The 46,582-nt window shown below is 38.9% G+C and carries 42 protein-coding genes, 2 rRNA genes, 2 pseudogenes and 1 other annotated feature (1 of these 47 running past the window's edge); of the genes and pseudogenes, 8 read left to right on the forward strand and 38 right to left on the reverse strand.

From position 1 onward, the window contains the following. From ACEN4L_RS03950 to ACEN4L_RS03975, 6 genes are all read right to left on the reverse strand, one after another. On the reverse strand, positions 1 to 749 hold the beginning of the coding sequence (locus ACEN4L_RS03950; protein ID WP_407096089.1) for an ABC transporter ATP-binding protein. Its footprint begins 1,003 nt before the window's first position; the window shows 749 of its 1,752 coding nt (coding positions 1-749); its start codon is at positions 747 to 749; its stop codon lies beyond the left edge, outside the window. Between the two features lie 22 nt (positions 750 to 771). After that, positions 772 to 2,538 (reverse strand): ABC transporter ATP-binding protein, encoded by a 1,767-nt coding sequence (locus tag ACEN4L_RS03955; protein WP_407096047.1) that lies wholly within the window; start codon positions 2,536 to 2,538, stop codon positions 772 to 774. A 19-nt stretch (positions 2,539 to 2,557) separates the two neighbouring features. Then, positions 2,558 to 3,004 (reverse strand): MarR family winged helix-turn-helix transcriptional regulator, encoded by a 447-nt coding sequence (locus ACEN4L_RS03960; protein WP_407096048.1) that lies wholly within the window; start codon positions 3,002 to 3,004, stop codon positions 2,558 to 2,560. A gap of 764 nt (positions 3,005 to 3,768) precedes the next feature. Further along, on the reverse strand, positions 3,769 to 4,494 hold the full coding sequence (locus ACEN4L_RS03965) for a class A sortase (protein ID WP_407096049.1): 726 nt from the start codon (positions 4,492 to 4,494) through the stop codon (positions 3,769 to 3,771). Positions 4,495 to 4,619: 125 nt separating this feature from the next. Continuing rightward, positions 4,620 to 6,149 carry an Ig-like domain-containing protein gene (locus ACEN4L_RS03970; protein WP_407096050.1) on the reverse strand — a complete coding sequence of 510 codons (1,530 nt, stop codon included), beginning with the start codon at positions 6,147 to 6,149 and terminating at the stop codon, positions 4,620 to 4,622. A 182-nt stretch (positions 6,150 to 6,331) separates the two neighbouring features. Then, positions 6,332 to 8,905 (reverse strand): Ig-like domain-containing protein, encoded by a 2,574-nt coding sequence (locus tag ACEN4L_RS03975; protein WP_407096051.1) that lies wholly within the window; start codon positions 8,903 to 8,905, stop codon positions 6,332 to 6,334. A 494-nt stretch (positions 8,906 to 9,399) separates the two neighbouring features. Here ACEN4L_RS03975 and ACEN4L_RS03980 point away from each other — a divergent pair, with 494 nt between their 5' ends. Then, the gene (locus tag ACEN4L_RS03980; protein WP_407096052.1) at positions 9,400 to 10,311 is read left to right on the forward strand and encodes an AEC family transporter; all 912 of its coding nucleotides are present in this window, start codon (positions 9,400 to 9,402) and stop codon (positions 10,309 to 10,311) included. Between the two features lie 79 nt (positions 10,312 to 10,390). Here ACEN4L_RS03980 and ACEN4L_RS03985 read toward each other — a convergent pair whose 3' ends face one another. The 7 genes and pseudogenes from ACEN4L_RS03985 to ACEN4L_RS04015 all read right to left on the reverse strand — a co-directional run bounded on the left by ACEN4L_RS03985 (position 10,391) and on the right by ACEN4L_RS04015 (position 14,568). Then, a complete protein-coding gene (locus ACEN4L_RS03985) occupies positions 10,391 to 10,822 on the reverse strand; it encodes an organic hydroperoxide resistance protein (protein WP_407096053.1) in 432 nt (143 codons plus the stop codon). After that, complete coding sequence (locus ACEN4L_RS03990) at positions 10,815 to 11,258, reverse strand: MarR family winged helix-turn-helix transcriptional regulator (RefSeq protein WP_407096054.1); 444 nt, start codon at positions 11,256 to 11,258, stop codon at positions 10,815 to 10,817. Before ACEN4L_RS03990 ends, ACEN4L_RS03985 begins: the two co-directional genes overlap by 8 nt. Before the next feature lie 431 nt (positions 11,259 to 11,689). Next, positions 11,690 to 12,888: pseudogene (locus tag ACEN4L_RS03995) on the reverse strand (amidohydrolase). Between the two features lie 275 nt (positions 12,889 to 13,163). Further along, complete coding sequence (locus ACEN4L_RS04000; protein ID WP_407096055.1) at positions 13,164 to 13,316, reverse strand: hypothetical protein; 153 nt, start codon at positions 13,314 to 13,316, stop codon at positions 13,164 to 13,166. Between the two features lie 75 nt (positions 13,317 to 13,391). Then, a complete protein-coding gene (locus tag ACEN4L_RS04005) occupies positions 13,392 to 13,868 on the reverse strand; it encodes a hypothetical protein (RefSeq protein WP_407096056.1) in 477 nt (158 codons plus the stop codon). A gap of 24 nt (positions 13,869 to 13,892) precedes the next feature. Next, positions 13,893 to 14,042 (reverse strand): hypothetical protein, encoded by a 150-nt coding sequence (locus ACEN4L_RS04010; protein ID WP_407096057.1) that lies wholly within the window; start codon positions 14,040 to 14,042, stop codon positions 13,893 to 13,895. Positions 14,043 to 14,142: 100 nt separating this feature from the next. After that, positions 14,143 to 14,568, reverse strand: coding sequence for a hypothetical protein (locus ACEN4L_RS04015; protein WP_407096058.1), 426 nt, complete (start codon positions 14,566 to 14,568; stop codon positions 14,143 to 14,145). Between the two features lie 851 nt (positions 14,569 to 15,419). Between ACEN4L_RS04015 and ACEN4L_RS04020 the strand changes: the two genes are divergently transcribed. The 5 genes from ACEN4L_RS04020 to ACEN4L_RS04040 all read left to right on the forward strand — a co-directional run bounded on the left by ACEN4L_RS04020 (position 15,420) and on the right by ACEN4L_RS04040 (position 18,784). Next, positions 15,420 to 16,394 (forward strand): bile acid:sodium symporter family protein, encoded by a 975-nt coding sequence (locus ACEN4L_RS04020; protein WP_407096059.1) that lies wholly within the window; start codon positions 15,420 to 15,422, stop codon positions 16,392 to 16,394. Between the two features lie 24 nt (positions 16,395 to 16,418). After that, the gene (locus ACEN4L_RS04025; protein WP_407096060.1) at positions 16,419 to 17,501 is read left to right on the forward strand and encodes an iron-containing alcohol dehydrogenase family protein; all 1,083 of its coding nucleotides are present in this window, start codon (positions 16,419 to 16,421) and stop codon (positions 17,499 to 17,501) included. Between the two features lie 123 nt (positions 17,502 to 17,624). Beyond that, positions 17,625 to 18,212, forward strand: a complete 588-nt coding sequence (locus ACEN4L_RS04030; RefSeq protein WP_407096061.1) for a hypothetical protein — start codon at positions 17,625 to 17,627, stop codon at positions 18,210 to 18,212. Positions 18,213 to 18,287: 75 nt separating this feature from the next. Beyond that, positions 18,288 to 18,515: a type II toxin-antitoxin system RelB family antitoxin gene (gene relB, locus ACEN4L_RS04035; RefSeq protein ID WP_407096062.1), complete on the forward strand. Its 228-nt coding sequence runs from the start codon at positions 18,288 to 18,290 to the stop codon at positions 18,513 to 18,515. Continuing rightward, complete coding sequence (locus tag ACEN4L_RS04040) at positions 18,515 to 18,784, forward strand: type II toxin-antitoxin system RelE family toxin (RefSeq protein WP_407096063.1); 270 nt, start codon at positions 18,515 to 18,517, stop codon at positions 18,782 to 18,784. The genes relB and ACEN4L_RS04040 overlap by 1 nt, the downstream gene beginning before the upstream one ends. 80 nt (positions 18,785 to 18,864) lie before the next feature. Here the strand turns inward: ACEN4L_RS04040 and ACEN4L_RS04045 are convergent. Then, a pseudogene (locus tag ACEN4L_RS04045) lies at positions 18,865 to 19,730 on the reverse strand (NmrA family NAD(P)-binding protein). Between the two features lie 506 nt (positions 19,731 to 20,236). Between ACEN4L_RS04045 and ACEN4L_RS04050 the strand changes: the two are divergent. After that, a complete protein-coding gene (locus ACEN4L_RS04050; protein WP_407096064.1) occupies positions 20,237 to 20,992 on the forward strand; it encodes a DUF975 family protein in 756 nt (251 codons plus the stop codon). 155 nt (positions 20,993 to 21,147) lie between these two features. Here ACEN4L_RS04050 and ACEN4L_RS04055 read toward each other — a convergent pair whose 3' ends face one another. From ACEN4L_RS04055 to ACEN4L_RS04105, 11 genes are all read right to left on the reverse strand, one after another. Further along, complete coding sequence (locus ACEN4L_RS04055) at positions 21,148 to 21,744, reverse strand: sigma-70 family RNA polymerase sigma factor (protein WP_407096065.1); 597 nt, start codon at positions 21,742 to 21,744, stop codon at positions 21,148 to 21,150. 78 nt (positions 21,745 to 21,822) lie between these two features. Continuing rightward, positions 21,823 to 22,350, reverse strand: coding sequence for an NYN domain-containing protein (locus ACEN4L_RS04060; RefSeq protein WP_407096066.1), 528 nt, complete (start codon positions 22,348 to 22,350; stop codon positions 21,823 to 21,825). Positions 22,351 to 22,386: 36 nt separating this feature from the next. Then, the gene (rlmB, locus tag ACEN4L_RS04065; protein WP_407096067.1) at positions 22,387 to 23,244 is read right to left on the reverse strand and encodes a 23S rRNA (guanosine(2251)-2'-O)-methyltransferase RlmB; all 858 of its coding nucleotides are present in this window, start codon (positions 23,242 to 23,244) and stop codon (positions 22,387 to 22,389) included. Next, on the reverse strand, positions 23,231 to 23,641 hold the full coding sequence (locus ACEN4L_RS04070; protein WP_204212173.1) for a Mini-ribonuclease 3: 411 nt from the start codon (positions 23,639 to 23,641) through the stop codon (positions 23,231 to 23,233). The genes rlmB and ACEN4L_RS04070 overlap by 14 nt, the downstream gene beginning before the upstream one ends. A 1-nt stretch (position 23,642) precedes the next feature. Further along, positions 23,643 to 25,049, reverse strand: coding sequence for a cysteine--tRNA ligase (gene cysS, locus ACEN4L_RS04075; RefSeq protein ID WP_407096068.1), 1,407 nt, complete (start codon positions 25,047 to 25,049; stop codon positions 23,643 to 23,645). A 43-nt stretch (positions 25,050 to 25,092) separates the two neighbouring features. After that, positions 25,093 to 25,623 (reverse strand): serine O-acetyltransferase EpsC, encoded by a 531-nt coding sequence (gene epsC / locus ACEN4L_RS04080; RefSeq protein ID WP_407096069.1) that lies wholly within the window; start codon positions 25,621 to 25,623, stop codon positions 25,093 to 25,095. Positions 25,624 to 25,870: 247 nt separating this feature from the next. Next, positions 25,871 to 26,085: a binding site (T-box leader), on the reverse strand. 9 nt (positions 26,086 to 26,094) lie between these two features. After that, the gene (gltX, locus tag ACEN4L_RS04085) at positions 26,095 to 27,567 is read right to left on the reverse strand and encodes a glutamate--tRNA ligase (protein ID WP_407096070.1); all 1,473 of its coding nucleotides are present in this window, start codon (positions 27,565 to 27,567) and stop codon (positions 26,095 to 26,097) included. 151 nt (positions 27,568 to 27,718) lie between these two features. Beyond that, positions 27,719 to 28,426: a 2-C-methyl-D-erythritol 4-phosphate cytidylyltransferase gene (ispD, locus tag ACEN4L_RS04090; protein WP_407096071.1), complete on the reverse strand. Its 708-nt coding sequence runs from the start codon at positions 28,424 to 28,426 to the stop codon at positions 27,719 to 27,721. A gap of 12 nt (positions 28,427 to 28,438) precedes the next feature. Continuing rightward, the gene (locus ACEN4L_RS04095) at positions 28,439 to 29,551 is read right to left on the reverse strand and encodes a PIN/TRAM domain-containing protein (protein WP_407096072.1); all 1,113 of its coding nucleotides are present in this window, start codon (positions 29,549 to 29,551) and stop codon (positions 28,439 to 28,441) included. Positions 29,552 to 29,663: 112 nt separating this feature from the next. Further along, on the reverse strand, positions 29,664 to 31,037 hold the full coding sequence (radA, locus tag ACEN4L_RS04100; protein ID WP_407096073.1) for a DNA repair protein RadA: 1,374 nt from the start codon (positions 31,035 to 31,037) through the stop codon (positions 29,664 to 29,666). Between the two features lie 177 nt (positions 31,038 to 31,214). Next, positions 31,215 to 31,745: a dUTP diphosphatase gene (locus ACEN4L_RS04105; RefSeq protein ID WP_407096074.1), complete on the reverse strand. Its 531-nt coding sequence runs from the start codon at positions 31,743 to 31,745 to the stop codon at positions 31,215 to 31,217. Positions 31,746 to 31,979: 234 nt separating this feature from the next. On the opposite strand from ACEN4L_RS04105, the gene ACEN4L_RS04110 reads away from it, so the two are divergent. Beyond that, positions 31,980 to 33,107 (forward strand): ABC transporter ATP-binding protein, encoded by a 1,128-nt coding sequence (locus ACEN4L_RS04110; protein WP_407096075.1) that lies wholly within the window; start codon positions 31,980 to 31,982, stop codon positions 33,105 to 33,107. A 197-nt stretch (positions 33,108 to 33,304) separates the two neighbouring features. Here the strand turns inward: ACEN4L_RS04110 and ACEN4L_RS04115 are convergent, their stop codons facing one another. The 13 genes from ACEN4L_RS04115 to ACEN4L_RS04175 all read right to left on the reverse strand — a co-directional run. Further along, positions 33,305 to 34,045 carry a polysaccharide deacetylase family protein gene (locus tag ACEN4L_RS04115; protein ID WP_407096076.1) on the reverse strand — a complete coding sequence of 247 codons (741 nt, stop codon included), beginning with the start codon at positions 34,043 to 34,045 and terminating at the stop codon, positions 33,305 to 33,307. A gap of 58 nt (positions 34,046 to 34,103) precedes the next feature. Further along, entirely contained in the window at positions 34,104 to 35,045 is a 942-nt protein-coding gene (gene menA, locus ACEN4L_RS04120) for a 1,4-dihydroxy-2-naphthoate polyprenyltransferase (RefSeq protein ID WP_407096077.1), read from the reverse strand. A gap of 46 nt (positions 35,046 to 35,091) precedes the next feature. Then, complete coding sequence (locus ACEN4L_RS04125) at positions 35,092 to 36,159, reverse strand: FAD:protein FMN transferase (protein ID WP_407096078.1); 1,068 nt, start codon at positions 36,157 to 36,159, stop codon at positions 35,092 to 35,094. 101 nt (positions 36,160 to 36,260) lie between these two features. Next, on the reverse strand, positions 36,261 to 36,740 hold the full coding sequence (locus tag ACEN4L_RS04130; protein ID WP_407096079.1) for an FMN-binding protein: 480 nt from the start codon (positions 36,738 to 36,740) through the stop codon (positions 36,261 to 36,263). A gap of 209 nt (positions 36,741 to 36,949) precedes the next feature. Next, positions 36,950 to 37,927, reverse strand: a complete 978-nt coding sequence (locus ACEN4L_RS04135) for a polyprenyl synthetase family protein (protein ID WP_407096080.1) — start codon at positions 37,925 to 37,927, stop codon at positions 36,950 to 36,952. A 32-nt stretch (positions 37,928 to 37,959) separates the two neighbouring features. Next, positions 37,960 to 38,379 (reverse strand): NusG domain II-containing protein, encoded by a 420-nt coding sequence (locus ACEN4L_RS04140; protein ID WP_407096081.1) that lies wholly within the window; start codon positions 38,377 to 38,379, stop codon positions 37,960 to 37,962. Positions 38,380 to 38,455: 76 nt separating this feature from the next. Continuing rightward, entirely contained in the window at positions 38,456 to 40,324 is a 1,869-nt protein-coding gene (locus ACEN4L_RS04145; protein ID WP_407096082.1) for an FAD-dependent oxidoreductase, read from the reverse strand. Between the two features lie 326 nt (positions 40,325 to 40,650). Continuing rightward, positions 40,651 to 41,226, reverse strand: coding sequence for a Gx transporter family protein (locus ACEN4L_RS04150; protein WP_407096083.1), 576 nt, complete (start codon positions 41,224 to 41,226; stop codon positions 40,651 to 40,653). A 252-nt stretch (positions 41,227 to 41,478) separates the two neighbouring features. Next, on the reverse strand, positions 41,479 to 42,297 hold the full coding sequence (locus ACEN4L_RS04155; RefSeq protein ID WP_407096084.1) for a TspO/MBR family protein: 819 nt from the start codon (positions 42,295 to 42,297) through the stop codon (positions 41,479 to 41,481). A gap of 145 nt (positions 42,298 to 42,442) precedes the next feature. Beyond that, positions 42,443 to 44,176, reverse strand: a complete 1,734-nt coding sequence (locus tag ACEN4L_RS04160) for an ABC transporter ATP-binding protein (protein ID WP_407096085.1) — start codon at positions 44,174 to 44,176, stop codon at positions 42,443 to 42,445. A gap of 124 nt (positions 44,177 to 44,300) precedes the next feature. Then, positions 44,301 to 44,840: a methylated-DNA--[protein]-cysteine S-methyltransferase gene (locus ACEN4L_RS04165; RefSeq protein ID WP_407096086.1), complete on the reverse strand. Its 540-nt coding sequence runs from the start codon at positions 44,838 to 44,840 to the stop codon at positions 44,301 to 44,303. A 179-nt stretch (positions 44,841 to 45,019) separates the two neighbouring features. After that, positions 45,020 to 45,135, reverse strand: a 5S ribosomal RNA gene (rrf, locus tag ACEN4L_RS04170). Between the two features lie 83 nt (positions 45,136 to 45,218). After that, a 23S ribosomal RNA gene (locus ACEN4L_RS04175) occupies positions 45,219 to 46,582 on the reverse strand; the annotation flags it as partial.

Genomic DNA, 46,582 nt, shown 5'->3' on the forward strand with positions numbered 1-46,582 from the left:
CCTGAAAAGAATTGAGATTTCCAAGCACTTTGATACAAGTCGTCGTTGATTTGATCAAATGTTTCTTTAGCTCCGCGTTCAGCATTGTAAGCTTTAACGACATTGTGTCCAGAATAAATTTCTTCTACATGACCATTAACGGCACCTAGAGCTTTTTGTTGAGCTCCAAAAAATTGTTGAGAATGTCTAACGATCAAAATCATTAAACCGAACCCAATCAAAGTTGAAACAACAGCAGCTAATGCCATTGGTACATTTGTGATGAGCATCATAACCAATGAACCAACAAACATTGTTGAAGCTGTTACCAATGAACTGATACTTTGGTTCATCGTTTGGCTGATCATATCGACGTCATTCGTCACACGACTCAAGACATCACCAATGCTGTGTCCGTCAAAATAGCTTAACGGCAGACGATTGATTTTTTCAGAAATATCTGTTCTGAGCTTTTTAGATACCCGTTGTGTGATCGTGGCCATAATAAACCCTTGAACATAATTGATGACAAAACTAATTACATACAGCGTTACTAATAGAAATCCGATTTTTTCGATGGCAGCAATATCCAATTCGCCGGCTAGTCCAGCTGTGATCAAGTCTGTAATTTCACTGATCTTGTGCGGACCAACTAATGAAATGATCGCTGCCCCCATAGCCAATACTAGCGCAAATACCACTACGGGTAAATACGCACGGATATAAGCAAGGAGTTTTTTGTACGTTTGTTTTGTGTTTTTAGGTTTCATACCTGATACTTTGCCAGCATGTTTACTCATTTGCAAGTTCCTCCTCTGATAGCTGAGAATAAGCGATTTCGCGGTAGACTTCGCATGTAGCCAGCAATTCTTGATGTGTTCCTTTTCCAACAACGCGACCTTCATCTAATACAATGATCGTGTCAGCATCTTTAATGGTTCCGATTCGTTGACCAACCATCAAGTTCGTTACATGTCCTGCTTCTTCTTTCAATTGAGAACGCAATTCGCGGTCTGTTTTGTAGTCCAAAGCAGAGAATGAATCATCGAAAATAAAAATCTCTGGATCACGAGCAATCGCTCTAGCAATGGCCAAACGTTGTTTTTGACCACCTGAGAAGTTGTTTCCGCCTTGAGCCACATGACCTTCATACGTATCGGTTGTTTTTTCAACAAAATCAGTCCCTTTGGCTACATTGATTGCATGCTTAACAGCCTCTTTTGAGATAGAACCTTTACCATTGTCTCCAAATGCCACATTCGATGTAATTGTGCCGCTGAACAAGACAGATTTTTGCGGAACATATCCGATTTTATTGCGTAAAGCTTCTTGCGTATACTCTTTAACGTTTACGCCATCCACCAAAATTTCTCCTTCTGTTGAATCATAAAAACGAGGTATAAGATTCAAAATCGTACTCTTTCCGCTACCTGTTGATCCAATAAAGGCAACTGTATCTCCTTTATGCGCTACAAAGTTGATATCTTTAATTACATATTCAGAAGCATCAGGGTATTTAAAACTTACCCCGCGGAATTCAACTTCACCTTCTAAATGCGCTTTTCCTTCTGTAACTGTTCCATCATTGATTGATGAAGCGGTAGTCAATACTTCATTGATCCGGTTAGCAGAAACTTGCGCTCTTGGTAAAAGAATAAAAATAAAAGTCAACATCACAAATGACATGACTACTTGAATCGCATAAGATGAAAAGACGACCATATCACTAAAAATTGTGATGCGCGCCATCATATCCAGCGTATCATTAATCAAATACGCACCAATCCAATAAATTGCCAAACTTAATCCATTCATTGCAGCTGTCATACTTGGTGCCATTAAAGCCATTGTACGAGTCGTAAATAAGTAATTTTTATTCAAGGCCGTATTCGCTGTCTCAAATTTACTTTCTTCATGGTCTTCAGCATTATAGGCACGGACAACACGAATACCCGTCAAGTTTTCACGCGTTACTGCTGTCAAATTATCCGTTAATGTTTGGATACGTTTGAAGCGTGGAAGAGCCAACGCAATTACAACTCCAATAACAGCTAGCAAAGCCACTACTGTAATTCCTGTTGCAGCTGTCCATTGCCAGTTTTTATTGGAAATCTTAGTGAGTGCCCAAATAGCCATAATAGGAGCTTTGAACAGAATTTGCATTCCCATTGCAATAAACATTTGAACTTGGGTGATATCGTTTGTTGAACGAGTAATTAAGCTGGAAGTTGAAAATCCATTAATTTCTTCCATTGAAAAACCTTCTACTTGATCAAACAATCTTTCTCTTAAATTTTTTGCAAAAGAAGCAGCTAGTCTAGTGGCAAAAAAGCTCACAATAATAGCAGCGATCAAACTTCCTAGGGCACATAACATCATGTAGCCACCTGTTTGGATAATATCGCTGGTTTCACTACCTGGTGTTTGAACCATAACAGTGATTTCAGACATATAATCTGGTAATTTCAAATCCAAAAAGACTTGACCAACAATAAACAGGAAAATCATAAAGACGATTCCCCAATCTTTAGCTTTTAAGTATTTTAACAACTGTATCATATATAAACTCCCTTACTTCTTATTCAATATCCTCGATATTTTTTTTTATTTTATTCAATGTATTAAAAAAAGCTTCTATTTCTTCTTCAGTTAAACCAGAACGTACTTGGCTTTCAACATCATGAATACATTTTACAGCTTTTTCTGAAAATATAATTCCAGCTGGAGTGATCACCAATTTTTTTAGACGAGCATCATAGTTAACAGGAACCCGATGAATCAGTCCCTTTTTTTCTAACGTATTCAAGATACCTGTCGCAGTAGAACGTCGAATTTTCAGCAACTCTTCTATATCTTTTTGGAAAATGTCTTCTTCCTTGTTATTGTATATATAACCAACAATCCTAGATTGCATCATATTACTGTTATCATCTAAAATAGTTGACATCCTCGCAGCCATTAGCCATTTGACTTGATGACTGGTAGCTTGCAGTGAGAAACTAACGAAATTTTGAAATTCTCTCACTTTCCTCCCCCCTCCACTAAATTCATTTATATTCCCTTTAATCATCAAAAATAGTTCATTTTATCTAGTTAGGTTCCGAACTGTTAGGTTCCGAACTGTTAGGTCACTAACAAATATTATGCACCTTTTTATTTCCTGATGCAAGTCTTTTTTCATATAAATAACCCAACAAATCAATGATTCCCCTTCCATTCCTTTAAATACAAGAAAATCTTTTTTACTATCATGGGCTAGACTATATGCGCACAAATGACACTAGAACAACAAATGATTTTTACCAGCCTAAATAAAAAAGAATATTACGCTTTCTTAAAGGAGCGAAAGCGTGACATTCTTTTTTATTGGTAAATTGTTGCTTTTGCCTTTTCTTATTGTCAACATCTAAGATTAGCGCAGATCTAGAGTTCAAAACAACAGCAAGTTACAAGATGCGGGGTCTTTACCTGACTTGTCGGAAATATTCTGGTGCTCATAAGTCAGGTAAAAGAGAGAAACCTGACTTATACTCTAAATTTTCACCTCCACAAGTCAGGTAACGAAGAGTTACCTGACTTGTCGTACTGATTTTGAGTTCCATAAGTAAGGCAACAGATTACACAGACCTTAGTAAGTATGAGTGGAGGCTTAGATGACAGCAGGGTTGCCAAATAAATAGAAAAAAATACACTCCCACTATTGAATCAAATCATTCATAGTTTCGGGAGTGTACATTTTCGAGAAGCTTTTTGTATTAGTATATTTCAGTTAGTAGGATTTTTTCCCTATTAGCGAGAACGAATGCTCAAGTCTAAATCAAAAGCCGCTATCATTTCAGCAGAAGCCTCTTCCACGGGAACTTTTTGAACAAAATCAGCTACCGTTAATAATCGAGCTACACCATCTTCATCACACGTAATCAATGTGAGCGTTGTTTCACCTGAAACATCATTCAACACACTGACTTCAGTCGCTTCAATCATACGTTGTTCTGCTACTTCGTATTCATAGATGAAACTAAGATCGGTCAAATATACCGCGTCTCCTAACTCCACTCTATATAACGGCTTAAACAGTAGATCAGAACGCTCCATATAGTGTCCTGCTAAAGCATAGTTTCCTTCACCCATGACTTGCTCCTCTTTCATCGTCCCCGCTGTCAAAGCTAAGGTGTAGGAAGAAGTTCCTTTTCCAATAGGCAAATTGAGTCCTACACTAGGTATACTAATCCCGCCAAGGACATTGATTTGGTCGCTATTGAATTGGGCTAGAGCTGCTGTTTCTAAATCCAGCATTTGGACCTCATCAAACTCAAAATCTGCATCTTTTTGATAATTTTCTTCTATAGTACTAGCATCGATCGAGTCAACCGTTAATGATTGCGAACCATTAGAGATCATCCAATTCTTAATAGGGCCGCTAAATATCAACAATAGTCCGACAATTAGTAAAATAATCCATACTCCATTGAGCCACTGCTTCTTATTTTTTTTCTTCTCTGTCCTCTTTTTCATATTCACGCTCACTTACTTTCACTTCTGCCATAAAATAACAATTTGGAGACAAAACAAGGTGGTTTAATTCCTGAGTTTTGCCTCCTGATTGTATTTGCATTAAGTTATCATACTATCTACTGACTTTATTTCTTTTTGTTCAACCCTTTTTTCTTTTTCAATGCTAGCATTACTGCACCAAGAGAGGCCATTACAAATCCGCTGATCATAGTGAAGATGTTTTGAGATTCCCCTGTTTGTGGAAGTGTAGCTTGGTCTTGACCATCTCCACTGAAAGAACCATTGTCTCCACCTTGATTATTGCCATCAGATGGATCATTGATACCACCATTTGTATTATCTGAAGTATCATTATCATCTCTCGGATCCGTTCCGGCTTGCTCTTCTTCCTCATCGATTGCTCCATCATTGTCATCGTCTGGATCCGTTACATCTGGATCACCATCTTCATCTGTATCGCGTTGCACCACAAATGCGAACGTTTCAGACGATTCATTACCTGCTGCATCCGTTGCTGTGACTGTTACTTCAAATCCACGCTCTTCTTCTCCTGCAGCCCAATCTCCAATCGCGGGAGCCCCACTGATAAGCCCTGTTTCTTCATCAAATGAAACTCCTGAAGGCAAACCATCTACGACTACTGCACTTGGTTCATTAACTTCTACCAAAATATCTTCAATAGGTTGATTTTCTATAGCTGTCAGATCTTCAATAATTGAAATTACTGGAGCTACCATATCTACATCTTCTGGAACATCTGTCTCATCTTTTGGATCTGTTCCTGCTTCGATTTCTTCTTCATCTGTTGCTCCATCATTGTCGTCATCTGGATCCGTCACATCCGGATCTCCATCTCCATCCGTATCGCGTTGGACAGTGATCGTAAACGTATCTGCAGCTTCATTCCCCGCTGCATCTCTAGCAACAACTGTTGCTACAAAGTCACGCTCTTCCTCATCAGCTGCCCAGTCACTCACAACCGGAGTACCACTAATCACCATAGTTTCTGGGTCAAATGAAACTCCATCTGGCAAGTCAACAACTCCTACTGATTGTATAGGTGCTGCAAATGGTTGAATCAAACTGAAGGCCTGTAATTCTGAGACTACAGATGGTGTTTCTTCTTCGCCTGGATTTTCTACGACGACTTCGATGTCTTCAATTGGTAAACCTTCCACAACTGTTTGATCTTCGACTTCTACAATAATTGGAGCAGTCATGTCACTGACTGTAATTGGTGTTACCTCAGAAGTGTTGCCAGCTTCATCAACTACCACTACTTCTAATACTTCTCCGCCCGTTAAATCTAGGTCTTCAGGCAATACTACTACAAAATTACCATTCTCATCTGTTATACCAGTCACTGTATCTCCATTTGGTAAAGTAACAATGACTTCTGAATTTGGTTCTGCCGATCCTGCTACTTCAGTATCTTCACTAGTTATACCTTCAATAACTGGTGCATCTGGTGCAATAACATCTGGGAAGTCTGTTTCATCTTTTGGATCTGTTCCATTTTCGATTTCTTCCTCATCAGTAAATCCGTCTCCATCATCATCTTCATCTTCACTGTCTGGAATCCCATCGCGATCTGTGTCGCGTTGGATCGTAATGGCAAACTCTTCAGCTTCTGACTCGTTTCCAGAATGATCCATAGCGGCAACACTAACATCGACTGTCCGTTCTTCTTCATCTGCTTCCCAATCTTCAATTACAGGAGCTCCAAAAATTCTATCCGTTTCTGCATCAAAGTCTAAACCTGCTGGTAAGCCATCTACTGTGACTACACTAGTTTCATCATCCGTTTCTACCCCAATGTCTTCAATATCCAGCCCTTCTATAACTGTAATATCATCAATTGCTGTAACAATTGTGCTGTGGTATCTGGATCAATATCTTCCGGGAAATCTGTTTCATCTTTTGGTTCTGTTCCTGCATCTTCTTCGTCGCCGTCACTTACACCATCATTGTCATCGTCTGTATCTTCTATATCAGGAATCCCGTCTCCATCGGTATCACGTTGAATGGTTAAGACAAACTCCTCAGTGCCTGCATTATCTGCTGGATCGATTGCTGTAACGGTAACTGTAAATGGACGTTCCTCTTCTTCTGTACCCCACTCTTCAATGACTGATGTGCCTGTGATTAACCCACTCGCTTCATCATAACTCAAGCCTGATGGCAAGCCAGCTGTTGTAACTTCACTCTCTTCGTTAACTTCCACTACAATATCTGTGATAGGTTGTTTTTCTAAGGCACTTAAATCTTCAATTTCTGAAATAACTGGAAGAGATAAATCTTCTACCGTTACTTCCGCAGCATCGGAAGCATTCCCAGCTTCATCTGTCGCAATCACTGTCAGAATATCGCCTACTTCTAGTTCTGTACCTTCTGGCAGTGTTACTACAAAGTTACCATCCTCATCAGTTGTTCCTGTAACTTCTTCACCATCAGGCAAGGTAACAGTGACAGCTGATCCTGGTTCGGTTTCTCCAGTAATTTCTGTCACATCATCACCTACTGGATCAATTATTGGTGCTGCGGGTGCTGTGGCATCTGTGACTGTAACTGCCGTTGGGTCGGAATCATTATCTGCAACGTCAGTCGCTACTAATAGAAGTTCTTCGCCACCTACCAAATCTACCTCTTCTGGTATAGCTACGGTAAATGCTCCTCCTGCGTTTGTCACTCCTTCTGATGTTTCCCCAGTTGGGAACGTAACTGTTATCGTTGAATTCGGTTCTGCTGTTCCAGTGATTACGGTATCTTCACTGGTTACTTCATTTACGTCCGGAGTTGCTGGTGGTGTTTCATCTAAAAGGTCTACTACTACGGTTGTTGCTGGATCAGATCCATTACCTGCTGCGTCTGCCGCTACAACAGTTATTGTCTCATTACCCATTAAATCCACATCTTCTGGAATGAAAGCAGAATACACACCTTCTGCATTCGTCGTTCCCACTATCTTCTGACCGTTTGGTAAAGTCACTGTGATATTCGAATTAGGTTCTGCTGTCCCTGTAATTACTGTCGAATCTGTGGTCACTCGGTCAATAGTTGGTGTTTCTGGTGCAGTTGTATCTACTACGTTAACAGTTGCTGGATCTGACGGATTTCCCGCTTCGTCTGTTGCTATAACAGTCAATGTTTCCCCACCAACTAAATCCACGCCTTCTGGAATTGGGGCAGAAAATGCGCCTTCCTCATTTGTAGTGCCTATCGTTGTTACACCGCCTGGCAAATTCACTGTAACTGTCGAACCTGGTTCTGCTGTCCCGGTGACTTCTGTTGCTTCACTGGTTACTTCGTTTACAATTGGCACTTCGGGTGCGGTCGTATCTGCTGGAAATGCAACTTGGGTTACACCATCTAGATCGCTTAATAACTCAGCATCAATCACATTAGTACCCGCGTTAATCGCTGAACCGGAAATAGAAACTAAGCCAGCAGCACCAGTATCTCGTTCTACTGCAACATCTACAGACACAGTAGTTCTACCTATAACTTGTGCAGAAACTAAGCCACTAGTTAAGTTTGTTGTACCATCTGCTATATTATTAACTAGATCTAACACTGGCTGTAACAAAGCTTGAACTGGAGCTAACGGAACGCTTATTGTTCCACTCAACAACTCAATGTCTAAGTTCCCAATAGCATCTGCTACATCTTGCAGTAAGGGTTCTACAACATCATTAACCGCTGAATTTAAATGATTTCCTAGACCTTCAGAAAAATCAACAGTAACAATTCCATCCTCCGTATTTACAACAGCAGGAGCAGTGGCAGTGTACTCAAGAATATTAAAAACCGTACTATCTAAATTATTTAATGCAGCTAAAGCTCCCTCAAGTTCATCTAGTCCTTGAACATCTATTAGAGGCGAAGTAAGGGGATTACTTAATATGACATCTACTGCAGATACTAAATCACCAACAACTGAATTTAAGTTGCCAGTTATCCCGTCTAACGCATTTCCTAGGCCTGGAATAGAAGAAGCATTAATAGGCAATAGTTCTACGTTAACTTGTGCGGTTGGATTGTTTTCTATTAAATCTCCTGCTAATTCTGGTGCGTGAAACACTCCTACTATTTGTGGATTAACTAACTCAACATCTGCTAACCCAGTTCCTGTTAACGATAAATTCAAATTATAAGGACCAGTTCCTTCTAGATTTCCTAGACTCCCACTAACAGCCACATCTCTTAACAACCCAACTTCCGCCAAAGTCGCAGCTGAAGCTGTATCTTCTGCAAATCCTATCAACTGTCCATTTTGAATAACAGGAACGAATGGCTGGAAAACTAGCGCAGACGCTACTGCTGAAGATGCAACCATTCTTTTAATTTTTTGTCTATGTATCTTTCTATTATTGTCCATTTTCTTTCTGTAATCGTACGACTTTCTTCTCATATTCTTATTCCTCCTATTTTTTCACCTATAGCGACCAGTTTTTGCCCCAAACAACAACCTGCAAACTTAGGCGGTAATCATTCAAGAAAATTGAATATAAAAAAAACCGCTTTCTAAATAAAAAGTAACACAAGTGTTTTTTTCCAAAACAAAAATGCTCACAGGAAAAAGCATAAAGGAGAAATAGTCTTTTAAAATAAAAAAATCACAATAAACATAACGAATATTATAAAAATAGTTAATTTTTTCAGAGAGCTCATTCAGTTCAATGTTTTCAATATTTTTACATACATTTTTTGGACCAGAAAAAACAAACAGTTAAAGTAACAAATAGTAAGTGCATTTTTTATTTTTCACTAACGATTGATTTCCAATAAAAGACAACATTGTACTTAATAACTATTGTACAAAAAGTTCTAATAGGAATTTTCTTTTTCTTCCTGTAAGATGACTCTAAAAGGTTTTTATTACTGGAAAAAGGAGTTGAAATATTAGTGGGTGCTGTACTTACGCAAGCAATCAGTTTCTTAAGTGTGATTTTAGTTGCTTATCTTTTTAAAACAAAAGGATTGTTAGAAGAAAAAGATGGGCACACAATTTCTAAAATTATTTTAAATTTAACATTGCCAGCCACTATTATATTAGGTTTTAACGGGGTGCAAATAACCAGCACCTTGATAATGATGATTGCTTTAGGGTTATTAACAAATATAGGGCTGGTTACTATTGGAGGATTGATTTGGCGAAAAAGACAAACAGCAGATCAGGCCTTGATGATGTTTAGTCAGGCTGGTTATAATATCGGAAATTTCACGATCCCTTTTGTACAAGGGTTCTTTCCCGAAGCTATTCCGTTTATCGGCAGTTTTGATTCTGGGAATGCTTTAATGCTGTTTGGCGGGACTCCCTTGTTGGCAGATAAAATGTTGGGGCAACATCGCGGAAAAAGAGGTCCTAAAGAAGTTATTTTCCGTCTTTTCCGCTCTCCTTCTTTTTCGACTTATATCATTATGATTCTATTAGCACTGATCAACTTCACCATTCCTGAAAATGTCCTCTCAGTTATTGATCTTTTTGCCAGCGGAAATGCTTTCTTGTCGATGTTTATGATTGGGCTCTATTTGGATTTTAATATTCCTCGGATAGATTTGAGAAAAGTGATTCAATTGCTGTTTACCCGCTATACTTTAGGGATTTTACTAGCGTTAGTCTTTTACTTTGTGTTGCCGTTACCAGACATTGTTCGGTTATCTTTAGTTTTATTGGCACTAGCACCAATCGGGACTGTTTCCACCATCAACATGGTCGTTTACGGTAATAAACCCTCTCTTTCTGGTTTTTTATCTTCCAGTAGTATCTTGATTTCGTTGATTCTTATGACAGGAGCTTTGGCTTTGATATTGTAAATTAACTTACAGCACATAAAAACAGGCACCCGACAGTTTGTTTAACTGCTGGGTGCCTGTTGCATATTTATTTTTATTTTTATTTAAATTCTACTGCTTTTACTTCTACTTCAATATTATTTTGAACGGCTTTTGAGTAAGGACAAAATGCATGAGCTTTTTCAGCTAACTCTTTTGTTTCTTCAAGACTCTTTCCTTCAATCGCCACTTCCATGACAACAGACAATTTAAAACCATTATCTGTTGGGTCGCTGTTTAACGTAACCTCTGTGGCTACTTCCGATTTAGCTTCAACGTTTGCTTCTTTCATTTTAACTTCTAATGCGGAATGGAAACATGCGCTGTATCCTAAAGCAAATAATTGTTCTGGATTGCTGCCTTGGCCTGGTCCACCCATTTTTTTCGGTGTAGACACTTTAACTGAGAAAGATCCATCTGGTAAGTGACTTTCTCCTTCACGTCCACCTGTGTTGATTGCCTTTGCTTGGTACATTACTTTTGATTCAGTCATTATTTATTCCTCCTAATGTTTTAGTCAAAGCATTGATGCGTTCCAATAAATCAAAGTACTCTTTTTCTTCCAAATGCAGAAGATCTAAACAGTCAGAAACCTTTTTCGTTAACTCATCCTTTATCTCATACGCTTTGTCTGTTAAGACGACCATTACTTTTCTTTCGTCTTCCGGATTACGATTTCGAGTAATATAGCCCCCGGTTTCCATTCTTTTTAACATCGGTGTTAAAGTTCCGCTATCCAACCCCAAGCGTTTTCCTAAATCCTGCACACTTTGGTTTGATTCTTCCCAAAGCGCAAGTAAGGCTACATATTGAGGATATGTAAGAAAATAAGGATCTAAAACCGGACGATAAAACTTGGTAAACTGTTTTGATAAAGCATAAGTTGAAAAACAAAGCTGCTCTTCCAATAAAAAATGATTTCCTTCCATGTTCTTTTCCTCCTAATTCGGTTGTGCACAATTATATTGTACACAACTTATTTTATAAAAACAAGTTTTTTCTTATCTATTTGTAAAAGGACGTTTAAAGTAGCTCAATGTATTGCACTATGGCGGCTGTAAATTATTTGACGTTGGTAAATGAAAATTCGCTAGCGTTATTTCAGCTCATTTTATATTGGTCATTTTTACACGACCGATACGATCAGCAAGATTTCTTGCTCCAACCATAAACATACCTGAGAACAATGGTGTTATACTAACTGAAATAATCAATACACCAGCTGAAATGGCTAAATCATTTTGAACGTCTGGTCAAATATTTAACATCGTTTGTGTGAACAACCAAAAAGTCAAAATGCCCCTTACAATACCTGCGATTAATTTATTATCACCTTTAAACTCTTGTTCCATCATACATGTTACTTCCCTATCAAATAATCGACTACAATAGATCCCATTGCTTTTGCTGAGATCATGAGTGATTTTTCATCAATATCAAATTTTGGATTGTGGTGAGGATATGCTTTTCCATTTTCAGGAGTTGCTCCAACGTAGAAGAACATACTTGGACGTTCTTTCGCATAGTAAGCAAAATCTTCTGAAGGTGGCTGTGGTTCACACATTTCTACACCTGTTAGTTCAGGAATATCTGTGTTATTCAACACCTTGATACCAAATTCTGTCGTTTCAGGATCATTGTACAAAACTGGGCAGTCGTTTTTGTAATCTAGATCATATGTTACACCGAACATAGTGCTGATTCCATTTAACTTCGCACGAATCTCTCTTTCAATAGTCTCTTGTGCTTCATCAGATATAGAACGAACGTCGCCTTCAAGAATTACTTTATCTTTGATAACATTGGATGAACCTTTGCCATCAAAGTTTCCGATAGTGATCGAACCCACATCAAATGGACTCAATGCACGACTGACTATGGTTTGCAAAGCAACTACAAAGTGGCTTGCTGCAACATAATAGCGTCTTTTGTTTTATGAGGCGAAGAGCCATGTCCTCCAACTCCATTGATGGTTATTTTAAAGTAAGAACATCCAGTTTGAACGTTACCAGGTCGGTAGAAAATTTTGCCTGTTTCCATTTCAGACATGACATGGATACCAAATACATTATCCACTCCATCCAATGCTCCATCTGCAATCATACTGACAGCTCCACCTAGCGGCACTTCTTCTGCGTGTTGGTGAAGAATAACGACTTTACCTTCTAGTTTGTCTTTCATTTCGATCAATGTTTCTCCAAGGATCATCATGTAAGCTGTATGTCCATCATGACCGCAAGCATGCATCACACCAGGATTTTGTGAAGCAAATGGTAAGTTTGTCTCTTCAGTAATTGGAAGTGCATCAAAATCCGCACGAATACCGATCGTTTTACCAGGTTTCCCACTATCAATGGTTACAACGATTCCATTCCCGCCGACATTTGTACGAATGACGCAATCTTTACCTTGATAAAAATCTTGAATGTATTTAGCCGTCTTATCTTCTTTAAAAGATAGTTCTGGATGAGCATGTAAATAACGACGAATTCCGAACATACGGTCTTTTTTCTCATCTAAGCGTTGCATCAATTCTGTTTTTACGGATTGTTCTGCCATAATTCATTACCTCCTGTTTTTTTACTTATGTGTTAGTTACATTTTATTGCTGTGAAGGACTTGTTCGCTTCAACAGTACCCATTATAGGACTTTTGCAATTTATTACTATGCTTCTTCTTATCATTTTCGAATTAGTTTTTTACCTCTGTCTTAGGGATAAGCGATTGAATGTAAAAAATAAAGGTCATAATTTTTACATCCCTTCTTTTTACTCAATAACTTTCCGCATTTCTACAAAATGAATGGCGTTTCTAGATAGTTAAGCTGAAAATGATCACTCATCCTCGATGTATTCGTCTACCATTTCAATTGCCGGACGAGACAAATGCAGAATGTAATCAATAATCTCATTATCAATGCCATAATAACTACTCAGTTTTCTCCAATTTCTATATAATCCGCCATTTTCATTATCAAAGCGGAACATACGAATTTGGTAATTTCCTTTGTGCAAACCGGTTAAGTGAAAATGCAGTTCTTTATTACGGGACTATACAAATAATTAATCTGTAGAATATTGCGGGTTAAAGCGGCGCTCATTAAATAGAATGATTTGGTACGCATCTTCGTTTTCTGTCATTTGCTTAAAGTAACGTGATAAATAAGAAATTGAGAGAAATTTTTCCTCTGCTACATCCGACAATGTCAACGAATCGCGGTAGCGTTCTTCAATCTTTTGAATGATACGAGTGACTCTCTCATCACCGGCTTCCGTTCCGCTCCATTCGGCGATACCTTTTCTGAAGAAACGAGTCATGATCAGCATGATCTGATATATATTGCTTTGCAAAACTAAATCACTGTTTTCCTCATCACGGTAAATTTCAATAATCATTTCGGATAAGACATGGTATAGTTGCCGACTCGTTCTGTCTCTCCCGCTATTGTGCTCGTCAGAAAAAAACTGGAATGCACTTTGAAAATTTTTTTTGTAATACAACGCAAAAAAGTGACTTGTAATACTTAGTGTAATCAACATACAGTCTTCATCGCCCGTCACGACCTAACGTTTATTCCGATTGACGAATACCGTATCTCCTGATGTTATCCTTACTTTATTTCCTTCATAAGATACTTCTGCAGTACCTTTCACTGCAAATAAAATTTTGGTTTCAAAAAACTGTTGCGGAGAAGAATAGTGTACGTTCTCCATGACAATTGTAAAATCTTCGGTTTGTTTACGTTCTATGTTGACCGATACTTTCTTTTTTCATCTGATTTTTTATCTAAATGGTTTATTACACCTCTACTCTCTACTCTACCAGTTTCCTTCCCTTATTTGCAGATAAAAGTCTTCTTTTAGTCACAAGCACCGCTGACAAAATCAATTGCACGATGGCAAACCCGAAAGTAATGAGATGCACAGGCTCTATAATTTGTAACATGATGACTTGTACCACCAACCATATAACCAGCACACCGCCAAAAAATCCGCTGATGTAACCTTGGTAACGCGAACGAAAGAAAAAGAAAGTTGCGCTGAATAGTTGACCCAAACCAATTGCCACCAATAATAAAATTCCTGGAACAAAGAAATTATCAAATGGCGAGTTAGCCAACAGGTCTGTTGAGATGCCAAATGGACTTTCCGGAATTGAAACAGCTGTCCAACCACCCAATACAGCAAAAATCCCGACAACTATATGGGTAAAAAACAATAACAATTTGACAACTTTCATTTCTTTGACCTCCTTACTTTTCACCAACGTGTCGTTAACAGAGTTCGGCTTTAAATCAGAGTGCATTGAACAATTTTCTACTTGCTTTACATCTCAAATAGTAGTCTTTTTCTTTGTACTGTCAATTGATATGAATAAAAATCAAATACTTTATCTTATACCGTTGGCAAAGAACTTTTTTCAACTTAGTTGTGTTCTTTAAATACCTGATAATAAAACTATTGAAAGATAAATCTGACTTGCAAGAAGAAAAATAAACCTCACAAGTCAGATAAATCGACTTTATCTGACTTGTGAGGTCTAAAATAAGATCGATAAGTCAGGTAAATGGATTTAACCTTACCTGTGAGGCCTAAAATAAGATTGGTAGGTTAGATAAATATTTGCTGCTCGTCTTTTATTCATTATATGAAGTAAAAAAGTAGTCTATATTGAAATATTTCTAAATAAAGTGGTTTTTTTTAATAGAATCTCACTAAATACTATCTACTTTTCCTTTACGCTCGAAACATAAATGATAAATAAATGAGATTAAAGTGTTGACTCTCTCATTTTTCAATGGTATTCTTTCATCACCAACTTATGAGAGGAACATCGTCCATGAAACCAATGTTCAGCCAAGCAGCTATTATTATTAAGAAGAGGATTTAGACACTGTAAGAGAGTTTTTTTACAGTCGTTTAAGTCCTCTTCATGCTACTTAGCTGAATGGGACTTAGGCCACCCATTCATTTTAATTGAATGGGTGGCCTTTTTATTTTCTCGAAAGGAGTGAGCACTATGGAAAGTGACATTGATATTTTAACTTATCGAAAAAAACCACCAGATAACATACCCTAGGAGGAATTCATATGAAGTTCTTTAACACATTCAATCATCTTTACAATAAATATTTGGCTTTAATCGTTGTTGCTGTGGCCGCACTAGCGTTATTCTTACCGCACTCTTTTTTATGGGCCAGTTCTTATACGACATTATTTTTGCAAATCGTCATGTTTACCATGGGATTAACAATGAAACCAGCTGATTTCGCAGCAGTTTTTAAAAAACCATGGATGATGCTGCTGGTTACTTTTTTGCAATTCACCTTTATGCCGCTGTCCGCTTATTTATTGGCTAAATTTTTCCAGCTTCCGGCTGAAATGGCATTAGGGCTGATTTTATTGGGGTGTGTGCCTGGGGGAACCTCTTCTAACGTGATTACTTATTTAGCAAAAGGTGATGTACCGTTGTCTGTAGCTGCTACTTCTGTATCTACTCTCTTAGCTCCTTTACTTACCCCCTTGTTCTTATCTTTCTATGGCGGAGCATATTTAGAAATCAGCTTTTGGACTATGTTTTTATCCATCATCCAAGTCGTTCTGGTCCCTATCATTGCCGGATTGGTGCTCAGCTACTTCTTCGCCCAGCACGTCGCTAAAGTAGAAACCGCCTTACCTTCCTTATCTGCTACCGCTGTTTTAGTCGTCTTAGGCGGAACCGTTTCGGTCAATTCAGAAACCTTATTAGGAACCGGGATGATTATGTTCTTGATTGTTTGGTTGCACAATTTATCTGGCTACGCTATTGGTTATGCTGTTTCAAAATTATTCAAATTCAATCGCCCTGCTACGAGAGCGGTCGCCATTGAAGTTGGGTTGCAAAATACTGGTCTTGCTGGGAGTTTAGGTTTAGCTCACTTTAGTCCTGCTGCCGCTTTAGCTGGTGCAGCAGGAACCATTGTCCATACCTTATTTGGGACTTTATTTGCTTCATTTATGAGCCATAAACATCAAGCAGAAACACACACTGAAGAACCAGTTGCGACAGTCGTTGCGGAATCTTAAAAAAATAGAAAGAAGGAATGCTACATGCGTTTGAGTCAAGTTGTTCGTCCAGGACCAGGTCAATTTTTGAGTGAATCAGGAGCTTTAAAGTATTTAGACGGGAAGCTGACGGCTTTTCAAAAGCCCGTTGTGATTACGGGAGAGTTGTCTTATGCAGCTTTTCAAAAGCACTATCCTGGTTCGCTGGATTTGCCGGTATATCGCTACGATGGCACAGCTTCCCATGAAGATATGGAACGTCTGTCCAAATTAATCCAAGGAACGGATTGTGTAGTCGGAATCGGCGGCGGCCGAGCATTGGATACCGCAAAAGGCACAGCTGAACTGCTGCAGGTCGAATACATGACCATTCCGACAGTCTTAGGAACTTGTGCAGCTTACACTCCGCTATCCGCTGTTTATCATCCCGATCACTCATTTAATGTGGTCGACTATTACGAGAAAGCCGCTACGCTTTGTTTGATGGACCTAGATTTGCTGATCGAATCGCCTCAAAAATACTTCATGGGCGGAATTGGAGATACATTGGCAAAATGGTACGAAGCAGAAGGCATCACTCGTCACGTCGAAGGAGATCTGCCAGCAATGGTGGAAGTTGGGCTGAAAACCGCTAAAGTGACACAAGAACTGTTGCTTGCCGACAGTCAAGAAGCTTTAGCCAGCATGGAACACGGTGAAGTGACCGCTGCGTTTAAGCGTGTTGCCGAAGCTGTTGTAGCTATTGCCGGAACAGTCGGCGGATTTGCTGGAGAATACGGCCGCATGGCGGGGGCTCATGCAGTTCATAACGGGATGTCCTTGGTTCCCGAAACTCATGCTTACGAACACGGGGTCAAGGTAGCTTATGGAGTACTGGTGCAATTATGGGCTTCCGGAGATGCAGAAGAAGCTCTGAGATTACTGCCTTTCTATAAAGAAAACCACTTCCCTCACCGTTTAGCTGACTTCGGAGTGGAAGACTATTTATTGGAGAAAGCAGAAAGAATCGCCGAATTTGCGGCTTCAGATGCTGAAACCTTTAACTTGGCTGTTCCAGATGTCACGAAAGAAATGGTGTTTAATGCGATGAGAGCTGTGGAAGAACTTTCTGAGACGGTGACTGTTTAAAACTAAATGATGCTTTTGATGTTCATGAGTTAAAATTCATGAACATCTTTTTTTGTGCAGAAAAATAAAACAGATAAAAAATGCGTACAGTTATAGAGAAAGACAAAAATTTGAGGTGATAATATGGGACAAGATTATTGGATATTAAATGCAGACAAAAAATTGATGCTCGATCCGCTTCAATATGATGCAGGAGGAAAAATGTTTGAACACTGTTTTATGGGAAAAAGTTATTTGTATGAATTGCTCCATTTACTAGCAAATGAGTGGAAAGGGGATTGCGTATTTAATAGTGGGGATTATGCGACCGATTTCCCTGAAAAATACAATCATAGATATCAACGCTATAACGATAGTATACTCAACTATAAAGATGAATGCGATGGCAGTTTTAGAGTACTGACTAAAGATTCTGCTAAACAATTACCTGCTAGGTGGGAGACCTTCATTCAGCAGTATGTATTTGTTAATTATGATCAAAATATTTATTGTACCATCGACTGTTGTCCTGCTACTCCTACAAGGCAGATTTGCCCAGTTCCGCTCTTACTATCCAATAGTGACACTATTTCAGGTGGCGATTATGCTTCTTTTAGCGACTGTGACCAAGTTGGGAGCTGGCGATATAACCATGTGGGAGTAGAATTCAAACATTGGGAGAATCTATCTTTTATGACACAAGTGGACTATAAATTCACTTACTGGTCTTAATAGAACATATTGAAGGCCGTCCTCTTTACTCCTGTATTGCTTTGTAATACAGTAAAAAAAAAAGAGGTGTTTTCGATGGCAATGATCACTATCCGTGTAAAAGATGAAGAAAAAGAATGGTTGGAATACATGGCAGAGTTTTATGGAATAACCTTATCTGATTTAATGAAAAAATACTCTATGGAACTATTAGAAGATGAATACGACAAGCAGATTGCCGAAATTTCCCGCAAAAGATGGATAGAATCCGGTAGAGAAACAGTTTCGATGTCTGAGATTTTAGATGAATTTGGAGAACTCTGATGCCGTATAAACTGCTTTTTACAAAAAATGTCCAAAAACAACTCAGAAAAATGGATCAGTTTCAATCTTGTCTCATCACGAGTTGGCTATATCAACACATCGATGGAATAGATGATCCGAGAAAGCTAGGTAAAGGACTGACCGCCAATCGCTCTGGTTATTGGCGTTATCGAATTGGCAACTATAGAGTACTTTTAGACATCCAAGATGACAAAATGATTGTGTCGGCTATTCAAGTAGGTCATCACAAAAATATTTACCATAAATAGCACAAAGCATTCTTTAAAATTTTGAGAAAATGTAATAAACAGCCTCGCACCAAAGATCACTTCTTCAATACGAGGCTGTTTTAGTTTTCCTTCTTAATGCCTTCTTGAATAAACCACTCCATTGCTTGCGGGTCGTGACCGGTAATGAATTTGAAGTCTTCCGTGACGGTATCCAACAAGCCCATTCCGCCTGCTTTGTACATCGAAGCCAACTCTCTTCCCATGCCATCTTCATTGTACATTTCCGCAAATTCTTTCAAGGAAACTGGCTCATAACCGATTTTTTCTCCCGTCACCTCACTCAACACCTGACTTAATGCCACCATATCGTAGTTACGCGATTGAGTCAGCAAGTAACTTGCCCGTTATTCCGCAAATGAGTGTTTAGAGCTACTTTAGCAATCGCTTCGGCACTGTCTTGTATGGTAATAAAGGACAACGCTTGGTCTTTCACCGGATAAATAATATTTTCACGTTCAATCAATTCCGACAAATAAGGTACCAATGGATCTGCATACAAAGCATTTTTTACAACAGCATACTGGATGTCTAATCCCGCCAAGCGTCTCGGTGCGTACGCATAGTAAGACGACATTTGAAACGGATTGTTTTCTTGATCCGCGATGAAGCCGACAAAAACGATATTTTTGATACCGCTCTCTTCCACTGCTTGCAACGTATTTTCAAATTCCGTAATGCGCTGCAGCACATTATAAGTTTTACTCGGGATATAAACGAGCACATCCGTCTCTTTAATGGCCTTTACTATGGTTGCAGCATCTAAATACTCAATAGCGGTTACTTCAACCCCTTGTTTTTTGAGATTTTCCGCTTTTGTAAGGGTGTGAACCGCTGCTCGTACTTCATGAGGTGCCACTTGCTTCAACAGCTCTTCCACGACTCCGCTGTCTAAATGCCCGGTTGCACCTGTCACTGTATATTTCATTTGTTACTCCTCCTCTTTATGGCTTTTTTATTTTAATACAACCTTCTATTTTCATTAGAATTTACGACTCTCTCAAAAAAGCGACTTTCTTTTACAACTAGAAAGGCTGTACTTTTAATCCCTTTGAGTAGAAATCAGTTATTGATGGTTTTTTTAAAGGCATTTGGTTTATTTATACAGATGTCAACTAATGGTTGCTAAATGTAAACCAGCAGATGCGTTACTTTCCCGGGAAATATTGAGATAATGAAAGGACTAAGTTAAGGAGGGCAGGAAAAACTTATTTTTTTTAATCTTATTTATGAAGTCTTTTCTATCCATTATTCCGTTCTCATTTTGGCTATGCTAAATTTATAGGGTGCTACTTCATTCTGAGGCAGTTTACATTTAGGGAATCACTGTAAGACATCAAGTATAAGAAACGGTATATTTAACACGTTTTTTATGGTTATTTATGGTATATTATGTCTTGAGAAATAAAACACAATTAAGAGGAGTTATACATAATGAATGAGTATAAAACAAGAGCAGAATTGAAACAAGACGCTCGTGATATGTTAAGTGGAAGATGGAAAGACGCTGTATTGATGAACCTTATTCCCACTTTACTTATGATTGTTGCTATGGTAATTGTAGTAGTTGCCATTGTGATAGCCATTGAAACGATCGGTTATTCTCCCGAAACAGGGACATATTATGGTGATGATGGCGGAAGCGGCGGTGGAAGCAGTACTATCAGCGGCATTTTTACAACATTTATTTCTACCGGAATTTCATTTGCTTTCTTAAATGCTTTTCGTGATGCTAGTTACAAGATTCGTCCGTTAAAAGATGCATTCCAAGTATTTTCTAAAAAATACTTTTTAGGGGTATTGCTGATTTACATTATTTCTGGTCTTTTTACTTTCTTTTGGACTTTACTGTTTATTATTCCGGGGATTATTAAATCCTACGCTTACTCACAAGCTTACTTGATTTACAAAGACCACGTTGACCGTCCAGATTTGGAAAAAATCTCAGCATTGGATTGTATTACGGAGAGTAAGGAATTGATGCAAGGACACAAAGCGCGGTTCTTTCTTTTGGAACTAAGCTTTCTAGGTTGGATCTTACTTGGTGTTCTTACATTAGGCATTGGCTTTTTATGGATTTCTCCATACATGATCGCTACCAACGCAGCCTTTTACAACGATTTAGTTGGCAGTCCTTCTATTGAAGACAGTGAATGGAATGATGTTGAATGGGATGAATCGCTTAATTAAAAAAGACAATCCTTTAATTAATGAGTCCTGCTGTTATTAATCCGTTATAGAAAAGGCCTGTACTACGATTTTTCTATCGTAGCACAGGCCTTTAATTAACTTAGTATTTAAGAGTACTAAAAAGAGCAGACCTCTATTAGTAAGCGCTTACTAAATTATTTTATATTCATTATTAATTTCCTTTTGCATCTATCTAGTGCATTGACTACTCGTGCAACCTCACATTGAAGTTCTTGTGCTATCTCTTCTTTATCCATATTTTTCATGTATCTTAGAAAAACTTTGTATTCAAATTTTGATAAAGAATCATAGAAATAAGGAATATTCTCTTTTACTTCTAACGCTTGTTGAAAGTTCATTTCACCTGAAAAATTTTTTATGTAAGTCGGTGAAAAACCATTTTCTAACAAGCTGTCTAATGATTCTGAAACTTTTTCAATTCTTCTTTTTTTAGCCATGTCTTTGCGTAACAAGTTGATATAGTAATGCCGTAAATTTGATTTGAAAAAATTTCCAAAGGTGCAGAATCTATCTTTATCGTAGGCATGAATAGTCGTATTTAAAACAATTCTTGCTTCTTGATTAAAGTCCTCTTTTTCGTAACTCTTAATATAGAAATCATTGATTATAATTTGGACCATTCCTGCATGACGCTGAAATAAAGCTTCAAATGGACCATAGTCCCCTTCTTTTATGATAGAAAGCAATTCTTCATTACTTAAATGTTTATATAAATCATCTGCTTCGTTCACTATTTTTCCTCCAGCTCTAGATCGTCTATTTTTATTTAGCTCATTTTTAGTCTGCTCTTTTTTGGGATTCTCAAAATCCTACTTTTTCTCTGCTAAATGATCTCGATATTTCTCTAACGTATCTAATTGATGGTGGTTCCATGGTGAATTTCGGCGGTAACTTTGGCTATGTAAGGCTTTTGCATCATTTTCGATGGATTTCTTTGAGTATTGTAAATCTTTGTACAGCTCGTTGGCAGATTTACGCAACGCACCTTTTTGAAAAATGATCCATTGTTCGGCTAGATCACTGGTCGCTACGGTGACTTGTGTAATGAGCAAATTTTCTTCACCAACTACCCGTTCAATGTAACTGTCAGCGGTTTCACCTTCCTTAGTAAATATAACACTTAGTTGATATTTTGCATAGCTTTTTTGGATTCCGGGAACAAATTGGGCATCGAAAACTATGCGTACTTCGATGTCCTCATATTTTGCATAATTGGATAGTTCATGTAGCAATAAATCTCTGGCTTCTTCCATCTCATCTTGGTTTTTCAATTTTTCCAACATTGGCCAAGCGCCTATCATATTGTATCCATCTACGATCAGAACTTCTTTCTTCATAGCCTCGACCTCCCTTCTTTTCCCTTTTAGTTTGTTTTACAGTTTATTGCGTCCTCGGTAAACTTCGTACATCAATAAACCAGCTGCGACACTTGCGTTTAAACTTTGCACATGACCAGTCATAGGAATGGTAATAGTCCCATCCATTTGCTCTTTCACGAGCCTTGAGACACCTTTGCCTTCATTTCCAATAACAAGTCCCACTGGCAATGTTGCATCCCATTTGCGGTAGTCTTGGCCTTCCATATCTGTGCCATAGAACCAAATACCGCGTTCTTTCAAGTCTTTGATGGTTTGTACCAGATTGGTCACACGAACGACTGGAACGTGCTCAATGGCGCCTGTTGAAGCTTTTGCTACCGTTGCAGTCAATCCTACTGCTCGACGTTTGGGAATGATGATTCCGTGAGCTCCACTCGCATCTGCCGTACGCATAATAGATCCCAAATTGTGAGGATCTTCCACTCCATCTAATAAAATAAAGAACGGATCCTCATTCTTTTTAGCAGCAGCTTCAAACAGATCATCAATCGTTGCGTAAGCAAAAGCTGCTGTTCCAACCACAACACCTTGATGGTTTTGTCCATCTACTAGTAAATCTAGTTTTGATTTTGGCACGATCGAAATTTGTACTTTGCGTTTTTTAGCTAGTCCATGAATTTCTTCCATTTTAGCGCCAGAAAGACCTTCTTGTAAAAAGACTTTATTGATATCTCGTTCTGATTTCAATACTTCGATCGCTGGGATTCTTCCCATGACAAAATCGCGATCCTCTTCATTCTCTACCGCTTCTACGGAATCAATTTGTTGCGGACGTTTGTGCTGAGGACGACGGTTAGTCGTTTTTTTTCTATCTCGATCTCTATTTGACGATCGTTTATCATTTCTTGGCATCGTTTGTCTCCTCCACTTTCTGGATACACCAGTTGATCAATTCTTCCATACGTTCTTTTTCACCTGACAAATGCAAGTACCCCATCAACGCTTCAAACCCTGTAGAAATACGATACGTCGTAATATCTGCATTTTTAGCTGAAGTGTGGCTTTTAGCGTTTCTGCCTCGTTTGAACATGGTTACTTCTTCTTCAGAAAGCAATTCCGCTGATATCATTTCATGCATCAAAAAGGCTTGTGCTTTTGCGGATACAAAATGTGTGGCCATTCGATGCAATTGGTTGGGTCTGGTTTGCCCTTGGTTCACTAAATAATCTCTTATATACGTTTCATAAATGGCATCTCCAACGTAAGCTAATGCTAATCCGTTCAATAATGCCCAATTTTTTTCAGTCATGTTATCCTCTTCTCCATCTAGTTCCTTGCGGTGTATCATCTAAAACAATGCCTTCTGCTTTTAATAAATCTCGAATCTCATCGCTTCGTTGAAAGTTTTTAGCAGCACGAGCTTCGTTGCGCTCTACGATCAATTGCTCAATTTTTTTATCCAATAACGTTTCTTCTTCAAATGCGATACCAAAAATTTGCATCAATTCACTCATCAAGTTTTTCATGGCATCTAATACTGTTTTAGACACTTCGGCTTGTTCGCTGTAAATATTCATTGTTTTAGCCAATTCATAAACGATAGTAATTCCATTGGCCGCATTAAAGTCATCATCCATCTCACGAATGAAGTCTTGCTTAAAACGTTCTAACTGAGCTAATTTTTCAGTATCTGTTCCTATTGATTCTACAGCATCTTTCAAGCGATAACCAACATTTTCGTAAGCATGACGCAATTTGGTTAAATTATTTTCAGCTTCTTCAATAGTTGCCATGCTATAACTGATAGGACGGCGGTATTGTGTAGTCGCCATAAAAAAGCGCAATATTTGAGGGTCTACTTGTTTGATGATATCATGCACCAAAACAAAATTTCCAAGCGACTTACTCATTTTCTCGTTATCCATCGTCACAAAACCATTGTGCATCCAATATTTAGCAAATGGATGCCCTGTTTTGGCTTCGCTTTGAGCGATTTCGTTTTCGTGATGCGGAAAAGCCAAGTCTTGACCGCCTGCATGGATATCGATCGTATCTCCAAGGTATTTAGTAGCCATGACCGAGCATTCAATATGCCAGCCTGGACGACCCTTTCCCCAAGGAGAGTCCCAATTGATTTCTTCCGCTTTGGCAGCCTTCCATAAAGCAAAATCTAACGGATCCTCTTTTTTGGTATTTTCTTCGTCATTTAGACGATTGCTTGCACCCACTTCTAAATCATCGATCGACATATCACTAAGTTTGCCATACTCTTTAAATTTACGCGTACGGAAATAGACATCACCGCTTGCTTCGTAGGCATACTCTTTTTCGACCAACGCGTTGATAAATTCAATGATATCAGGCATATTATCCATAACTCGAGGATTGCTTGTAGCTTTTTCAACGCCTAGAGCAGCGGTGTCTTCGTAATAAGCATCAATAAATCTCTGAGCAACTGCGGGAGCAGTGATGTTCATTTCCTGAGCTGTACGAATGATTTTATCGTCTACATCGGTAAAATTAGAAACAAAATTGACATCATACCCGCGATATTCCAAATACCTGCGAACCGTATCAAAAGCTACAGTACTGCGCGCGTTTCCAATATGGATGTAATTGTATACCGTAGGACCGCAAACATACATTTTTACTTTGCCTTCTTCTAAAGGGACAAATGCTTCTTTTTGGCGAGTCAGCGTGTTATAGATTTTTAGCATGGATTACCACTTCCTTTTTAGGTGAGATTTTAATTCGTTTAGTTTAGTGTGCTACTCGTTGACCATTCAATTTGACGACTTTTGCAGGTATCCCTACAGCTGTAGCATTACTTGGGATGTCTTCCAGCACCACTGCTGAAGCGCCGATTTTAGAGTTATCTCCTATAGTGATCGGTCCTAAAACCTGAGTATGTGCGGATATTAAGACATTATTCCCAATCGTAGGGTGTCGTTTTCCTCTTTCTTTTCCGGTTCCGCCTAAAGTTACCCCATGAAACAGCACCACATCGTCTCCAATGATGGCCGTTTCTCCAATAACCAGTCCCATCCCATGATCAATAAACAATCTTTTTCCAATGACGGCTCCTGGATGAATCTCGATTCCTGTAAAAAATCTAGAAATAGTCGCGATTATTTTCCCCACCAAATACCATTGGTGCCGATAGAAAAAATACGCTGCTCGATGCCACAATATCGCATGAAACCCCGGATAAGTCAAGAATATCTCCAGCGTACTGCGGACTGAGGGATCATTCTGTTTTATCGTTTGAACCGTTTCACTTATAGTACGCATATTGGCCACCTTTTTTTCTTTTTTATGATTTATTTTTGGGGGAATTTATTAAACTAGTTTTTTTCTATCCGAGCTAAACGGGCCACTTCGCATCAGTCTAGGCGAGTTGCGGTCGCTAGACACTCGAGAAAAAGATAAATGCAATTGAGGATAAAGAACATCCTCTATTGCATTTCCTATTTTCTTGTCGCGTCTACCAAGCGACCTCCACATCCTGATATAAAAATAGCGTCTTTTTTGCTTTCACAAAAAAGACGCTTTGGCGTGGTTCCACTTTTTTTCATTAGTCGCTCAAAAAGCCACTAATCTCGGACAGGGTAACGGGTGTTAGCCGGTAGGTGTCTACTTGATTCGACACCACAACTCCAAGAGGCACTTCACTGAATTCGTGTCATCTGCTTCCACCCATACAGACTCTCTGAGGACACTTGTTCAGTTACTCTTTCTTATCATTGTCTTTAATGTATAGTTTTACGCTAATGTATTTAGAACTTCTTCTAAATGTTTTTTTGTTTTTTCGCGTCCTAATAATTCAATCGTTTCGTTTAATTGCGGACCGTGCATTTGGCCGGTTACAGCAATACGGATCGGCATAAACAAGTTTTTCCCTTTAACGCCAGTTTCTTTTTGAACCGTTTTGATTCCTTTTTTAACATTATCCGCATCAAATGGTTCAATTTCACTCAATACTTTATCAAATGCGGCTAATACTTCAGGAACGGTTTCGCCAGCTAGTACTTCACGCGCTTCGTTTCCTAAAGTTGGCGCTTCAGTAAAGAACAATTCAGATAATTCAACAATTTCTGCTCCATAACTCATTTGCTCATGATACAAGCTGACAAGGTTTTTCACCCATTGTTCTTGTTCTTCAGATAAGTTTTCTTCGATACGTCCAGCTTTTACCAAGTGCGGTTTTGCTAATTCCGTAACAGTATCCAAGTCTACATCTTTCATGTAGTGATTGTTGATCCATTCCAGTTTTTTCGCATCAAATGCGGCAGGCGATTTACTTAAGCGTGCTGAGTCAAAGATCTTAATCAGTGTTTCTTGATCAAAGATTTCATCTTCTCCAACAGGTGACCAGCCTAGTAAAGCAATAAAGTTGAACATCGCTTGCGGCAAGTAGCCTAATTCGCGGTATTGTTCGATAAATTGAAGAATACTTTCATCACGTTTGCTCAGTTTTTTACCTGTTTCACTGTTGATGATCAACGTCATGTGACCAAAAGTCGGTGCTTCCCAGTCAAACGCTTCATAAATCATCATTTGTTTTGGAGTGTTGGCAATATGGTCGTCTCCACGTAAAATGTGCGTGATTTTCATGTAATGGTCATCTACGGCTACTGCAAAGTTGTACGTTGGGAAACCGTCACGTTTACGGATAACAAAGTCTCCTCCAACACTTTCTGCTTCAAAAGAGATGTGTCCTTTTACTAAATCATCAAATGCATATGTGTTTTCTTTTGGTACACGGAAGCGAATAACCGGTACGATACCTTCTGCTTCTTTAGCTTTTTGTTCAGCTGCAGATAAGTTTGCACATTTGCCGCCATAGTGAGGCATTTCGCCGCGAGCGCGTTGTGCTTCGCGTTCTTCTTCTAACTCTTCTTCTGTACAGTAACACTTGTAAGCACGGTTGCTCATCAATAATTGGTCAATTAACGGATCGTAAATCTCTTTACGTTCCGATTGACGATATGGACCATATTTGCCAGGTTTTTCTGGACTTTCATCCCATTCGATACCCAACCATTTTAAATTTTCCAGTTGGCTTTCTTCGCCGCCTTCGATGTTTCGTTTTTGGTCTGTATCTTCAATACGAATAATAAATTCTCCATCATGATGACGGGCAAATAAGTAATTAAATAAAGCCGTACGAGCATTCCCAATGTGTAAATGTCCTGTTGGGCTTGGTGCGTAACGTACACGAACTTTTTTTGTCATAATGTATGTCCTCTTTTCTAAAAATAGAATGCCTTCAATTTAAATTAAAACCTTGTTGTCTTATCCACTTAAAGTTACCACGCAAATGTGACTTTGACAATTGTTAACTCTAAGATACTCGCTATCTAGATTGATTTTTCTGTTGCAGGAGTTAGTTGGATAACTGATGATGCAAAATAGCTTCGCCTGTTACCCAATCTTCTGGAGTAGTCATTTTTATATTGTAATAGTTTCCCGGTACGATCTTGATCTGTGAAAAAATCCGTTCCACAACAGACGCGTCATCTGTTCCGAAAAAGTTGTCGCTAGTTGCTTTTTCGTGAGCCTCCAACACTAGAGAACTGCGAAAAGCTTGCGGCGTTTGAGCTTGCCAAACACTTTCTCGTAAAATCGTTTTTTCAATGATCCCATTTGAAACCTGTTTGATTGTATCCTTTGGAGGGACGGCTAAAATAGCTCCTCCTGTTTGCTGCATACCTTCATTTAACTGATCGATAAAGTCCTGTTCAAGAAAGGGACGGGCAGCTTCGTGAATCATCACATACCCGTTTTCAGGATCTTTTAAATACTGTAAGCCATTGTATGAACTGTATTGTCGTTCAGAACCGCCGATAACCAGCGAGATAGGTTTATCTGTATTCGGAAATTCCGCTTCAATCAATTCTTCCAGCATCTCAACTTCATCTGGGTTGACCGTCACAATGATGTGAACGCAACAAGGATCTTTTAAAAAAGTTTCCATAGCACGTTCAATCAATGGTTTTCCCATTAATGACAACCAGACTTTATTTCGATCCTTCTTCATGCGTTTGCCTTGGCCAGCTGCTAATAAAATCAGCTCATAAGTTGTTTTTGCCAAATCCAATCGCTCCTATTCTTTATCGTTCAGTTTCTTTTGTGTATTAGCCGGTTTTGCAAAAATCATTCGACCAGCAGCCGTTTGAAGTGCACTTGTCACGACTACTTCAATCGTTTTGTTCATGTAGTGTTGTCCTTCTTCTACAACGACCATTGTGCCATCATCTAAATAAGCGACTCCTTGCGTCCGTTCTGTACCAGCTTTGACCATCGTCACTACCATACTTTCACCTGGGATAACGACTGGTTTTACTGCGTTAGCCAATTCATTGATGTTTAGAACAGGAACATTCTGGAATTCACATACTTTATTCAAATTGTAATCATTGGTCACTACTACTCCATCCAATAATTTAGCCAGCTTCACCAGCTTAGCATCGACTTCTTCGATTTCTTTAAAATCTCCATCGTAATTTTCTACTTTTAAGCCTTCTTCTTTTTGTAACGCATTTAAGATGTCCAACCCTCTTCTTCCACGTACGCGTTTCAAGCTATCGGAAGAGTCAGCAATGTGCTGCAATTCATGCAATACAAAGTTTGGAATCAAAATCGTTCCTTCTAGAAAACCTGTCATGACAATATCATACACTCGTCCATCTATGATCACGCTTGTGTCTAAGATCTTGTATTTGCGGAAATTGTCGTCTGCATTACGCTCTAAAACTTGGTTCTCGGATTCCTCAGTCTCTGGTTTGGGTTTCGTTTGGAATAACGTGCGGATTTCTTGGCGACGCGTTGTCCCTACTCGAAAGCCGAGGTAAGCCAAAAATATCGTCACTAATAAAGGCACTACATTGCTTAATAACGGCAATCCAAAAGTACTTAGCGGGATCGTAATAAGCCATGCCAACAGCAATCCTATAATTGTTCCGATACTGCCAGCAATCAAATACGATAAGCTTAACTGACTAATAAATTCTTCTGCTTTTCCAATAGCTCGTTCAACATATTTCACGGAAGGTAAAGATAAAAGATAAAAAATAAGTGCACCAATCAAAATATTCGTGAATACATTGTTGACTAAATTACTGTTGACGCCAATAATTTCCCAAAATAATGGCAAGAATGTTGCTCCGATACTTCCACCAATCAAGACAAAAACAAGCGAGATAATTTTTTTCTTCAAATATGTTCCTCCTTTATAAAAGCTGTACTATATTAATTAGTTTATCATCATTGAGGAGCTTTACACTTGCTGTGCAAAGCTGCCTGAATGACTATTGGACGTTCCTTAAAATTTATCCTTTGATCCCTTTTTTGACGGCTTCACTAATGGTCGCGACACCGATGACTTCAATGTCTTTCGGAAAAGTCCAGCCTCCGATATTATTCTTAGGAATAAAAATGCGTTCAAATCCTAATTTAGCCGCTTCTTTAACGCGTTGTTCAATTTGACTGACACGTCTGATCTCGCCAGTCAAGCCGATTTCCCCTATAAAGCAATCCGTAGCTCGTGTACCTTTTTCTTGGTAGCTGGAAGCGATACTGATCGCTATGGCTAAGTCGACAGACGGTTCGTCTAATCTTACGCCACCCGCTGCTTTCAAATAAGCATCTTGATTTTGCAGCAATAAATTCGCTCTTTTTTCCAATACTGCCATAATCAATGAGACTCGATTATGGTCTAACCCGCTGGCAGTTCTTCTGGCATTCCCAAACGCAGTAGGAGTCAATAAAGCTTGGATTTCTACAAGTATCGGACGTGTTCCTTCCATAGCTGCCACTACGGACGACCCATTTGCTCCCGCCAGACGTTCTTCTAAAAACATTTCTGAAGGATTTAATACTTCTTTTAATCCATCTTCCCGCATTTCGAAAATACCTATTTCATTAGTAGAGCCAAACCGGTTTTTTACAGCTCGTAAAATTCTAAAAGATTGGTGACGGTCTCCTTCAAAATACAGCACTGTATCCACCATGTGTTCTAACATACGCGGTCCAGCAATTGCCCCTTCCTTGGTCACATGACCAACAATAAAGATAGCAATATTATTTGTTTTAGCGATTTTCATTAATTCCGCTGTGTTTTCACGTACTTGCGAAACACTCCCAGCAGCACTCGTGATATCTGGTTGATTCATCGTCTGGATCGAATCAATGATTACATATTCTGGTTTGATCTCTTCAATGGTCTGCCGAATAGCGCTCATATCGGTTTCTGGGTAAATATAGAATTTCCCTCCGTCAACGCCTAAGCGAGTTGCCCGCAATTTGATTTGCGTCGCACTCTCTTCTCCAGTCACATAAAGGACTTTTCCGCCTGTCATATTGAGTTGAGCTGAAACTTGCAACAGTAAAGTAGATTTACCAATACCAGGGTCTCCCCCGATCAACACTAAAGAACCCGGAACAACTCCACCGCCCAACACACGATTCAATTCGCCTAATTGCGTTTTGACCCGCGTTTCGGTAGAAACCGTGACATCTTTGACGAGTTGCGCCTTAGCCGTTGCACCGGTCATACTAACGCGACTGCGGCGATCTGTTTTGTCTACTTCCAATTCTTCCATCATTTCATTCCAACTGCCACAATTTGGACAACGTCCCATCCACTTAGGAGATTCATAACCACAAGATTGACAGACAAATTTAGTCGATTTCTTTTTGGCCAAAAGCTGAACCTCTCTTTCTTTTTGATGTTTTATGACTATTCTTATTTTACCACATCTTAAGCCTTCTGGGGCTTCTAGAATGCACAATAAGTTTAAATAACCGTTAAGTTTATTGTCTCTTGTTAAATAATGATACGCAAGAAACTGAAAAATAAGTTTTTGTGCACTTTTGAACCGTTATTTTCCTGAAGACCCAAAACCGCCAGTGCGAAGAATGCCGCTATTTGTATCTTTGTCTGCCTTCAAATAAGGCATAAAGATTCCTTGACCGATACGGTCTCCTTTTTTGATGACGTAATCTGTCAGTCCGTAGTTGATAAATTGAAAATAAATGTGCCCTTCATTTTTTTCATTCCCATAATAATCAGCGTCCACGATTCCTACCCCATTTGGCATAGACAATTGGTTTTTGATCGGGTTGCTGGAACGATTGGCTAATTGCAAGTACTCATCTTCCTGCATATACGCTTTGATCCCTGTAGGAACAAGTGTTGATGCTAGATATTCTTTATTTTCTTGAGGTAAACTCGAAGCTTCATTTTGCTGCAACGCTTGATTTTTTAATAATACATTCCAAATAGTAGGCACTACAATGTCTTCAGCTGCTTGAAAGTCATAGCCTGCTGCTTGCTGTGTAGCTCTCTCTGGCAATGTGATCTCTTTTCCTTCGTAACTTGATACAATTTCAAAACCTCTTACTTTGTTCATTTGTCAGTCCCTTTCTTTATAAAAAAAGCTTTTGTTTTGCGGTTTTCATTTTACTAGTTTAGCATAAGAAAAAGAACTCTTGGAGAAAATTGTTTAGAATCAGCAATTTTTCTGCTCTGAGCAATCTGCACAAATAAATCTTTTGATTTTTGTGCAGTTCAACATTTTAAAAAGATAGCGTTTACAATATACTGGTACTATCAACTAAACAATTACACAAAGGGGACGAATCATATGGTAGAATTAGCTTTAAAACAAATTCATAAACGTTACGACAATAATGATACTTATTCTGTAACAGATTTTAATTTAGATATTAAAGACCGCGAGTTTATTGTGTTTGTTGGCCCATCAGGTTGTGGGAAATCCACAACTTTACGGATGGTTGCTGGATTAGAAGAAATCACTGAAGGCGAATTATGGATCGGCGACACGTTGATGAACGATGTAGCTCCAAAAGACCGGGATATCGCAATGGTTTTCCAAAATTACGCCCTATATCCTCACATGACTGTATACGATAACATGGCCTTTGGATTGAAATTACGCAAATACAAAAAAGAAGAAATCAAACGCCGTGTAGAAGAAGCCGCTGATATCCTAGGCTTAACAGAATACTTGAAACGTAAACCAGCAGCTCTTTCTGGTGGACAACGCCAACGTGTAGCTTTAGGACGTGCAATCGTTCGTGACGCAAAAGTCTTCTTAATGGATGAGCCTTTATCCAACTTAGATGCGAAATTGCGTGTAGCAATGCGTGCAGAGATTGCTAAATTGCACCGCCGCTTAGAAACAACAACTATTTACGTAACCCATGACCAAACGGAAGCGATGACAATGGCAGATCGTATCGTTATCATGAAAGACGGATTCATCCAACAAATCGGTTCTCCAAAAGAAGTTTACGATACACCAAATAACGTTTTTGTTGCCGGATTTATCGGTTCTCCAGCCATGAACTTATTTGAAGTAACATTGGAAGACAATACGATTTCTAATGGAACAGATTTACAAATCGAAGTTCCAGCCGGCAAGTTGAGTTTGTTAAAAGAACGTGGTTATGATGGCAAAAAACTGATTTTCGGTATTCGTCCTGAAGACATCCACAGCGAACAAATCGCTATCGATTCTTCTCCAAATACTGTCGTTAATTCTGAAGTTGTAGTATCAGAACTATTGGGTGCTGAAACTATGCTGTATTCAAAAGTCGGCAATACAGAATTCATAGCTAAAGTAGATGCACGCGACTTCCACAATCCTGGCGAAATGATTGAATTAGCTTTCGACATGAACAAAGGACACTTCTTTGATATCGAAACACAAGAAGTTATTCGCAGAGAGCCAGTAACCATTAAAGCATAACACCAACCCAAGCCCTTTTCTCCCCTTTTACTTAAAAAGTAGAAGGGGTTTTTGTTGTTCCAAAAGACAGTACCCCAGTCGACAGTCGTGTGATTAAGGGTGAACTAAATAAAGTTCCTTATACAGACCGATACTCCAATAAATCACAAAACAACAGCCTGAAAAGTCCTGGATCGGTACTTTTCAGGCTGTTGTTTTTATGAAACGATTGCTTTAAATTCTTCTAATGAGATACCCAGCGGAACCACATCACGGTGCAACTCTAACGGCGGCGTATCTTGCGTATTTTTACCTGACTTGCAAGTAAATGCCAAGTCCATCCCTATTGCTGTTAAGCGTAAAAGATCTCGTTCATTGTAGATTCCAAAAGGATAGGCAAAAACATCAGGCTCTTCTACATAAGTTCCACATGTCGCCAAATCTGCTTTCAATGCTTCGTCAGTAACCGTTTGGATTGCGGAGCTGCCGTCCGCAAATCGTTGATGCAGCAGAGTAGTGTGATTGGCTGTTGTCACTAGACCTTTCATAGCTTCCAGCTCCTCCTTGCTCATAGACACAGAACGACTAGCCAGAAATGGTTCTTCCTGCTCGCTCAACCAACCTAACACTACAAATGAAACAACAGGAAAATCCAATTTTTTCAAGATCGGATAAGCGTACTTTTTAAACGATTGATAAGTATCATCCGCTGTCAGTAAAACCGATTTTTCCCGAATCTCTGCTCCGTTCAAATAAGCCCGAACTTCTTCTAACGTCAAGACATGATACTGCTCCGCTTTTAAGTAGTTCATTTGCGCTTCAAAGTCTTCTACATAGGTAAAGAGTTCACGCGGCAGTGCATCATCATAATCTTGCGTCACTTTGATCGGAGACGGTCCTTGTTCAGTAATTTCTTCTCGTTTACGGAATTCATGGTAACATAATGTGCTAAAACCCATTTCTACTAGCCTTCTTCCAGAATATTTTAGTTTTTAAATCAACTGCCGCCCTGTTTCATCATTGAAAAATAATGGCTAAACTGTATAGAATAATTTGCATCCCGTGGTAAACAATTAGATTTTTTATGGCTAAGCCAAATGTAGTGGCTTTATCTTGCTTATTGGTAAAAACATGAATATTTTTTTGAACAATAGGGAAAATGATCCAGATACCTAACATAAAAACAGAGTTGACTCCTAGTAAAACGGCTAATGTGCTGGCAGCAAAAGCCCCATAGTACAACCAACGGTATAAACGCACAGCAATTGGTTTGCCAATATAAAAAGTTAATGTATAGCGATGGTTGGTAATGTCTGTCTCGTAATCGCAAATGTTATTGGACAACATAATGTTGGCAATCGTAAACACTAACGGCAGAGAAGCTAAAAAGATGGCTGCTACATTTTGGATGCTTCCTGTCAGCGCGAAATTAGGCCATTCTATTGTCAAGGCTGTGATAAAGGTAGAAGGAACATTGATAAAAACGGCAATAAAGAAAATACCAAATCCCATTGTCAAACCAGACATCACTTCACCTAAAGGCATTCTAGAGATCGGGAATGGTCCAAAAGTATATAATATTCCTACCGCAAAACAAATAGCACCTATGACCAGCAGCAAAAGGTTCGTTCGATAAACCAATAACAGACCAATGACAGCAGAAAAAGTTACCATTGCCACAATCAAATAGGTTACTTGCTTCACTGACAACCCAGCTTTTCCTAAAATATTTTCCTGGTCTTTGTAGTCCATGTTTTTTGCTTTGACATAGTCCATCGTATTGTTGATTGCAGTAGTGGCCATATCAAAAACCACCATTGCAAGAAAAAACAGCAAGGTGTTTACTCCATTCAGCTCCGAGAAATAATACAAAGAAAATAAAACACCTAATGTAAAAGGAAATAAACTAGCTAATTTGGTTTTTATCTCAACCAATTCTAAAAAAACAGGTACACTCATTCATACACTTCCTTTAAAGGTTTTTTTGATGCACTCCAGCTTAAACTTATTTATTCACCCAAGTGTATTCCTCATTAGTCAATTCAAAGTTATCCATCAACCCATCTGACGTATAAATTTCTTTTTCTTTGGTAATAAAAACAGCTTCTATATCATCTCGATTGTTCACGTATTCCAATCCATCTTCTAACCCTAATCCAAATACAACTGTTGAAAGAGCATCCCCATCAACAGAACGATTGGAAATAATCGACACGCCAGCAATTTCATTATCAAAAGGGTAACCAGTCTCAGGATTCATCAAATGATGATAAATTTCCCCATCCACTTCAAGATAACGTTCATAGATTCCAGAAGTAACGATTGACCGATCTTTTTGCTTGGTCTTTCCAACGGTTTCTCCTCGTTCAGATAAAGGATCTTGTATCCCGATATTCCAAGCTTCTCCTTCTCTGGTAGGCGAACCTCCCATAACGACTACATTTCCACCTAAATCGATAATAGCCGTGGTGACCCCTGATTCTTCGAATAATACCTTGATCTCATCTGCAATATAGCCTTTAGCAATCGCTCCTAAATCTAAAGCCATTCCTGATTGGGTTAAAAAGATGGTTTGATTTTCTGCATCTAACTCAACTTTGCTGTAATCCACTAGCGGCAATGCTGCATCGATTTCAGCTTGCTCCGGTTTTCTAGCATCATCAAAGCCGATTCTCCATAAATCTGTTATAGGTCCTACAGTATAATCAAATCCGCCATTAGAAACTTCACTGTATTTTGCAGCAGTTTCGATTAAAGGATACACATCATCTGAAAGTTTGACAGCTTCGTCTCCCGCAGCTTCGTTGACTTTGTCGATTTCTGAGCCAGGTTCATTAACAGTTACCTTATCCGCTAATTTCTCGACTCGGGCAAAAGCATTTTCCAGAACTTCCTCTTTCCCTTCATCATACACACGCAATGTTACATAAGTACCCATTAGAAATTCTGTTTGTTCATAGGGCGTGGTGAGCAAGGCTTGCTCTTCTTTCGAGCCGCAGCCGGCCAGTAAAAGAAAAAAAGCTCCCATCATTAGTCCACTTAAGATTTTTTTATGTTGATATATTTTTTTCATTTTATTTCTCCTAACTTCTCGTAATTCATACAAAAACAGGCAGGAACAAAATACATTGCCCCTACCTGTTATTATAAATCAATTAATGAGAATAGAAACTATTAATTATCGATTTCAATGGTATCCGTATTGCCTTCTTCAGCAGCGTCTACTAATTGTTGCGCATACTCTTTGAAAGATTCTGATGAGTGTGTAGCTCCAGTTACTACTTCAACTGCTGCTGGATCTTGAGTTTCAACTAATTGTTCATTTAATTGCGGGAAGTACTCTACTGGACCGACGCCGGAAACTTCTGACATTCTTTCTTGATAAGCTTCGTCTTCAGATTTTTTATCGCCAGCTTCATTTACGTTCTCATAATTTGATTCAGTAATTTCTCCGCCTTTTACAGTAATAGAGAAGTCTGTTTTCCAGCCATTTTCATCCAAGTTTTTCTCTACTAAAGTATATGTTCCATCTTGTAATCCGCCTTCTGAAGCTGCTGATTCAGATGACTCTGTTGCTTCTTCAGAACTGCCGCATGCAGCTAATACCAAAGCTGAAGCTAAAGTTAACGTTGATACTGAGAATAATTTTTTCATTTTATACCCACCCTTTTTTAGTATATGCACTTCTATTTGTGTAAGTATTCACAAATATTTCTTTTCTTTATTACGTACTTATAGTAGCATTGACAGCAAAACAAATCAATCTATTTCACACAATTTAATAATTTTTTCATTAACTATCTGAAAAATTTATGAACATTTCACTTTTAAAAAAAGAAACCTTATTTTATAAGGTTTCTTTTTTACATATCACGAGACAACATTTGCTCAGTAATGGTCAATAGAGTGCTTTTTATTGAATTTTCAGGCAGTCGTTTGATTCGTTTTAACGCTTTTTTAGTATATTTATTGGCTAATTCTTTCGCGCGTTCTTCACCTTTATACAACTGCACCAACTTGTATACTTCTTTGATCTCTTCTTCTGTGATCTGATCTTTTTTTAAAATATAAGGCTCGAATACTTCCCGATTTTCTTGCATGGCAAATAAAAGAGGAGCGGTATAAATACCATTTTTCAAATCGCTCATCATCGGTTTCCCTGCAATCACAGTATCTTGCGTGTAATCCAGTACATCATCAATAATTTGAAAAGCCATACCTATATTATTGCCGATTTGATAAGCTGAATTGGCCATTTTTTCTGAGCCCTTTTCATAGGCCCCAGCATAACAACTCAGCGCAAACAATTGTGCTGTCTTGCCTTGTATTTGTTTCAAATAATTGCGCATAGTCATATTAGAATTGTACTTCATATTCATTTGGTTCAGTTCGCCAACCAAGATGCTTTCCATGCCGTTTTTATCTAATTGCAGCGCCGAAGCATCCGCTGCATAATCTGTGAGCAGACGAAAACAGACAGTAAATAAGTAATCGCCGGTGTATACTGCTACTCGATTGTCATATTGCGTATTAATCGTCTCTTGCCCGCGACGCAAATCAGATTCATCAATGACGTCATCGTGCACCAAAGTTGCTAAATGCAGCACTTCAACAGCAGCTGCAATCGCTCGAGCTTTTTCCTGATCCGTTTCGCTTTTATACTGTGAAAACATTAAGCTAAACGCAGGACGTAATGTTTTACCGCCGGAAGAAAGCAATTGAACGATTTTTTGTTGCACATCTTTATTTTTAATAGTGATGTTTTGTTCGATTAAAGAAATACATGCTTTTAATTCAGTTTGTATCGAAGGATAGTCTTTCCACATTGGGTGAATCTTCATACCAGTTCTCCTCTATTTTTAAAGTGCTTATTTCAGGAAATAATGTCTAGCTCATTTTCAATTTCAACATCAGACTGACTGGGTTCTATTTCAACTAATAAATGATTCGGCAAACAAACAATCGTCTCGCCAAATGCATTGATTTCGCCTTTTCGAACACATAATTGATCATTACAACTTGCATCTGACATATAAATTTTCAATCCATCACGAATCACGGTGTTTTTATGCCCATGGTCATCTGTATAGACATATTCTTCGGTCTGGCCATCATCCGTTAAAATAAACTCTTTAACGATTTCTCCGTTTGCGCTGATCACTGCTTTCAATTCAGCATCTCCAGTCTGAGCTTGCACATACGTAAAAAAAACCAGCGGAAGGAAAGACGCTACCATCAAAGCTAATACAATCATAATATCCCACCGACGAACCATCTTTAGCTGCTTTTTCATTTATCTTCACCTCTGTTGAACGTTTTACAAAAATAAAAGGATGGGACTTTTTGTCCCATCCCCTTTTTAACACATTTTACTTGTTAATACCAGTTTCATAGATGGATTTAATATCTCCATACCACCACTTACTCAACTTATTTTGAATCCATGGTATCACGTAATAGTCTAATCCAAATGCTCTACCAGATCCGTTCATCAATGAGATCGCGACTGGAATGAACCAAACGTTTGCCCAGTAGAACATACCTGAAAGTGAGAATGAAACGACTAAAGCAATAGTAGCGGCATTTGCCAACCATGTAAACAGTCCTGCAATAATCGCTAATCCGATCAATAACTCAACGATTGTCATGAACTTTTGGAAGAATAAAGCGACATCTGTATTAGGAATCATGAATTCCATGATAGAGTTGAACCAGCCTGGAGCTTTGCTGAATACCATCATTGGTTCTTCACCATACACATAGCTTAAACCAAATACCGGTTTAGCGACTACTTCTTCAACTACTTGAGAAGCACCTGTGGTTGGTTCTTGCAGCCATTCAAATGGCAAGACGATTTCTTTGCCAAACCAAGATGTTGTCCCGAATAAACCAAATGTCTTTTTGATCCCTTCCCAAGTCCACATACTTCCGTAGAAAACACGCAATGGTACTGACCATAAAATGTTTCCTAATCGTGATAAGTGTCCGCGGAAAATATTGCGTTTGTCTTTAATAAAGAAGAATTCGTGTCTGATATATTGAACAAAGTAGAAAGCAGATCCGATAGTCAAGAAGTACAATAAGTTCACCATATGTTTTACAAACATTGCCAGGAAGCCGCTTAAATGGATTTTATCCATTAAGTAAGCTACACCGTAACGAGAACCGATAGAAACCATAAATCCTTGGTAATTACCTTTGTGTTCTACTTTTTCTTTGCCTTCCATTGCAGCGATGATGTTTGCAGCTGCCGTGTGACCTGTTTGTTCTGCACTTTGAACGATTTGTGGAACTGGTGTGTTGTCTTTTTCTGGTTCTTCGTAGTACACAAGGTCTCCAGCTAAATAGACATCTTTTACGCCCTTAGCTTCCATGTATTTGTTCGCTACCAAACGCCCCGCACGAGCCGTTTCAATGCCATATTCAGCAGCATCTGAATTAGCTTTAACTCCTGCAGTCCACACTAATGTATGAGTTGGGATCACAGTACCGTCCGTCAATTCAATTGAATCTTTAGCAACATTTGCTACCCCATTGCCTTTGATGATTTGAATCCCTTTTTTCGACATGTATTTTTCAGCCTTAGTTTGTTCTTTTTCAGTAACGACTCCAAGAATTTTCGGAGCAGCTTCTACTAAGTATAAGCTAAATTCGTCAGGATCTAATTTATTGTCTTTAGCTAAACGTTCTCCCCATTCCATCAATTCTCCGACCATTTCAACACCAGTGAACCCAGCTCCACTGACAACAGCCGTCAACATTGCTTTTCTTTTTTGAACGTCATGTTCATTTGATGCAGCTTCTACTGTATCTTTGATGTGACGACGGATCGCATTCGCATCTTCCCATGACCATAATGTGAATCCATTTTCTTCAACACCAGGTACGTTAAACGTATTAGGCTCTCCACCCATAGCTAAAATCAAATAATCATAGTTAAAGACAGTTTTTACTGTTTTAACCGTTTTTGCATCATGGTCTACATGAAGTACTTCATCTGTTACGATATCTACATTTTTTTGGCGAGCGAACAAACGTTGCAGATCATATTGGATTGCATCGGGTTCTACACGGCCCGCAGCGACTTCATGCAACTCAGTCATGTAAGTTTGATAAGAGTGTTTGTCAATTAAAGTGATAACCACATCTTTATCTTTTTTAAAATGTTTTGATAATTTTTTCGTAGCAGCCACACCAGCATAACCAGCACCAACTACAACAATATTTTTTGTTGCCATTCGAAAAACTCCTTATCCTATGTTCATTTATAAAAAATTGTTATTCTTTGAGCAAACAAATGTATTATAACTTTACTTACTATTTATTATTACGAATTTATTATAGTTTATTTCTCTTGTTATGTCTACACTGAACAAGCAAAAATATTGATTTTAATTGATTTGTTCTTATTTCCGTCAATTGTAAACGCTTTTTAGCTCGCTAGTTCACATAACGTTGTTTATCAAGTTAGAAATAATACATGACACTCATTCTCTAGCTCTTTTTATACAAAAAGCCTCTTAAAAATCCATTTAGTTGATTTTTAAGAGGCTTTCATGCTGTTTTATTCTTTCTCTGAAGAAGCTTCGTACCATGCTCGTGTTAAACGATTATGTTTGGCTTCTTCATTCTGTATTTTTTTTATGGTAGCTACGTGTTCCATTAAGTAATTAGCGGCTATCCCCACAGCTATTCCAGCAAATATTCCTGAAAAAGACAATATTGGAAGATACAGCATCACGCTAAAGGATTGAGCAATCGTACTAGCCACTACTAATTGACCAACATTATGCAAAATTCCGCCTGCCGCACTTACGCCAATAAGACTGACCCTTTTCGGCCCCAACATTCGAATGACTAACATACCGAAATAACTTAAAAAGGCCCCGGCAAAGCTGTACAAAAATGTAGACAGCGTACCACCTAACAATGTAGTCACTAACAGCCGCATCCAAACTACTTTAAAGCTGTCTTTGTACGATAAAGTAAATAATGCCAGTATTGTGATCATGTTAGATAAGCCTAATTTAGCTCCTGGTGCAAATGCAAAAGGAAACGGAATAGATCGTTCAACTAACGAAATGACTACCCCCTGAGCAGCTAATAGAGCGATATACATTAACCTTGTGTTTTTAGTCATATATCCTGATCCTTACTTTTAGATTCGTAACACAAGTTTACCACACTTCTACATGAAAAAGAATTTAAGAAAAAGGCTGTTCCTTGTCTAGTTTCTTTAATATCCTTTTATAAAAGCATATTTTGAAAGGTTCTATTCTTTTTCAAGGACTGCGCCTATGAACAACTTGTAAAAAGCCATAACCTGACTACTAGATAAAAGAAAATGACCCCATGTTAGAGTAAAAACCTAACTTTTAGAGGCCATTTCTCGTTAATAAAAACTTTTTGCTCTTTTTTTACGTGTATACAATAAATAGCCGCACGTAATCAATACAACAGCCATTGCTCCAATGACGGTGGCAATAATCAACGGATAGTCACCCGAAAAACCTGTTTCAGATAGATGTTTATAGGCAATCCCAAAGTACGCCCACAAAATAGTTAACCCATAAGCGATATCTTTGTTGCTGATCATAGTTGCTAATGCAATGACCAATCCTACTATCAAAATAATGATCGTCCAAGTTTGATCTGTCAGCCCCCATCCATTCCAATCTATGTCTACCAGTAATATCGTTACATTAGCTATCGACGCTACCGTTATCCATCCAAAATAAATACTGAACGGAAGTCGAATAAAAAGCTTATCTTTTTTCGATAACAGATTAGCAGACTGAGTCAAATGATTGATCAAAATCAGACAAATGAGCAAAGAAAAAATCAAGAGGGTTGAAAGCCCGATAAAATCATAATGCCACGTTAGAATCCAAGCAATATTGACCACTGAAGAAAGGATAAAGTAACGATTTATTTTCTTTACAGAGTCTAACTTTATTGCACTACTCGTTTTTCGAAATCCAATTAATTGATAAATAGCGTATATCCCTAACAAAAGATAGATGACACCCCAAATTGAGAAGGTCAATCCAGCAGGAGCAAATAAGTTAGGATAGGAATCTGAAACTTCCCCCGTAGTTATTCCATTGATGGGTAGAATATTAGCCAGTGCATTCACACCTACCATTGCCGCATAAAACAGAATGACTAAATAATTAATGAAAGATCTCGAATGTTTATTATTTTGTATCAATGCATTTCCTCTTTTCTTTAATTTTTTTCATTCTATTCTGTCATCATATAATACTCTTTATCAAAAAACCAAAAAAACGATTACTTATCTAACGAAAAAAAGGCAACATAAACAGGCATAAAGTCCCATTCATACTGCCTTTTAGTTAGGATAATTGCTGTTCAGCAAACTCTCTGTATAAAGAATGACTAGCTTTTAATTCTTCATGAGTCCCACTCCCCGTAATTTCTCCGTGCTCAATAAAAATAATTTTATCTGCATTGACGATCGTGGCTAGACGGTGAGCAATCACAAACGTCGTTCTTCCTTTCATCAAGCGACTTAAAGCTTGCTGAACTACTTGTTCCGATTGACTATCTAAACTGGCAGTAGCTTCATCCATTAATAAGATCTTAGGATCACGTAAGAAGGCACGAGCAATGTTGATACGCTGTCTTTGACCTCCAGACAACATAACTCCTCGTTCACCAACAGAAGTGTCTAGACCCTGCTTGAATTCCCTAATAAACTGGTCTGCATAAGCCAACTTAGCTACTTCCCATAGACGATCATCCGAAATCGATTCTGCGTTTTTCAACCCATATGTCAGGTTCTCACGAATAGTCCCTGCCATCATAGCACTCTCTTGCGATACATAACCAATCTGATTTCTCCATGAAGCTAATGAGAACTGCTGAATTGGGATATCTCCAACCTTTATTTCACCAGAATCAGGCTCATAATACCTCTCCAACAAACTAAAGATAGTCGTCTTACCACCACCGCTCGGACCAGAAAATGCAATCATTTCACCTGGTTTCGCTACTAAAGAAACTTCTTTTAAAACCGGTTCATCTTTTTGGTAGCTGAACGACACTTGGTGAAGGCTCAATAGTTTATCCGTTATATTTTCCGCTATTCCTTCTTGGCCAGATTCATCCGCCATTTCTAAAATTGCCACGATACGTTCTGTAGCACCAATTGTTTTATTGAGTTGCGTAAAAAATGTAGCGAAAGATGTAACCGGGTAAATGATTTGGAACAAATAAAGCAAAAAAGCTACTAATGAACCAGTCGATAAGGTGCCATTAGCCACTCGTATCCCACCATAGGCAAAAATCAGTACCACTACAGCCATAATGATCAAATACATTAAAGGACCAATAACAGAAGTAACTTTCGATTCTTTTAGTCCAGTCTTGAACAATCGCTGAATACCCGCTTTTCCCTTTTCTTCTTCTGTCATTTCCGCTGTTGAAGACTTCATCAAACGATTTTCACTAAACGTTTGTTGGATATCTCCAGAAAACTGAGCCGTTTCCGCCTGAAGTTCGCGGGAAATCTTTCCCATCTTCTTTCCTAAAGGAATCATCACCAGTAAGACTATCGGCACTGAGATCAGCATCACTAGAGTCATTTTCCAATCCATAAAAAGTAAAATAGTGACAGCTCCAACAATAGAAATAATCCCCGTCACAAATTGCGGAAAATAATACGTGATCAAATCTCTAACAATCCCCGTATCATTCACTACTCTGCTGACAGAGTCTCCACTAGGAGTAGTATCAAAATAGCTAACAGGTAGTCGGATCATCTTCAACCATAATCGTTCTCTCAAACGAGCCACCATTTGCTGCCCAGCTCTTGCTAGTAAATAAGCAGATCCTCCGTCAATCACAGCTTGCAATAGAAAAGCTGCAACAATAGCAGCAATTATAGGTATTTGAATAGTTTCTAAAGTAAATTCATCTACAATATTACCAGCTAATAGAGGAATCGCTAAACCAACCATAGTTGTGACTATGCTTCCGATTAACCCAAGACTCAAAACTCCTTTTGAGATTTTAGTAGACCATAACAAACGAATGAATGTTTTAATGCCGTTCTGTTTATTTTCCATATCGAGTTTATCCTCCTGCTTCTGTTTAATCGCATTTATCATAACAGGATTTAATCCTTTTCACTATTAGAACGTTCACCAGAATAAAAAAAAGCTCATCCAATCAGATGAGCTTTTCAGGCAATTAGGAAGGAATATTCAATTGAGGTACAGTACATTTCTCGAGTTCCAATAACTCTTTTTTCATCTCTAAGCCGCCTCGGTAGCCAGTAAGTTTACCGTTTTTTCCAATTACACGATGACAAGGCACCACTATTGCAACAGGATTCTTCCCTATTGCTCCGCTTACAGCACGGATTGCTTTAGGATTTCCAACAGCATCCGCAATATCTGAATAAGTACGTGTTTCTCCATAAGGTATGTTTAATAATTCGCGCCATACCATTTCTTGGAAATTAGTTCCTTTAATATCTAGTGGCACATCAAATTCTTTTCTTGTCCCTTGAAAGTATTCTTCCAACAACATTTGGTATGATTGCATAAACTCGTTATTTTCTTCCAGTAAAGTACCTGCACAATACATTTCGATCCACACTACTAATTCAATAAGACCAGCATTTTTTGACCCTACAAAAGCTAAACCTTTTGTGGTCGCTGCAATTAAATATTCATTATCATCAAAAACCAAAGCACAATAATACATTTTTTGTGTGTTTTCTTCCATACACATTTCACTCCCTTTGATACTCACATGGAGCTCACGATAATTAAATCACTATTTTTGTATCTTACTTTTATTGTACAAGTATTGATAGAGTATAGAAAGTTAAATAAAAAAAAGTAACAGTACTGTAACTTAAATATGTACAAAAAAAGCACCATCCGAAGATGATGCTTTCGATTGCGCGGCAACGTCCTAGTCTCACAAGGGGAAACCCCTCACTACCTTCGGCGCTAAGAAGCTTAACTACTGTGTTCGGCATGGGAACAGGTGTGACCTTCTTGCCATCGTCACCACACATATGTGTGAGAATAGTGTACTCTCAAAACTGGATTTGTCTAATGCACATTCGTTCAGATTCTTCGAATCCACCTAAAAACTTTGGTTAAGTCCTCGACCGATTAGTATTGGTCCGCTCCATCTATCACTAGACTTCCACTTCCAACCTATCTACCTGATCATCTTTCAGGGGTCTTACTCACTAATGTGATGGGAAATCTCATCTTGAGGGGGGCTTCACGCTTAGATGCTTTCAGCGTTTATCCCTTCCACACATAGCTACCCAGCGATGCTCTTGGCAGAACAACTGGTACACCAGCGGTGTGTCCATCCCGGTCCTCTCGTACTAAGGACAGCTCCTCTCAAATTTCCTGCGCCCGCGACGGATAGGGACCGAACTGTCTCACGACGTTCTGAACCCAGCTCGCGTACCGCTTTAATGGGCGAACAGCCCAACCCTTGGGACCGACTACAGCCCCAGGATGCGATGAGCCGACATCGAGGTGCCAAACCTCCCCGTCGATGTGGACTCTTGGGGGAGATAAGCCTGTTATCCCCAGGGTAGCTTTTATCCGTTGAGCGATGGCCCTTCCATGCGGAACCACCGGATCACTAAGCCCGACTTTCGTCCCTGCTCGACTTGTAGGTCTCGCAGTCAAGCTCCCTTCTGCCTTTACACTCTACGAATGATTTCCAACCATTCTGAGGGAACCTTTGGGCGCCTCCGTTACATTTTAGGAGGCGACCGCCCCAGTCAAACTGCCCGTCTGACACTGTCTCCCAGCCAGCTAATGGCTGAGGGTTAGAGTGGCCATACAGCAAGGGTAGTATCCCACCAATGCCTCCACCAAGACTGGCGTCCTGGCTTCAATAGCTCCTACCTATCCTGTACAAGCTGTACAGACACTCAATATCAAACTGCAGTAAAGCTCCATGGGGTCTTTCCGTCCTGTCGCGGGTAACCTGCATCTTCACAGGTACTATAATTTCACCGAGTCTCTCGTTGAGACAGTGCCCAAATCGTTACGCCTTTCGTGCGGGTCGGAACTTACCCGACAAGGAATTTCGCTACCTTAGGACCGTTATAGTTACGGCCGCCGTTTACTGGGGCTTCAATTCTGAGCTTCGCCGAAGCTAACCCATCCTCTTAACCTTCCAGCACCGGGCAGGCGTCAGCCCCTATACGTCATCTTTCGATTTTGCAGAGACCTGTGTTTTTGATAAACAGTCGCTTGGGCCTATTCACTGCGGCTGACCAGATGGTCAGCACCCCTTCTCCCGAAGTTACGGGGTCATTTTGCCGAGTTCCTTAACGAGAGTTCTCTCGCACACCTTAGGATTCTCTCCTCGACTACCTGTGTCGGTTTGCGGTACGGGCTGTTTGTTTCTAACTAGAAGCTTTTCTTGACAGTGTGACATCAGGAACTTCGGTACTTAATTTCCCTCCCCATCACAACTTGTCCTTA

The sequence above is a fragment of the Desemzia sp. FAM 23988 genome, from assembly GCF_045528365.1.
GTDB lineage: Bacteria > Bacillota > Bacilli > Lactobacillales > Carnobacteriaceae > Desemzia.

Excerpts from the sequence above, each read along its gene's own strand:
- ACEN4L_RS03955 (WP_407096047.1), bottom strand. The coding sequence starts at position 2,538 with ATGATACAGTTGTTAAAATACTTAAAAGCTAAAGATTGGGGAATCGTC.
- ACEN4L_RS03965 (WP_407096049.1), bottom strand. The coding sequence starts at position 4,494 with ATGAAAAAGAGGACAGAGAAGAAAAAAAATAAGAAGCAGTGGCTCAAT.
- ACEN4L_RS03970 (WP_407096050.1), bottom strand. The coding sequence starts at position 6,149 with ATGGATCATTCTGGAAACGAGTCAGAAGCTGAAGAGTTTGCCATTACG.
- ACEN4L_RS03975 (WP_407096051.1), bottom strand. The coding sequence starts at position 8,905 with ATGAGAAGAAAGTCGTACGATTACAGAAAGAAAATGGACAATAATAGA.
- ACEN4L_RS03985 (WP_407096053.1), bottom strand. The coding sequence starts at position 10,822 with ATGACTGAATCAAAAGTAATGTACCAAGCAAAGGCAATCAACACAGGT.
- ACEN4L_RS03990 (WP_407096054.1), bottom strand. The coding sequence starts at position 11,258 with ATGGAAGGAAATCATTTTTTATTGGAAGAGCAGCTTTGTTTTTCAACT.
- ACEN4L_RS04000 (WP_407096055.1), bottom strand. The coding sequence starts at position 13,316 with ATGTTCCGCTTTGATAATGAAAATGGCGGATTATATAGAAATTGGAGA.
- ACEN4L_RS04005 (WP_407096056.1), bottom strand. The coding sequence starts at position 13,868 with ATGTTGATTACACTAAGTATTACAAGTCACTTTTTTGCGTTGTATTAC.
- ACEN4L_RS04010 (WP_407096057.1), bottom strand. The coding sequence starts at position 14,042 with ATGGAGAACGTACACTATTCTTCTCCGCAACAGTTTTTTGAAACCAAA.
- ACEN4L_RS04015 (WP_407096058.1), bottom strand. The coding sequence starts at position 14,568 with ATGAAAGTTGTCAAATTGTTATTGTTTTTTACCCATATAGTTGTCGGG.
- ACEN4L_RS04020 (WP_407096059.1), top strand. The coding sequence starts at position 15,420 with ATGAAGTTCTTTAACACATTCAATCATCTTTACAATAAATATTTGGCT.
- ACEN4L_RS04025 (WP_407096060.1), top strand. The coding sequence starts at position 16,419 with ATGCGTTTGAGTCAAGTTGTTCGTCCAGGACCAGGTCAATTTTTGAGT.
- ACEN4L_RS04030 (WP_407096061.1), top strand. The coding sequence starts at position 17,625 with ATGGGACAAGATTATTGGATATTAAATGCAGACAAAAAATTGATGCTC.
- relB (WP_407096062.1), top strand. The coding sequence starts at position 18,288 with ATGGCAATGATCACTATCCGTGTAAAAGATGAAGAAAAAGAATGGTTG.
- ACEN4L_RS04040 (WP_407096063.1), top strand. The coding sequence starts at position 18,515 with ATGCCGTATAAACTGCTTTTTACAAAAAATGTCCAAAAACAACTCAGA.
- ACEN4L_RS04050 (WP_407096064.1), top strand. The coding sequence starts at position 20,237 with ATGAATGAGTATAAAACAAGAGCAGAATTGAAACAAGACGCTCGTGAT.
- ACEN4L_RS04060 (WP_407096066.1), bottom strand. The coding sequence starts at position 22,350 with ATGAAGAAAGAAGTTCTGATCGTAGATGGATACAATATGATAGGCGCT.
- rlmB (WP_407096067.1), bottom strand. The coding sequence starts at position 23,244 with ATGCCAAGAAATGATAAACGATCGTCAAATAGAGATCGAGATAGAAAA.
- ACEN4L_RS04070 (WP_204212173.1), bottom strand. The coding sequence starts at position 23,641 with ATGACTGAAAAAAATTGGGCATTATTGAACGGATTAGCATTAGCTTAC.
- cysS (WP_407096068.1), bottom strand. The coding sequence starts at position 25,049 with ATGCTAAAAATCTATAACACGCTGACTCGCCAAAAAGAAGCATTTGTC.
- epsC (WP_407096069.1), bottom strand. The coding sequence starts at position 25,623 with ATGCGTACTATAAGTGAAACGGTTCAAACGATAAAACAGAATGATCCC.
- gltX (WP_407096070.1), bottom strand. The coding sequence starts at position 27,567 with ATGACAAAAAAAGTTCGTGTACGTTACGCACCAAGCCCAACAGGACAT.
- ACEN4L_RS04105 (WP_407096074.1), bottom strand. The coding sequence starts at position 31,745 with ATGAACAAAGTAAGAGGTTTTGAAATTGTATCAAGTTACGAAGGAAAA.
- ACEN4L_RS04110 (WP_407096075.1), top strand. The coding sequence starts at position 31,980 with ATGGTAGAATTAGCTTTAAAACAAATTCATAAACGTTACGACAATAAT.
- ACEN4L_RS04115 (WP_407096076.1), bottom strand. The coding sequence starts at position 34,045 with ATGGGTTTTAGCACATTATGTTACCATGAATTCCGTAAACGAGAAGAA.
- menA (WP_407096077.1), bottom strand. The coding sequence starts at position 35,045 with ATGAGTGTACCTGTTTTTTTAGAATTGGTTGAGATAAAAACCAAATTA.
- ACEN4L_RS04125 (WP_407096078.1), bottom strand. The coding sequence starts at position 36,159 with ATGAAAAAAATATATCAACATAAAAAAATCTTAAGTGGACTAATGATG.
- ACEN4L_RS04130 (WP_407096079.1), bottom strand. The coding sequence starts at position 36,740 with ATGAAAAAATTATTCTCAGTATCAACGTTAACTTTAGCTTCAGCTTTG.
- ACEN4L_RS04135 (WP_407096080.1), bottom strand. The coding sequence starts at position 37,927 with ATGAAGATTCACCCAATGTGGAAAGACTATCCTTCGATACAAACTGAA.
- ACEN4L_RS04140 (WP_407096081.1), bottom strand. The coding sequence starts at position 38,379 with ATGAAAAAGCAGCTAAAGATGGTTCGTCGGTGGGATATTATGATTGTA.
- ACEN4L_RS04145 (WP_407096082.1), bottom strand. The coding sequence starts at position 40,324 with ATGGCAACAAAAAATATTGTTGTAGTTGGTGCTGGTTATGCTGGTGTG.
- ACEN4L_RS04150 (WP_407096083.1), bottom strand. The coding sequence starts at position 41,226 with ATGACTAAAAACACAAGGTTAATGTATATCGCTCTATTAGCTGCTCAG.
- ACEN4L_RS04160 (WP_407096085.1), bottom strand. The coding sequence starts at position 44,176 with ATGGAAAATAAACAGAACGGCATTAAAACATTCATTCGTTTGTTATGG.
- ACEN4L_RS04165 (WP_407096086.1), bottom strand. The coding sequence starts at position 44,840 with ATGGAAGAAAACACACAAAAAATGTATTATTGTGCTTTGGTTTTTGAT.